Genomic DNA, 57,141 nt, shown 5'->3' on the forward strand with positions numbered 1-57,141 from the left:
CTTTAAGACTCCTTCGAGCCTAGGAGGTTGATAGGTTGGGGGTGTAAGGGCTGTGAGGCCTTTAGCTGACCAATACTAATAAGTCGAAGTTTTAACCTTAATGATTTTACTATATAGTTTCAAATGTCTATTCCAATAAACAAAGAACAACGAAGTTGCGATTATGTTTATTGAGACACAGATGACTAAAAGGAATCTGTGTTACAGATATTATAGCTTGGTGAGAAGAGCTACGGGGGTACACCCAGATACATTCCGAACCTGGAAGTTAAGCCCGTAAACGCTGAAAGTACTTGGAGGGAAGCCTCCTGGGAGGATAGGAACTTGCCAAGCATTAATTTAATAATTATTGCTTAGTGAAAATAGCTATGGGGGTACACCTAGTCACATTCCGAACCTAGAAGTTAAGCCCATAAACGCTGAAAGTACTTGGAGGGAAGCCTCCTGGGAGGATAGGAATTCGCTAAGCTTTTTTTTATTTTTTGTAAAAAATAATCATAAAGTTTGACTTTTATAGATAACGTGATAAAATTAGAAATATATAAGGAGGTATGAATTATGATATGTAAGGATAATATTGGATTTAAAGAATTGGAGGAATATATATCTACATTTGAAGACAAGAAAAGTTCACTAATCATAATACTTCATAGAGCCCAAGAGATTTTTGGGTACATACCTGAAGAGGTTCAGGAGTTTATAGCAGAAAGGATAGGAGTTCCAGTATCAAAAGTATATGGAGTAGTAAGTTTTTATAACTTTTTTTCAATGGTTCCTAAGGGAAAATACCCTATATCAGTTTGTACAGGAACAGCTTGTTATGTAAGAGGAGCAGAAAAAATACTGGAAGCACTTCAAAAAGAATTAGGAATAAAGTTGGGACAGGTAACAGAAAATGGATTATTTTCTTTGGATTCTTTGAGATGTGTAGGAGCTTGCGGATTGGCACCTGTAATGCTCATAGGAAAAGATGTTCATGGAAAGGTAAAGCCAGAAGATATAAAGGGAATAATAGAGAAATATAGAGAAAAAGAGATGCAGTAGTAGAAATTAAAGGGTAATTTTAGGAGGACATATGAGTAAAAAAATATTGATATGTGGTGGTACTGGTTGTCTTTCATCTAAAAGTAGATTAATAAAAGAAAATTTGGAAAAGGAATTAAAAGAGAGAAAAATAGAGGATGTAGAGGTTGTTTTGACAGGGTGCTTTGGATTTTGTGAAAAAGGACCAATTGTTAAGATATTACCAGCTAATAATTTTTATATAGAGGTAAAGCCTGAAGATGTGAAGGATATTATTGAATTGGATATTATAAAAGATGAAAAAGTTGAAAGGATTTTATATAAAGATCCAATAACAAAAGAGGTTGTTACTGATTATAAAAAGATGAATTTTTATCAAAAACAAGAGAGAAGAGTCTTAAAAAATTGTGGTTTTATAAATCCAGAAAGTTTGGATGATTTTCTAAAAAATGATGGATATAAAGCAGCAAAAAAAGCTATTTCAGAAATGAGTAGTGAGTTTGTAATAAAAAATATTGTCGATTCAGGATTGAGAGGTCGTGGTGGAGGAGGATTTCCAACAGGAGTAAAATGGGAAATTGCCTCTAAAAATGATGCTAAACAAAAATATATTGTCTGTAATGCTGACGAGGGAGATCCAGGGGCATTCATGGATAGATCCATATTAGAGGGAGACCCCCACTCTGTGATAGAGGGAATGCTAATAGCAGGTTATGCTATAGGAGCAACAAAAGGTTTAGTTTATATAAGAGCAGAGTATCCATTAGCAGTTGAAAGACTTTCAAAAGCTATAGAGGCTGCAAGAAAAAATGGATATTTAGGTGAGAATCTCTTTGGAACTCACTTTGCATTTGATATAGAGATTAAATTTGGTGCAGGAGCTTTTGTATGTGGAGAGGAAACTGCGTTGATACACTCTATGGAAGGAAGAAGGGGAGAGCCAACTTCAAAACCTCCATATCCAGCAGAAAAAGGTTTTTGGAATATGCCTACTGTTGTAAATAATGTTGAAACTTTAGTTAATGTACCAAGAATAATTTTAAATGGAGTGGATTGGTTTAGAGAGGTAGGAACTGAAAAATCACCTGGAACGAAAGTTTTTGCTCTATCTGGAAAAATAAATAATGTTGGATTAGTTGAAGTTCCAATGGGAATTAGCTTGAGAGAGATTATCTTTGAAATTGGTGAAGGAATTAAGGGTGGAAAAAAATTTAAAGCTGTTCAAACAGGTGGACCTTCAGGAGGATGTTTAAATGAGGATGATTTAGATACTCCAATTGATTTTGATAGCTTGGCAAGTAAGGGAGCTATTATGGGATCGGGAGGAATGGTTGTAATGGATGAAGATGATTGTATGGTATCTGTTGCAAAATTTTTTCTAGAATTTACCTTAGATGAATCTTGTGGAAAGTGTACACCTTGTAGAATTGGAAATACAAGATTATATGAGATATTGAATAGAATAACTCAAGGAAAAGGAAAATTAAAGGATTTAGCATTATTGAAAGAATTATCAGAAGCGATAAAAGTAACTTCATTATGTGGATTGGGACAGACGTCTTCTAATCCAGTATTATCTACTTTAGATAAATTTTATAATGAGTATATAGATCATGTTATTGAAAAAAGATGTACTGCTAAGGTATGTCAAAAATTGATAACTTATGTAATTACAGATGCATGTAGAGGATGTACAGCTTGTACTAGAGTTTGTGCTGTTAAAGCTATTGACGGTAAGGTAAGAGAAAAACACACTATTGATACAGAGAAATGTGTAAGGTGTGGAGCTTGTATGTCAACTTGTAGATTCAATGCAATTATAAAATTATAATGGAATAGGTGAAGTTATATGAAGATGATAAGACTTAGAATAGATGGGAAATTAGTAGTAGCACCTGAAGGAACTACAATTTTAAATGCTGCCTTAAAAGCTGGAATATACATACCACATCTGTGTTATATGGAGATGAAAGAGGTAGGGTATAAAAATGATTGTGCTTCTTGTAGAATTTGTGTTGTTCAAGTCAAAGGAATGAGTAGATTAGTTCCCTCTTGTACCACTCCAATAAAGGAGAAGATGGAAGTTATAACCAACTCTCCAGAAGTTATGCATAAGAGAAGAGTTGTTTTAGAGTTGATGTTATCAGATCACCCAAAAGATTGTCTGATCTGTGGAAAAAATGGAGAGTGTGAATTACAGAAATTAGCAATCTCATTTGGAATTAGAGAGATGAGATTTGAAGGTAAAGAGGGAAGATATGATAAACAATACTCTATTGCAATAACTAGAGATACAACTAAATGCATTATGTGTAGAAGATGTGAAACAATGTGTGAAAATATCCAAGGTTGTGGAATATTAACAGGTGTTGATAGAGGATTTAATGTCATTGTAAATACCGCTTTTAATCGAAATCTTTTAGAGACAGATTGCACCTTCTGTGGTCAGTGTGTAGCCGTTTGTCCAGTGGGAGCTCTGTATGAAACTGATAATACTTTTAGATTGGTAGAAGATCTGATGAACCCAAATAAAAAAGTTATTGTACAGGTTGCTCCAGCAGTAAGAGTAGCAATAGGAGAGCTTTTTGGAGTGGAGCCAGGTATAGATATGACTCCTAAATTGGTAACTGCTCTTAGAAAATTAGGTTTTGATGCAGTTTTTGATACAAATTTTGCTGCTGATGTAACTATTATTGAGGAGGCAACAGAACTAAAAGAAAGAGTTTTATCTAAATTAAAGGGTGAAAAAGGTGTGAAATTACCATTGTTTACCTCATGTTGTCCTGCTTGGATAAGATTTGTAGAGCTTAATTACCCAGAATTGAGGGATAATCTATCCAGTACAAAATCTCCCCAACAAATTTTTGGAGCAATTTCCAAAGAGTTTTGGACAAGAGAGAAGGAGATAGAAAGAAAAGATTTAATCTGTGTTTCAATAATGCCTTGTACAGCTAAAAAGTATGAAGCCTCAAGGGAGGAGTTTGCAACAGATGGTATACCAGATGTAGATTATTCTATAACAACAAGGGAGTTGGGACGTTTATTTAAACAGTATAATATAGATCTTCTAGAGATGCAGGACGAGGAATTCGACTCTCCATTGGGTGAGTCAACAGGAGCAGCTGATATTTTCGGAAGAACAGGTGGAGTATTAGAGGCGGCGATTAGAACACTATATGAATGGCTGAGTGATGGAAAATTGGAAGATTTAGATTTTGTAAATTTAAGAGGTTTCCAAGAAGTCAGAGTGGCGGAGATAGAAGTGACTGGGATTAAATTGAGAGTAGCAGTAGTTCATGGTTTGGGAGCAGCTAGAAAATTGATAGAAGATATAAAATCTGGAAAAGAGTATTTTGATGCTATAGAGGTTATGGCATGTAAAGGTGGATGTGTTGGTGGAAGTGGACAACCATATCATCACGGTAATTTTGAGATAGTTAAAAAAAGAGCAGAAGGGTTACAAGATATAGATTATCATAAAGAATTGAGAGAATCTAATGAAAATGAGAGTGTAATGAAACTTTATGATAGATATATAGGTGAAGCTAATAATGAAGTTGCTCATAGACTACTTCATACTCATTATTTTGATAGAAAAGAGAAGTAGAGAGAGGTTTAAACTATTGTTAGTTAATTTTAAAAAAATAAATTTTAATAATCAAAATATTAGTGTTCACAATCAATTAATATTTTTTAAATTATACTTGACAAATTAAGGAAAATGTTATAAAATTAACTCAAGTAAATTAAAAGAAAGAATTAAAAATTTTATTAGGAGGGATTTGAATGCACGTAATAGATAAAGATACTTGTATCGGATGTGGAGCTTGTGAAGGAACTTGTCCAGTAGGAGCTATATCAGCAACTGATGATGGAAAATATGCTATCGGAGATGCTTGTGTAGACTGTGGAGCTTGTGCTGGAGGATGTCCAGTAGGAGCAATCGCTGCTGAGTAATAAGAGAAGTAGAAAGAGTCCGAAAGGACTCTTTTTTTTATCATTTTAGGAGGATTTTATTCATGTATAATGAGATAGATTTACATCATATGAACTTTGATGATGCTTTGAGAGTATTTATAACAAAGTATAATGCTTTATATAAAAAAGGTATGAGAAAAGAGATAGTAGTTATACATGGGTATGGCTCAAAATTTTTGGATAGCACACCAGTTATAAGAACAAAAATAAGAGAGTATTTTTTGAGAAATAAAGAGTGTGTAAAAATGAGATTGGATATGAATCCAGGTGTTACATATATTCTTCCACTAAAACCTCTTCCGATACCTAAGAAAAAGAAAAGATAATACTTTTCTTTTTTCTAATTACGAAGTATAATTTAAATAAAAGATTAGGAGAAAATTATGTATATAAAAACAAAAAAAAATATAGGTGAACATGAAAAAGAAGAGATTCTAAAGTTCCTTAGTGACAATAAATTGGGGAGCATAATAAGAAAAGAGGAAGAGTTTTATAAAATAGGTATAATTGGAGATAAAAGTAAAGTAGATTTAGATAGATTACTCTCTTTTGATGGAGTAGATGAGTTAGTTCCAATTGGGAAGAGTTATAAGTTTGTAAGTAGAGAGTTTCAACCACAGGATACTATAATAGAGATAAAGGGAAAAAAAATAGGTGGAGGAAATTTTTTAGTTATGGCAGGGCCATGTGCTATAGAGAGTAGAGAGTCAATATTTGAGATAGCTAGAGAGATAAAAAAAGCAGGAGCTCAAGTATTGAGAGGAGGAGCTTTCAAACCTAGAACATCACCATATGATTTCCAAGGATTGGGAGAGATCGGACTAAAATATATGAGAGAAGCAGCTGACGAGTATGGACTACTTGTGGTAACAGAGGTTATGGATAGCAATGATATAGAATTGATAGAAAAATATGCAGATATTTTTCAAGTAGGTGCAAGAAATATGCAAAATTTCTCCTTGCTAAAAGCTTTGGGAAGATGCAATAAACCAATCTTATTAAAGAGAGGATTGAGTGCTACAATGAGAGAGTTATTGATGGCAGCTGAATATATAGTTGCATATGGGAATAAAGAGGTAATCCTATGTGAAAGAGGGATAAGAACCTTTGAAACAATAACAAGAAATACTGTAGATATAAATGCTATTCCACTTTTAAAAGAAAAATCACATCTTCCTGTAATAATAGATGCTAGTCATGGAACAGGAAGACGTAGTCTAGTAGAACCAGTAACTTTAGCTGGAGTGATTGCAGGTGCTGATGGTGCTATGGTAGAGGTACATGAGAATCCTGAGTGTGCAACATCAGATGGAATGCAATCTCTGTATTTTAAAGATTTTGAAAAGTTAATGAGAAATTTAGATAAAACATTAAAATTAAAGGCTGAATTGGAGTAGTTTATGTTTGTAGAAAAGGAAAACTATTTAGTTCTAAAAGAGTTTCAAAACTTGGGAATAGAAGCTATATATACCAAAAAAAATTATGGAAATGTTTTAGAGCTTCCTAAAGAGAGATTTTTAAAGGATTTTGGTGGGATTGAGAAAAATATTGTAGCAGGGCATCAAACACATAGTGATAACATAGAGATAATAGAAAGTTTGGATAAACTCTATTTTGAGGATACAGATGGTTTTATAACCAATAGAAAAGATATTATTATCTATACAAAATACGCAGATTGTTTACCTATTTATATAGTTGATAGTGTTAAGGAGATAATTGCTCTTGTTCATTCAGGTTGGCAGGGGAGTTTTAAAGGAATAGGAAAAAAAGCTGTAGAGATGATGGTAGAGAGATATGGTTGTAATTTAAAAGATATAAAAGTGGCATTTGGTATAGGTATATCCTCTAAAAACTACGAAGTGGGAGAGGAGTTCCTTAAAAAATTTCAAAAAAAATATCCTAAAGATATGATAGATTATAGTTTTAAAAATGAAAATGGAAAAATTCTATATGATAACCAAAAATTTGTCTACTTAGATCTAGTAAAATTTGGAATAGATGAAAATAATATAATATTGAATGAGCTATGTACCTATGAGGGAGAGTTTCACTCTTATAGGCGAGATAGAGAGAGCTCTGGAAGAAATGGAGCATTTATCTTTTTTAGATAGAAAATTGAGATAATAAAAGAAAGAGGAAAAAAATTACTGTATAGGCAGTAACTTTTTTCCTCTTTTACTATTTAACATTATTAATAACTTTTAAAACTTTTCCAATAATTTTAAACTCATCTTCAGGATATACATAGATTGGTTGATAATTAGGGTTATCACTAAGTAAAGCAAAGAAATTTTTAGTAACTTTTATTCTTTTAACAAATGATTCACCATTCACTAGGAATGCTCCAACCTCTCCATCTTTTAATTCCTCTCCCTGTCTACAAAGAATGATTGATTGATTTTTAATAGTAGGCTCCATAGAGTCACCTTTTACATTTATAGCAAAAACATTATCAGAATTTCTTATTCCAGGTAGTGAGATAAAATCAACAGGCTCTTCATCAGTGATCAAACCTATCCCAGCACTTATTCTAGAGAAAAGCGGGATTAGTGTGTTATTATTGCTAATATCCTTTATAACTCTTCTTTTAGAGAGTTCTTTCTCATCAGATAATCTTTTAAGCTCATTTAAGATAATATCTGGAGTTCTCTCTATAGCAGCTAAATATTTTAGTTTTTCACCTTCAGAAGGAGTAAGTAATAGTACTTTGATAAGGCTATCAAGAACTTCTTCACTAGGAGGATTTTTGATCTCTCCTCTTTCAATACCGTTATAATATGATTGAGTTATACCAGCTAATTTTGAAACTTTATTTTGACTTAGTCCAAGAGCTTCTCTTTTTGTTTTTATATATGTCTTAAAATCCATTACTATACCTCCTATATATATATATAAATAATTATAATATATTTTTCTCAAAATATCAAGTAATAAAATAGGGTATTGACAAATTTAGATATTAGTTATAATATATATCTATAAATATAGTTATCTATTACTAAATATAAAAACGGAGGGAATATTATGAAGATATTGATAAGAAATAAAAAATGGGAAACAACATTTAATAGAGTAACATTAATATGTGAGGTAACAAATTGTAATAAGATATTTAGTATTAAATTTGCTTATAAGGGAAATGAGATAACTATCAAGACTAATAACTTAGATAATACATTCAAATACTTGGAGAGAATATTCAATGAAAAAATCCTTGAAAATATTTCAAATGAAACAAAAATGGTAAGTTAAGGATAAAAATAAAAATTACTTTGCAAATAGATTATTTATATCTTATAATAGAGTATAGAAGAATAAGATTGTTCAAAATGTGAGGTAATTTTATGAAGAAACAAGTATTGAAATACTTAGATGATAATTATAATTCTTTTAGTAAAAGCTTTAAAAAAATAGCTGAATACATAAGATACAATCAAAGTATAGTCTCTTTTATTTCAATTAATGAATTAGCTAAAGAAACGGAAACAAGTCCAGCAACAATAACGAGATTTTCAAAAAGTTTAGGATTTAAAGGTTATCCAGATTTTCAAAAAATCTTTCAAAAAGAGGTAGAGCAACAAACTTCATATATGAAAGGTTTAAAAAATAGTATCACTGAAATAGACAATAGTAATAATATATTACAAGATATGATTAGAACAAATATAGAGTTACTTCAAGAGATGGATGTTTTAGAGATAGAAAAAAGCTTAGATCAAGCTGTTAGATGGATAAAAGATAGTAGAAAACTTTATATATTAGGAGCTAGAGGTTCATATGCTTTAGCCTATTATCTATATTTTATGTTAAAGGAATTTAGAGAAGGGGTAGAGTTAATGATATCTGGAGCTTCTGACTTTACAGATAAATTACTATATACTCAGAAAAATGATCTGTTGTTTACAATCTCTTTTCACCCATATACTAACTTTACTTATCAGGTTACAGAGTTCTTTAAGGAGCATGGAAATAAAGTTATAACTGTAACAGATAAAAAAGATTCAACATTGGGAAATATTTCAGATCTAGTATTAACAACTAAAAATGGAGAAAAGGCATATACATTTGTACCAGGGACAGTGATTATAAATGCTCTTTTAATGAAGCTAGGAATGGAAGATAAGGAAAACGTGGTAGATAAGTTGGATAAATTAAAAGAAATTACAGATAGATTTAATATCTATATTGATAAATAAGGAGACGAATATGAAAAGAATAGGTTTTATAGGTTGTGGAAATATGGGAGAGGCTTTTTTAAAAGGGATAATAAACTCTCAATTAGTAGAAAAGGCTGATATTTATGTGTATGATAAATTAAAGGGAGATTATATCTCTAATACTTATCAAGTAAACCAAGCTAAAGAAGAGGTAGAGGTTATTGATAATTGTGATATTGTATTTTTAGCAATTAAACCAAACGTTTATTTTGATGTGATAGATAAGATAAAAGATTCAGTAAATAGCACGAAAATATTGGTAGCTATGGCTCCAGGAATAACTATGGAAGATATTTTAGAGGAGACAGATAATAGAAATAGTAAGATAGTAAGAACTATGCCAAACCTGCCTTTAATGGTTCAAGAAGGATGTATAGCTTATGCTTTCAATGAGAATATTGAAGATGAAGAGAAGGCTTTCTTCAAAGAGTTATTTGAAAAAATAGGAATGGCAATTGAGACAAAAGAGGAGCTATTTGATGCTGTAATAGGAGCTTCAGGTTCATCACCAGCATTTATGTTTATGTTTATAGAAGCATTAGCAGATGCTGCTGTATATGAGGGATTACCAAGAAGTGATGCGTATAAATTAGTAGGACAGACTCTAATTGGTTGTGGAAAGATGTTCTTAGAGAGCGGTAAGCATCCTGGAGAGTTAAAGGACAACGTATGTTCACCTGGTGGAACAACAATAGTAGGTGTAAGATATTTAGAAGAGAGTGGTTTTAGAGGAGCGATTATAAAAGCTGCAACTGAAACTATAAAAAAATCTAAGGAAATGAGCCAAAATAGCAATAATAAATAAAAAAATGTTTGACAAAATAAAAAATATATGATATTATCTTATGTGCTTGGAAGGTTATCCTAATTGGTAAGGAACCGGTCTTGAAAACCGGCGCCGCAAGGCTTCAGAGTTCGAATCTCTGATCTTCCGCCATAAACGGTGAAGTGGCAGAGTGGCCTAATGCACTCCCCTGCTAAGGGAGAGTACCTATAAACGGTACCGAGAGTTCAAATCTCTCCTTCACCGCCATTTGAATCAAACGGGTAGAGTATCTACCCTTTTTTTATAAAACGCGTTCGTAGCTCAATTGGATAGAGCGTCTGACTACGGATCAGAAGGTTAGGGGTTCGATTCCTCTCGGGCGCGCCATTTATAGTTAAAATGAGAGTATGGACTCTCTTTTTTTATATTGTGATATAGGGGGAAATTTATGTTTGGTATAATTAACTATGGAATGTATATTACATCTAGTATAATTTTAGCTTTGATCCCAGGAACGGATACTGTATTTATATTGGGACAATCTATATCTAATAGTAGAAAATCTGGTATCTATTCAGCATTAGGAGTTTGTTCAGGGATCTTAGTACACACTTTTTTAGCAGCTTTTGGACTGTCTATAATATTAAAAAATTCAATTACTGCATTCAATATTGTGAAGAGTTTAGGAGCACTTTACCTTGTTTATATGGGGATTAAGAGTATAAGATCTAAAGAGGATATGTTGATTAGTGATGGAGAAAAGAGTAAGGAGAATTTAAAAAAATCTTTTGTTCAAGGGGTAATTTCAAATGTTTTAAATCCTAAAGTTGCACTGTTTTTCTTAGCTTTTTTACCACAGTTTGTAGATAATGAAAATACATATGGAGCTTTGCCATTTGCTATTTTAGGATTAACATCATTTATGATCTCTGGAATTTGGTGTGTATCTCTTTCAATTTTTGCATCACTTATCTCAAAATTTCTAAAAAGAAATAAAAATTTTGGAAAGATAATTAATAAAATTTCTGGAACAATTTTTATAATTTTGGGTATAAATTTACTCAAAGCTAAAATAAATGGGTAGTTGCAAAAAAATATAAAATCCTTGACTTTTTGTAAAAAATAACGTATAATTATAAAGGTAATAAAATAAATATTAAAGAAGAAACTACCTGTTTCTCACCTTATGGGCATTAGAAGCTTACACAGGGTTGACTTTTAAAAATGAGAAGTAACATTGTTTATTATAAAAGTTGAGATACAGGGCATAGTTTGTCCTGTTTTTTATTTATAATTAAAATGGAGGTGCTTACTATTACTGATAAAATTAGAATTAATGAAAAAATAAAAGGAAAAGAGTTTAGAATAATCTCATCTTCTGGAGAACAATTAGGAGTTATGAGTGCTAATGCAGCTCTTGACTTAGCAAGACAAGAGGGATTAGACTTAGTTGAGATAGCAGCTACTGCAAAGCCACCTGTATGTAAAATAATGGATTTTGGAAAATACAGATATGAGCAGACAAGAAAAGCTAAAGAAGCTAAGAAAAATCAAAAGCAAACAGTTGTTAAAGAGGTAAAAGTAACAGCTAGAATAGATAGTCATGACTTAGATACAAAAGTATCTCAAATTAAAAAGTTCTTAGAGAAAGAAAATAAAGTAAAAGTAACATTAGTGTTATTTGGAAGAGAGAAAATGCATGCTACATTAGGTGTAGATACACTTGATGAGATAGCAGAAAGATTTGCTGAAATAGCTGAAGCCGATAAAAAATACAACGATAAGCAAAAACATATAATCTTATCACCTAAAAAATAATTAATAATAAAACAGATTTAGATATTTGAGAGGAGGACATTATTATGCCAAAAATGAAGACTCATAGAGGAGCTAAAAAAAGAATTAAAGTTACAGGAACAGGTAAATTTGTAGTTAAACATTCAGGAAAAAGCCATATCTTAACTAAGAAAGATAGAAAAAGAAAAAACAACTTAAAGAAAGATTTCGTAGTAACTGAAACTTTAACAAGACATATGAAAGCATTATTACCATATGGAGCAGGAAGATAATTAGTTTTATCATAAAATCAGATTTTTGTGTGAAATAATTAGGAGGAAAAGTAATGAGAGTTAAAACTGGTATAGTTAGAAGAAGAAAGCATAAAAAAGTTTTAAAAGCAGCTAAAGGATTTAGAGGTGCTTCTGGTGACGTTATAAAACAAGCTAAACAAGCTACAATGAGAGCAGCAGCTTATTCAACAAGAGATAGAAAAGTAACAAAAAGAAGAATGAGACAATTATGGATCATCAGAATTAATACAGCAGCTAGATTAAATGGATTAACTTATTCAACATTAATGAATGGTCTTAAGAAAGCTGGAATCGTATTAGATAGAAAAGTGTTAGCAGATATCGCTTTAAACAATGCAGCTGAGTTCGCTAAATTAGCAGAAACTGCAAAAGCAGCTTTATAATTAGTCAAGTAAATAATTAAGAGAGTTTCGTTTGAAACTCTCTTTTTTTATGTACATCTATATGTATAATGGATATTTTAAACAGAATAGTTTAACTTCATCTTTTATCTTAGCTAACTCACTATCGTTTTTAATATTATCAATAACTTTTAAGATAAAGTGACCAATAATCTCCATTTCGCTCTCTTTCATACCTCTTGTAGTCACAGCAGGAGTACCTATTCTAATTCCACTTGTAACCATAGGTTTTTCAGTATCATATGGAATTCCATTTTTATTAACTGTAATACCAGCTTTATCTAAAGCTTTTTCTACCTCTGCACCAGTAAAACCTTTAGATTTTACATCAATTAGCATCATATGGTTGTCAGTTCCACCACTTACAATTCTAAGTCCACCTTTTTCTAAAACTTTAGCTAATGTTTGAGCATTTTTTACAATTTGTTTTTGGTATTCGATAAATTCAGAAGATAGAGCCTCTTTGAATGCCACAGCTTTAGCAGCAATAATATGCATCAATGGACCACCTTGTATACCTGGAAAAATAGTTTTATCTATTTTTTTAGCAATCTCCTCATTATTGGTCATAATTATACCACCACGAGGTCCTCTTAGAGTTTTGTGAGTAGTTGTAGTAACTACATCTGCATATGGTACAGGAGATGGATGTACACCAGCAGCAACCAAGCCAGCAATATGAGCCATATCAACCATAAGGTAAGCTCCAACCTTATCTGCAATCTCTCTAAATCTTTTAAAGTCAATAACTCTTGAATAAGCACTAGCTCCAGCAATAATAAGTTTTGGTTTAGTTTCTAAAGCTATCTTTTCAACTTCGTCATAATCTATCTTCTCATCATTTTGAGATACACTATAAGATACAATGTTATAGTCTTTACCTGAGAAGTTTACATTTTTACCATGAGTTAAGTGTCCACCATGATCTAGTTTCATACCTAAAATAGTATCTCCTATGTTTAGAAGAGCTTTATATACACCCATATTAGCTTGAGATCCAGAATGGGGTTGTACATTTACATAGTTTACATTAAATAATTTTTTAGCTCTTTCAATTGCTAATTTTTCTGCTACATCAACAAATTCACAACCACCATAATATCTCTTGTCAGGATATCCTTCAGCATACTTATTAGTCATAATACTTCCAGCAGCTTCCAAAACTCCTCCAGATACAAAGTTTTCAGAGGCAATAAGTTCAATTCCCTCATTTTGTCTTTTTTTCTCCAATTCTATTGCATCAAAAATTTCTCTATCAATTTCATAAAGTTTTTTCATATGAACCTCCATAATAAGTTATTTAAAAAACTCTTCCCACTTATCTTTTTTAAAACCGATTAAAACACCTTTGTCAGAAATAACTAAAGGTCTTTTAACTAGCATACCATTAGAGGATAGAATTTCTATCATCTCATCTTCACTAGCAGTTGTAAGTTTTTCTTTTAAATTCATCTCTCTGTATAAGATTCCACTTGTATTAAAAAACTTTTTTGCAGGTAGTCCACTAAGAGCAATGTATTTTTTTAATTCCTCTTTAGTAGGATTATTTTCTACAATATGTCTACTTTCAAAATCTATTTTATTCTCTTCTAGCCATTTTCTGGCATTTATACAAGTAGAACACTTAGGATAATTAATAAATAATATTGACATAAAACATTCCTCCTTAAAATAAATGTATATTCATATTATACTAAATTTGTCATAATAAAAGCAAGATAGAAATATATAAATTGACGAATCTTATAAAAAATGGTATAATTTCTAAGTCATTTATGTCTAAAAAAATAGTATAAAAAAATAATTTAAATAAAGGAGTGAGAAAAATTTATAAGACTAAGGATATTGTATTAACGGGATTTGCACTATTTGCAATGTTATTTGGAGCTGGAAATTTAATATTTCCACCTACAGTTGGATATATAGTAGGAGATAATTGGAAGTTAGCAGCATTTGGATTTTTTATTACGGGAATAGGATTTCCATTGATGGGGATAATAGCGTCTGGATTTGCAGGAACTGAATTGGATCACTTTTCAGATAGAGTATCACCAATGTTTAGTAGAGTGTTTAACACTGCTCTAATTTTGGCTATTGGACCTTTTTTAGCGATTCCAAGAACAGGGGCAACAGCTTTTGAAGTTATGATGACTCCATATGTAGGAATGGGGAACTCAACTGTAAAGTTTATATTTTTACTTATTTACTTCGGAATAGTTTTACTTTTCTCTTTAAGAGAGAGTGCTGTAATTGATAGAATTGGAAAAATTTTAACTCCAATCCTTTTAATAGTTTTAGCTATAATAATTTTTAAAGGGGTAACTACTCCAATAGGAGAATTGATCTCTACAGGGACAGAAAATAATTTTAGATTTGGATTTTACAATGGTTATCAAACAATGGATACGCTTGCAGCTATAATATTTGCAAGTATTATTTTAAAGACAATAAATGGTAAGAATAAAGGTTTAGAGAGAAAAGATCAATTGATATTTCTTTTAAAAGCTAGTGCTATAGCTGTGATAGGATTGGCTATAGTATATGGAGGATTGCTTTATATAGGGGCAACATCAACATCAGTATTAGAAAATAAGGGAACAACACAACTTTTAAATGCAATTGTTGAGAAGCTTTTAGGTAAGAGTGGAAACTTATTATTAGGAGTATGTGTGGCAGGAGCTTGTTTGACAACTGCTATTGGACTTACAGCAACTGTTGGAGATTACTTTAGTTCAATCTTCAATACAAAATATGAAAAAATAGTTGTAGTAAATATATTAGTAAGTCTTATTTTTGCTAACTTTGGAGTGGATTTAATAGTGAAGATAGCTGCTCCAATATTAACATTTATCTATCCAATAGCTATAGTTTTAATTGTGCTAAATTTCTTTAAAAAGTATTTTGACGATAGAGGAATATTTATAGGTTGTGTAATTGGAGCTGGATTTATTGGTGGAATAGAGACATTACAAATGTTAGGGTATTGTCCAGCAACTCTATATAGCTTCTATTTAAAATTACCATTCCAAGATTATGGATTAGCTTGGTTAATTCCTAGTGCAGTAGTTGGTGGATTATTTAGAGCAGTAGAAAAGATAAAACAAAAATAGTATAAAAAAAGAGGGGTTTTACTATAAAGTAAAACCTCTCTTTTTTAGTTGGTTACTATTTAATACCCATATGAGCAGCTATAACTACTTTTTGAACCTCTGAAGTTCCTTCATAGATTTCAGTAACTTTAGCATCTCTCATCATTCTTTCAACAGGGAATTTTTTAGAATATCCATTTCCACCAAATAATTGAACAGCTTTTGTAGTAACTTCCATAGCTACCTCAGAACAGAATAGTTTAGCCATAGATGCCATATATCCATAGTCCTCTCCTAAGTCTTTCATAGTAGCAGCTCTATAAGTCATAAATCTAGCAGCTTCTATTTTAGTTTGTAGATCAGCTATAACAAACTGAATGTTTTGGTGATGTGATATTGGTTTTCCAAGTTGCATTCTATTTTTAACATATTCAATAGCAGAATCCAAAGCTCCTTGAGCAATTCCAACAGCTTGAGCAGCCACTCCAATTCTACCTCCGTTTAAAGTAGTCATAGCAACTTTTAATCCCTCTCCTAAATTACCAAGTAGATTTTCTTCTGGGATAACACAGTTATCAAAGATTAATTCAGCAGTAGATGAACCTCTTACACCCATTTTATCTTCAGCTTCTCCAACTGAGAATCCTTTAGTTCCTCTTTCAACAATAAAAGCTGAGATGCTGTTATCTTCAAAGTTTGTTTTAGCAAATACCACAAAGATATCAGCTTCATGTGAATTAGTTATTAAAACTTTTTTACCATTAAGTGTGTAATGATTATTCTCTTTAACTGCAGTTGTTCTAGTTCCAGCTTCAGATTCTGTCCAACCAAAAGCTCCTAATTTCTTTCCACTTGCTAAAGGAATAAGATATTTTGTTTTTTGCTCCTCATTACCATAAGTATATATAGGCCAAGAGCAAAGAGAAGTGTGTGCTGACATTATAACACCAGTAGAGGCACAAGCTTTTGATAACTCTTCAACAGCTGCTACATAAGTTAAATTATCCATTCCAAGTCCACCATATTTTTTATCAAATGGAATTCCCATAACACCATTGGCACCTAATGCTTTAATTGAATTAAAAGGGAAAGAAGCATCCTTGTCAATTTGTGCAGCTATAGGAGCAACCTCTTTAGCTGTTAACTCTCTAACTTTAGATAAAAATAACTCTTGTTCATTGGAAAATCTAAAATTCATAGTAACCTCCTAAAATATTAATTAAAAATAGTTTCTTTTATTTATGTATTGATTTTATCACAAAAATATCATAAAATAAAATTATATATATTTATTAAAATATAAGAAAAAATTATAAGAGGTGATAAGATGTTAGATTTCAGGGTTAGCACGTTTATAGAGTTATGTAGAACAAGGAATTATACTAAAACAGCTGAAAATTTACATATGACTCAACCAGCTGTGAGTCAACATATTAAATATTTAGAAGAGTTTTATGAATGTAAACTATTTTCTTATAATAAAAAGGTTCTTTCAATAACTGAGCAGGGTGAGGCATTATATAAATATTTAATCACTATGAGTTCAGATGCCAATAAGATAAAAACAGAAATTAAAGAGATAGATCCAAGTAAGAGAACACTTCATTTTGGGGCGACATTTACAATTGGTGAATATATAATACCAAAGATAGTTTCAGCTATTTGTACTGAATATCCAGAGGTAAATATATCATTTATAATAAGGGATACAAGTGAGCTTTTAGAAGAATTGAAAAAAGGAAATATAGATTTTGCATTTATAGAGGGATTTTTTGAAAAAACTGAGTATGAAAACTATCTTTTTTCAAAGGAAAAATTTGTTGGAATATGTGCTGCTAATAATCCGATAGCCACAGAAGTTACAGAGTTTGAGGACATTGTAAAAGAGAGAATAATATTGAGAGAGAGTGGATCTGGAACAAGAGATATTTTTGAAAAGATACTATATGATAACAATCTATCTTTGAGTAATTTTAGTAAAAAATATGAGCTTGAGAATATAAGTTTGATAAAAGAGTTAGTAAAAGAGAATAAAGGAATTTCGTTTATATATGAAAGAGCAGTTGAAAAGGAGATAGCAACTAGGAAAATTGCTACAATAAATTTACAAAACTTTTTTGAAGAGAGAGAGTTTAATTTTGTATTTTTAAAGGAGAGCATACATAGAGAAGAGTATAAAAGATGGTATGATTTTATGAAAAAAGTTTATGATAACTCTAAATAAAAAAATATTTTCAAAAAAATAAAAAATATAATTGCATTTTTAAAATAATGTGTTATACTATTATAGTAAATATTTTTTATATTTTTATAAAATGAAAATAAAATTTAAATAGAGGTGAACTGTTAAATGAGCAAAAAGATAAACTTGACTACTAAAATTTTTATAGCTTTGATACTGGGGATAATTACAGGGTTGGTACTACATCCTCTAAAGGACAATATAATAGTTAATAATTATATTGTAAATTTTGTATTTAATCTATTAGGAAATGGATTTATAAGAGCTATAAGAATGGTGGTTGTACCATTGGTACTGTGCTCATTGGTTATTGGAGCTGCTGGAATAGAGGATGTTACTAAGTTAGGAAGAATAGGGATAAAAACATTGACATTTTACCTTTCAACAACAGCAGTTGCAGTTGTATTAGCTTTAGTTGGAGGAAATATCATAAATCCTGGTAGAGGTGTTAATATAGGAGAGATTGCAACATCAGAGGTAACTATAGCTAAAACTAAACCTTTTGTAGATATACTACTAGATATGATTCCTATAAATCCTGCTGAGGCTATGGCGAATGGAAATATGTTACAGATCATAGTTTTTGCTATATTAGTAGGGATTGCAATATCACTTTTAGGAAGTAAGGCTGACAATATCAAAAGAATATTTGAAGAAGGAAATGCATTGAGTTTAAAATTGGTTGAGATGATAATGATATTCGCTCCTTTAGGGGTTTATGGTTTGATATCTAAAACATTTACAACATTAGGTTATGTTGCATTACTACCTCTTTTTAAATACTTTATAGGTGTTGTAATAATCTTAGCACTTCACTGTTTAATCACTTACCAAGGGATATTGGTTCTTTTTGGAAAGTATAATCCAATGAAATTTTTTAAGAATTTTGCTCCAACTATGATGGTTGGTTTCTCTACAGCTTCAAGTAGTGCTTGTCTACCTTCATCATTAAAATCAATGCAGGAAAATTTTGGAGTATCTAAAGCCATATCATCATTTACAATTCCATTGGGAAATACTATAAACATGGATGGAACAGCAGTAATGCAAGGAGTAGCAACTATCTTTATTGCACAGATATATGGAATAGATTTAACAATGGGAAATTATATAACAATAATACTTACAGCTACATTAGCTTCTATAGGAACAGCAGGAGTTCCAGGTGTAGGTGTAATTATGTTGGGGATGGTTTTGGTACAGATAGGACTTCCACTTGAAGGAATAGGACTTGTAATGGGAATTGATAGATTTGTAGATATGTTTAGAACAATGGTAAATGTAACTGGAGATGCAGTTTGTACTATTGTAATAGCTAAAACAGAGGGTGAAGAGTTAAAATAACTTTTTAAAAATAAAGAGCAGATTTTATAACTCATTAAAATTAACTGAGGTGTTTTATTTTAATGATTATATTGATTATCTGCTCTTTTTATTATTCTTAAATTTATTCTGTTCTAAATTTTAGGAGAGAACTTAGTTAAAAATTCCTCTTTCTCTCTTACAAAAAGTTTTCCTTCAGCTTCCTTACAAATGTAGACAACTACAATTAAACCATCTCTTTCATTAGTACAGTCGATAGCTTCTTTTATAACTTGATACTCTCTCTTGTTTTTATTGTTTATCCATATAGAGTTTTCTTTAATAGACATTAATTTTCTCCCTTGTTAAAAAGTTTTTTATTATAGTATGAATTTGAAGTGTAGATAGCAGCTAGAGGATTGTGTCCAAGTACTCTGTCTTTGACAGCGAATACAGTAACTGGTGCTTCAGAATATTTGATGAATAAGCTATCGTGTCCTACACAAAGTCCCAATAGAATATTTAGATCTGTTTTTCTTTCATTTAAAAGTTTAGCTTGTCCAATAGGATTGCACATAGGCTCAAATTCACAATATGGTCTAACTTGATGATCTCTATCGATATTGAGTAGTTCCTTGCTAATACTTCCATTTTTACAGATTAAAGACTCCACTACAAAACCGTGATATCTCAAGATATTAGCAAAAGTTTGAGCTTCCTTAGATAATCCAATACAGAATGCCAAACCTAATTTTTTAAAATTACATTTTTGAGCAAAAAGTATAATCTCTTGAACTCTAGTAAGTTGACAATATCCTTCAGCTTCTACAAGAGCAGAGTTATGAGCTAATTTCATATTTTCCTCTTCAAGATAGTATTGTTTTAACTCCTGAATTTTTTCAAGTTCTCTACAAGGGCAGTTGCTAGGAGCCTTTGTTAAATCACCAGTTCTACAAGCATGTATTTGACATGAATCACAAGTATACATAAAAATCTCCTCCTTAAATTTAAAGTAATAACTACTTACTATTATATAACATAAAAAAAATTTTACCAAAAAAGATTGATATATATTATAAAAAAAGTTATAATGAAGAAATATAGAGGAAATAAAAAAAATGGAGGGAAAAAATGAACTTAGTAGTAGCAGAATTTTTAAACAAATTATTTCTTTTCTTACCAACATTAATAGTGAGAGGAGTCATCTTAATAGTCGTAGTTACAGTATGGCCAAAATTAGTTGAGGTTTTAATCACAACATATAAAAAGATGTTAAAGAGAAAAAATGTGGATCCGTTATTAGAGAGTTTTACAAGTTCTATGTTAAAAACTTTATTGTACATAGTTTTATTCTTTTTAATAATTGGAATAGCAGGAGTTAAAGCAACTTCTCTTATAACTGTTTTAGGAACAGCAGGTTTAGCTGTTGGTTTGGCATTACAAGGAAGTTTAGCAAACTTAGCTGGAGGATTATTAATACTATTTTTTAAACCATTTACAAAAGATGAGTATATAGTAGCTAATGGTGGAATTGAAGGGACAGTAGATAAGATACAAATACTTTATACAATTTTAACAACTGTAGATAATAGAGTTATAATTGTTCCAAATAGCCAATTAGCAAATAATGCTATAACAAATGTTTCAAGAAATCCAGAGAGAAGATTGGATATGGTTTTCTCTGTATCATATGATACTTCAACTGATAAGGTAAAAGAGATATTAAATAGAATTGCAAATGAACATCCAGCAGTGTTAAAAGATAAGCCAGTTAATATTAGAATGAGTGTTCAAAATGCAAGTTCACTTGATTTTATATTTAGAGTATGGGTAAAGAAAGAGAACTATTGGGATGCAAAATTTGACTTTACAGAGATTGTAAAAGCAGAATTTGATGCAAATAATATAGAGATTCCATATCAAAAAATCGATATTTACAGAAAATAAAATTATTTTTAAAAACTATTTACAAATTTTAATATTTTGTGCTATAATATCTGAAATTTAAAAAAATTTTAGTGGTGTTCTTAATTAGTCTATATTTAATATATTAAAAGGAGTTGCAAATGAACGGAAAAATAGTAAAAGAGGCAATAACATTTGATGATGTATTGCTAATACCAGCAAAATCAGAAGTATTACCACATGAGGTAAGCTTAAAAACAAGACTTACAAAGGATATCGTATTAAACGTACCTATTCTAAGTGCAGCTATGGATACAGTTACAGAATCAGACTTAGCCATTGCTTTAGCAAGACAAGGTGGAATTGGATTTATACACAAAAATATGAGCATTGAAGACCAAGCTGCAGAAGTAGATAGAGTAAAAAGAATTGAAAGTGGAATGATCAGAAATCCAGTTACTTTAACAGCTGATTGTACAGTTGGACAAGCAGAGGATTTAATGAGAAGATATAAAATCTCTGGATTACCTGTAATAGAGGGTGAAGGAAAACTTATCGGTATAGTAACAAACAGAGATATAAAATACCATACAGATATGGAGCAACTAGTTGGAGATATAATGACAAAGGAAAATCTTATAACTGCTCCAGTAGGAACAACTTTAGATCAAGCTAAAGAGATCTTACTATCAAACAGAATAGAAAAATTACCAATAACAGATGAGAGTGGATATTTAAAAGGGTTAATCACAATAAAGGATATTGATAACTTAGCTGAATATCCAAATGCTTGTAAAGATTCACATGGAACTTTAAGAGTAGGAGCAGCAGTAGGAATAGGTGCTGATACATTAGAGAGAGTAACTGCACTAGTAAAAGCAGGAGTAGACATAATAACAGTGGACTCAGCTCATGGACACTCAGCTGGAGTAATTAGAAAGATAAGAGAGATTAGAGAAGCTTTTCCTAACTTAAACTTAATAGGTGGAAATATAGTTACAGCTGAAGCTGCATTAGATCTAATAGAGGCAGGAGTAGACGCTGTAAAGGTTGGAATTGGGCCAGGATCTATCTGTACAACAAGAGTTGTAGCAGGAGTAGGGGTACCTCAATTAACAGCTGTAAATGATGTTTTCCAAGTATGTAAAGAGAGAGGAATTGGGGTAATAGCTGATGGTGGAATAAAATTATCTGGAGATATAGTAAAAGCCTTAGCTGCAGGAGCAGATTGTGTAATGCTAGGTGGATTATTAGCTGGAACAAAAGAAGCACCAGGTGAAGAGATTATTCTTGAAGGAAAAAGATTCAAACTTTATGTTGGAATGGGATCAATAGCAGCAATGAAGAGAGGTTCTAAAGATAGATACTTCCAAAATGATGCAAAAAAATTAGTTCCAGAAGGAATAGAGGGACGTATCTCTTACAAAGGAAATTTAAAAGATGTTGTATTCCAACTTTGTGGAGGAATTAGAGCAGGTATGGGATACTGTGGAACTCCAACAATAGAGGATCTAAAATTAAATGGTAAATTTATAAAAATAACAGGTGCAGGACTAAGAGAGAGTCACCCACATGATATAACTATAACAAAAGAAGCACCTAACTATTCTAAATAAAATAGATAGAGAGAAATGGGAAAACAGTCACTTAAGTGATTCTGTTTTCCCTATTTTTTTAGAAGAGTAAAAAAATTATGTATAAAATTGAGATTTCACTTAAATAAGTAAAATATATATTAAAATTTCATAAAAAAAATAGTATAATAAATAGTATATATTTTTAAAAAGGAGAAGAGAGTGAAAAGAGGAATTGTAATCATATTAAATGTTGTTGTTTCAATGCTACTGTTTGGATCTGAATTTAAAGAGATGGTTCCATTAGAGAATAAATCTGCTATAAAAAAAGAAGAGGTAAAAGTAGAGGAGAAAAAAGAGCCAGAAGTAAAAAAAGTAGAAGATGTAAAGGATAAAATTAGAATAGAGGATCTATCTGTAAAAAGAGTTGGGAATGATGGTAAAATATATGCTGGAGATGAAAAAATTCCCTATACAGGTAAACTTGCTCTATTTTTAGGAGATATAGTAGAGTATACAGAGTCATATGTAGATGGAGTATTAGAAGGCCCTAAGATATGGTATTCAGACAGTGGTACTGTGGTACTGGAAGAGAGTTATAAGGATAATAAGGTTGAAGGGGAGCAGAGAGCTTATTATGAAGATGGAAAGTTAAAATCAATTGTAGTTTATAAAAATGATAAGGTTATCAGTTTGGAATCTTTTGCCAGAGATGGAAAGATATTGTATAAGAGTGACCTAAGTAAGGGAACAGGAATATGGAAGTATTTTTGGGAGAATGGACAGATTTTAGAAGAGGGAAAATATAAAAATTGGAAAAAAGATGGTGTTTGGGTAAAATATCGTGAAAATGGAGAAGTAGACGTAACTACAACTTATAATAATGGAAAATTAGTTAGTCAAGTGTGGGGATAGAATGGATATAAGATCAATTGAAAAAACAGAGAAGTTTGGTTACATGTTCTATGTAAAATATAGTGGGACAAAGTTTCAATCATTTGATGAGATGGTAGGAAAGAGAAGTGTAAAGGGTTACTTTAGAGAAGTGATGGAGAAGGTAGGATTTAGCTGGGCAAAGGGAGTACAGCAAGCTGGAAGAACAGATGCTAAGGTGAGTGCTACAGAAAATATCCTCTACGTAAGTAGTAATTACAGTGGAGATAAGAGGGAGTTGCAGGATAGATTTAATGAGGTATCAAATGGCGATTTAAAAGTTACAATGATAAAGAAAACACTTCCAAATCTAGTTTTTCCTGAATGTATAAAAAGAAGAGAGTATATCTATGAGTATCCTAGAAAGAGAGTAAAAAATACTCTTGAAGAGATAGAAAATTTGTGTAAAAAGCTTTCTGGGAAATATGATGTAAGTGAGTTTACTGATAAGAAAGGCTTGGAGTTAAAGGAGCATATTAGAGAGGTAGAGATAAATTATAGAGATGGAAAACTATACTTTTCTGGAAACTCTTTTATGCCAAAACAGGTTAGAATGATGTCAGGCTATATTTTAACTGGAAAAAAAGAGGCAATAGAAGGAAAATATCTTACTCTTAGTAAGATTATATTAGAAGATGAATTAAAGAGAAATATCTTTGAAGAGATCAGTGATCTAAAGATAGAGAGTGTTGAAAAGATAGAGAGTAATGCTGACAGAAGTATCTATATATTTTATACCCTAAAGAGTAAAAAGGGAGAGTTAATAGGTAAAAATGGAAAAAATATCAAAGCTCTCAAGAAAACTTATGGAACTGTAGTTGTGAGAGAGATATGATAGCTAGAATAAGGCAGGGATTGATATTTATATTTGGAAGATATAAAGAGGAATGGAACAATGAGATAAAAGGAGTCTTAACACCAGAGGAGTATGAGATATTTAAAAATATGAGTAGATATGATAGGATACACTCCTTTAGATTGTACAGATTGGTAAAAGATGATGAGCTTTTAGGTGAGAAGAGATTGTATCAAAAATTAGCTCTATTACACGACTGTGGAAAGTATAATGCCTCTTTATACAGAAGGGTAAAGAAAGTTTTGATTGGAGAGAAGAGTTTAGAGAATCATAGCGAAATCTCTTATGAAAAATTAAAAAATATAGATATAGAGTTAGCAAAATTGGCAAGAGAACATCACTCTAGTTCAAAGGATATATATTTAAAAAGATTTCAAAAGTTAGATGATGAGTAGATTAAGGAGATGTAATGAGAGTAGATTTAGATAAATATTTATTAAAAGTAGAGAAACCGGGACAGTATCTGGGGAATGAGATCAATAGTATTCACAAGGAGAAGTTTGATGCTAGAATGTGTCTGTTTTTCCCAGATATATATGAAGTGGGAATGTCAAACTTAGGAATAAGAATACTGTATAGTATTTTAAATAGAGTGGAAGGATTCTCATTAGAGAGAGGATTTTCACCTATGGAAGACATGGAAAAGATTATGAGAGAGAACGGTGTTCCAATGTTCTCATTAGAGAGTAAGACACCTTTAAAAGAGTTTGATGTAGTTGGATTTTCACTCTCTTATGAGATGTGTTATCCAAATGTATTGAATGCTTTAGACTTAGCAGGAATACCTTTGAGAAGAGAGGATAGAGGAGAGGAGTATCCGTTGATAATGGCAGGTGGTACTTGTATGGTAAACCCTATTCCTATGGAAAAATTCTTAGACTTTATAGTTATTGGAGATGGAGAAGAGGTAATGACTAAGATTGCTAAGATCTTAGTTGAAAATAAAGATAGGAGCAAGATTGAAAAGCTAGAACTTATAAAGGATTTTGATGGAGTTTATGTTCCTTCAATACATAAGAGAGATAAAAAGATTAAGAGATCAATTGTAAGTAATTTAGATGATGTAGAGTACTATGAAGATCAGATAGTACCATATATAAATATAGTACATGATAGAGCAACTGTAGAGATACAGAGAGGATGTTCTAGAGGATGTAGATTCTGTCAGGCTGGAATTGTTTATAGACCTGTTAGAGAGAGAAGTTTAGACAAAAATGTTGAATTGATAGAGAGAATGATAAAAAATACTGGTTATGGAGAGGTATCACTCTCTTCACTAAGTAGTAGTGATTATAGTAAAATTGATAATTTGATTAAAATTATAAAAGATAGATATGATCATAGAAACTTAGGTATATCTCTACCTTCACTTAGAATGAATACACACTCTGTAGAGGTAGCTGAAGATATCAGTGGTGGTAAAAGAACAGGATTTACATTTGCACCAGAAGCTGGATCACAAAGAATGAGAGATATTATAAATAAAGGTGTAAATGAAGAAGATGTATTAGAAACAGCAGAAGCTGCAGTTAGAGGTGGTTGGGAGACATTAAAATTCTATTTTATGATAGGACTTCCATTTGAAACTGATGAAGATGTAAAAGCGATATATGATTTAGCTAAAAAAGTTGTGGATAAGTGTAGACCAATAAATAAGAGATTAAATGTTACAGTTAGTGTTTCAAACTTTGTACCAAAACCTCATACACCATTCCAATGGGCAGAGCAGATGAACTTTGAAGAGATGAAGAGAAAACACACTATGTTAAGAGATCTATTTAGAGGGCAGAAAAGTTGCAATTTAAAAATACATGATATGAAAAAATCATACTTAGAAGGATTCCTATCTAGAGGTGATGAAAAAATATCTGACTTAATAGAACTTGCTTGGAAAAATGGAGCAAAATTAGATGATTATAAAGATAATTTTAATATCTGGAAAAATGCTATAGAAGAGTTGGGTATGGAGGAGAATGAGTATTTAAAATCCAGAGATATGGAGAGAGAACTTCCTTGGGATATAGTTGATATAAGTGTAGATAAGGAGTTTTTAAAGAAGGAATTGAAAAAAGCTGAAGAGGTGGCTTTAACTCCAGAGTGTAGGACTAAGTGTTCAAACTGTGGAATAAGAAAGAGATTTCCAAATTGTATGGTAATAGCAAAATAGAAGAGATCAGGAGGAGTTATGGTAACTTTTGGTAATGATTGGGATGAAATTTTAAAAGATGAGTTTGAAAAAGAGTATTATAAAAAATTAAGAAAATTTCTAATTGAAGAGTATAAAACTAGAGTTATATATCCAAAGATGGAGAATATATTCTCAGCTTTAAAATTAACAAGTTATAAGGAAACTAAAGTATTGATCTTGGGACAAGATCCCTATCATGGACCTAATCAAGCACATGGACTTGCATTTTCTGTAAATCCAGGGGTAAAAATACCACCTTCACTATTAAATATGTATAAGGAATTAAAAGCTGAATTGGGATTGGAGATACCTAATAACGGGTATCTAATTCCTTGGACTGAGCAGGGAGTACTTCTTTTAAATACAGCATTAACTGTTAGAGCAGGAGAGGCGAACTCACACTCTGGTATGGGCTGGGAGATATTTACTGACAATGTGATAAAACAGCTAAATGACAGGGAAGACCCAGTAATATTTGTGCTGTGGGGAAATAATGCTAGAAAGAAAAAGAGTTATATAACAAATAAACAACATTTTATATTGGAGGGACCACATCCTAGTCCACTCTCAGCAAGTAGAGGATTTTTTGGATGTGATCACTTTAAAAAGATAAATGAAATCTTAAGAAATATAGGGAAAAAAGAGATAGATTGGCAGATAAAAAGTGTATAGTAGCGTTAAAAAAATACGTCACAAGGATGCCACACTAATTTAATATAATGAAGAAAATGAATGTGGAGGACTATTATGAAATATTTAGGCATATGTATATTGTTATTTACTGTATCTAAACTAAATATTTTAGGGAATGAGAGATTTTGTGATGAAACAGGTATTATTTTTATTCAAAATTTGACGACTCAACAAAGAGATGAAGTAACAAGAATGAGGGCTGAGTTTTTGGAGGAGTTCAATCTGATAAAGAAAAAAATAAATGAGATAAGAATGGAAACTCAGATGGAGATGAGAAAAGAGAAACCAGATTGGAATGAGATAAAAAAATTGAATAAAGAGTATTCTAAATTACAAAATACTTTAGATAAGGGTGTCAATGATTATCGAGAGAAAATGCATACTATAAATATCGAATTTATCAAGTAATATGGAGGAGTTATGGAAGATTTACTGCAAGGAGTAGAGTATAGAATACTTCAAAAATCATCAGAAGGATCAGAGTATACTGGAATTGAATATGATTCAAGAAAGATAAAAAAAGGTGATATTTTTATAGCTTTGGAAGGGGCTATAGTAGATGGACATAAATATATAAAACAAGCAGTAGAAAATGGAGCAAAGGCTGTTATTGTTTCTAAAGAGGTAGAATTAGAGTTTCCAATAGATTATATACTTGTTAAAGATTTAAGAAAAAACTTAGGGATAATAGCTTCAAATTTTTATAACTACCCACAAAATAGATTAAAAATAATAGGAATTACAGGTACAAATGGAAAGACAACATCAACTTACCTATTGGAATCTATCTTAGGAGAGGATAGAGTTGCAAGAATAGGGACAGTTGAGTATAAAATTGGAGATGAGATAATAGAGGCTCCAAATACTACACCAGAGTCATTAGATATAGTTAAAATGTGTAAAAAAGCTGTAGATAAAGGTTTAGAATACTTAGTTATGGAGGTTAGTTCTCATGCTCTTTCTCTAGGAAGAGTAGATATGCTAAAGTTTGATGTTGCATCATTTACCAATTTAACTTTAGATCACTTAGATTACCACAAAAATATGCAAAACTATTTTGAAGCTAAGAGAAAACTTTTTACAATGACAAAGTGTAAGGATAGTACAGCTATCAATATAGATGATCCTTATGGAGAGAGATTGTATGAAGAGTTTGGAGGATACTCTTACTCTTTGAATAGAGAAGCAGACCTGATGGGTGAGATCCTAGAGTTTCATAGTGATGGTCAATTGGTAAGATTGAAAATAGGTAAAGAGAGTTATGAGATTAAGTTAGCTATTTTAGGAAGATACAATCTATACAATGTTTTGGGAGTTATAGGTATAGCTTTAAAATTGGGTGTAGATGAGAAGAGTATCTTAAAAAGATTGGAGAGCTTGAAGGGGGCACCTGGAAGATTTGAGCTTGTTAACTGTGGACAAGACTACATTGTTGTAGTAGATTATGCTCATACTGGTGATGCACTTGAGAATATTTTAAATAGTATCAATGAGTTAAAAAAGGGAAGAGTGATAACTGTTTTTGGTTGTGGTGGAGATAGAGATTCTACTAAGAGACCGATAATGGGAAAAATAGCACAAGATCTCAGTGATATTGCTATATTGACATCTGATAATCCTAGAACTGAAGATCCACATAAGATAATTGAAGATGTATTGAAAGGAATGGACGGAAATAACTATATAGTAAAAGAGGATAGAGAGTGTGCTATTGTAGAGGCTATAAAAATAGCTCAAAAAAGTGATATAATCTTAATAGCTGGTAAAGGGCATGAGACTTATCAAATTTTAGGAAGAAAAAAGATACACTTTGATGATAGAGAGATAGCAAGAAGAGAGATTGTAAAGAAAAAAATAGGAGGATAAGGGGAATGGTAGATAAGGTAAAGGTAGTAAAAGTTGGAAAGAATATAGAGATTGGTGGAAATAAAAGATTTACTCTAATAGCTGGTCCTTGTGTAATAGAATCAGAAGAACTAGTGATGGAAGTGGCTGGAAAGATAAAGGAGATCTGTGATAGACTGGGAATACAGTATATTTTTAAAGCTTCTTTTGACAAGGCTAATAGATCATCAATACACTCATTTAGAGGACCTGGTTTGGAAAAAGGACTGGAGATATTGAAAAAGGTAAAAGAGAAGTATGATCTACCTGTTATAACTGATGTACATGAAACTTGGCAGTGTAAAAAAGCAGCTGAAGTTGTAGATATACTACAAATTCCAGCATTTTTATGTAGACAGACAGATCTACTTTTAGCAGCAGCTGAAACAGGATTACCAGTAAATATTAAAAAAGGTCAATTCTTAGCTCCTTGGGATATGAAGAATGTGGTTACAAAGATGGAAGAGAGCAATAACGAAAATATTTTACTTTGTGAAAGAGGAAGTACTTTTGGATATAACAATATGGTAGTGGATATGAGATCTTTTATGGAGATGAGAAAATTTGGTTATCCAGTAGTATTTGACGTAACTCACGCAGTACAGAGACCAGGAGGATTAGGGACAGCGACTTCAGGGGATAGAGAGTATGTATTCCCACTTATGAGAGCTGGATTAGCAATAGGAGTAGATGCTATATTTGCAGAGGTTCATCCAAATCCAAATGAAGCAAAATCTGACGGACCAAATATGTTATTTTTAGATGATTTAGAAGAGATATTAAAAGTAGCAATAAAGATAGATGATTTAGTAAAAGGAAGATAAGGGGAGAGCTATGGAGTTTAATGAGGTTGACTATGCAAGAAGTGTATTTGATGCAGAGATAGAGGAGCTACAAAGGGTAAAAAGTGCTTTAAATAGCGATATTACAAAGGTTACAGAGTTAATACTAAATTCAAATGGAAAAGTAGTGGTAACAGGAATAGGAAAATCAGGATTGATTGGAAAGAAAATAGCAGCAACATTAGCTTCAACAGGAACATCAGCAATATTTATGAATTCAGCTGAAGGGTTACATGGAGATTTAGGAATGATAGGTTCAGATGATGTTGTATTGGCAATCTCAAATAGTGGAAACAGTGATGAGATAGTTTCGTTGCTACCCTCTATTCAAAAAATAGGAGCAAAGGTAGTAGCTATGACAGGAAATAGAAATTCAAGATTGGGAAGAGCAGCTGACTATGTATTGAATATAGGAGTTAGTAAAGAGGCTTGTCCTCTAAATCTAGCTCCGATGTCATCAACTACAAGTACTTTAGTTATGGGAGATGCCTTGGCAGCAATTCTGATAAAAAGAAGAGATTTTAAACCAGAAAATTTTGCTGTATATCATCCAGGAGGAAGTTTGGGAAAAAGACTTCTTATGAGAGTTGAAGATATAATGAAAAAAGGTAATGAGCTTCCATTCTGTGATAAAGAGAGTCCAATAAAAGATGTTATTCTAACTATGACGGAGAAAAGTTTAGGTGCTGTATGTGTTATGAATGGAGATCTTATGGTAGGTATTATAACTGAGGGGGATATAAGAAGAGCTTTGACAAAAGAGGGAGAGTTCTTTACATTTAGAGCCAAAGATATAATGACAAGAAACTTTACTAAAACAGATTCTAAAAGTATGGCAATAGATGCCTTAGAATTAATGGAAAATAGACCTAGTCAGATAACTGTATTACCAGTTATAGATGACAATAAACTTGTTGGAATGGTGAGAGTACACGACCTGTTAAATGTTGTAGGAAGATAATTATAATAAAAGTTGACATAACAAGTAAATTTTATTATAATAGTAGTGTATAATTTTAAAAATCAATAGGAGTGATAATTATGGTAACAAGAGATACAAATATTTTAGTAGCTGTTCAAAACTATCCTGTTATAAGAGAAGTATTCGCAAAGTACGGTCTTGGATGTGTAGGTTGTATGATCGCAGCTGGAGAGACTTTAGGAGAGGGGATTGCAGCTCACGGATTAGATGCAGATGCTGTAATAGCTGAAATAAACAAAGTTATATCTGAGCAAAAATAGTTCTAAAGAGCAATTAAATTTTAAATAGTGAGATTTAAAAAATAAGAGGAAAATATTGTTACAGTTCAAAGAGTTTTTACCATTCAATGTAATAATTTTTTTCCTCTTTTTACGTATTAAAATAGAGAAAAAATGAGAATTAGAATTAATTTCAAAAGGATAATATAATTGAAAAAAACTCAAATTTATGATAAAATAGTTTACTGGAATAGTAAAAAAAATAGTCGAAATTTTATAGAGATTTTTAAGAGAGGGAGAGAGAATTGAACATAGAGATATTGATAAAATTAGTGCTAATAGTGGGGATAGGAGCTGGAATAGGTTGGATTACTAACTATGTAGCAATAAAGATGCTTTTTAGACCATATAAAGAGATAAATTTTGGGCTGTTTAAGATACAGGGATTGTTGCCTAAAAGAAAACATCAAATAGGAGAGAGTATAGCTGATGTTATCCAAACTGAGTTAGTATCACTACAAGAGATTTTAAAATCACTAGATAGTAGTAATTTAGATGAAAAACTTAGTCTTATGGTGGATAAAATACTAGAAGAAAAACTTCAAAGTGAGATATCAAAAAGGTTCCCAATGTTAGCAATGTTTTTATCCAATGATATGTTAGAAAAGATAAAAGAGATGATAAAAGAATCTATCTTAGATAACAAGGAGTTAATACTTGCTACTTTTTCTAGTTATGTTGAAGAAAATGTTGATTTTAAAGGAATAATAGTAAAAAATATTGATGCTTTCTCATTGGAAAAGTTAGAAGAGGTAACCTATGGTTTAGCTGAAAAGGAGTTTAAACATATAGAGGTTATAGGAGCAATTTTGGGAGCATTGATAGGATTTGTTCAATTTATAATTGGAATGTTTATGTGAGGAGAAAAAATAGGTGGATAGAGTAATTACTGATCAAGAATTAGAAAATGAAATAGAGGTACAGAAGAGTTTAAGACCAAAGAGTTTTAAAGAGTATATAGGGCAAGAGTCATTAAAAGATAAGATGTCAATATATATAGAAGCAGCTAAAAGAAGAGGAAGTTCTGTAGATCATATATTATTATATGGACCACCAGGATTAGGGAAAACAACTTTAGCAGGGGTTATAGCCAATGAGATGGGAGCAAACTTGAAGATAACTTCAGGACCTGTCTTGGAAAGAGCTGGAGATTTAGCAGCTATTTTGACATCCTTAGAGGAGAATGATATTCTGTTTATTGATGAGATACATAGATTGAATAACACGGTAGAGGAGATACTGTATCCTGCAATGGAGGATGGAGAGCTGGATATAATAATTGGTAAGGGACCTTCAGCACGTTCAATAAGAATTGAATTGCCAAATTTTACATTGATAGGGGCAACAACTAGAGCTGGACTCTTGAGCTCTCCATTGAGAGATAGATTCGGGGTTACTCATAGAATGGAGTATTATACAGAGGAAGAGTTGGCTCAAATAATACTGCGTGGTGGAAAAATCTTAGGAGTTAAAGTTGAAAAAGAGGGAGCTTTGGAACTTGCAAGTAGAAGTAGAGGAACTCCAAGAATAGCCAATAGACTCTTAAAGAGAGTTAGGGATTATTGTGAGATAAGAGGTAATGGAATTATAAATAAAGAGATCTCAATGAAAGCTTTAGATATTTTAGGAATAGACTCAGTAGGATTAGATGATCTAGATAGAGATATAATAGATGCTATAATAGATAATTATGGTGGAGGACCTGTAGGGATAGAGACACTTTCTCTGCTTTTAGGAGAGGATAGAAGAACTTTAGAAGAGGTATACGAGCCTTTTTTAGTGAAGATAGGTTATATAAAGAGAACTAATCGAGGAAGAGTTGTAACGGAAAAAGCTTATGAACATTTTAAAAAAGTGAAGGAGCAGGAGTGAGAAATGAAGATAAGTACAAGAGTGAGATATGGATTGAAGGCTTTAGTTTATATTGCTGATAAGAGTAGTGAGAATAAATTAGTAAGAATAAAAGAGATATCTGATGAACAACATATATCTGTACAGTATTTAGAGCAGATTTTATTTAAGTTGAAAAATGAGAATATTATCGAAGGAAAAAGAGGACCAAATGGTGGATATAGACTTGCAAAGGAGCCTAAAGAGATAACTCTACACCAACTATATAAAATTTTGGACGAAGAGGAAAAAGTTATAGATTGTAATGAGAGTGAAGAGCATAAAGCTGTATGTGGTGAGGGAACTTGTTCTGGAAGTTGCATATGGGGAAAATTAGATAATGCAATGACTAAGATATTAGAGGAAACAACTTTAGATGAGTTTATAAAAAATAAAGATATGATATAGGAGAATTCTGTGATAAGTGTTATAATATCAGGAGAGAATATTTTTGAAAATAAGATAGTAATAGATGATCGTGGTGATGTTAATCACTTAAAAAATGTTTTTAGAGTAAAATTAGAAGAGAGAGTCAGAGCTGTAGATGGAGAAAAGGAGTATCTATGTAGAGTTGTAGAGATAGATAAAAAGTCTGTAACTTTATCAATAGATGAGATTAGAGAGGATAGCTTTTCTACTAAAGTAAAGATAGATGCAGCTATTGGAATTTTAAAAAATGATAAGATGGATCTAACTATTCAAAAACTTACAGAGATAGGAATACACAAGATAATACCTCTAGCAACAAAAAGAGGTGTAGCTAAAGTGGCGGAAAAAAAAGATAAATGGGATTTGATTGTGAAAGAGGCTTTGAAACAGTGTCAAGCAGTGAAGCCTTTAATTATTGATGAGATAACAAAAATAGATAAATTGAAGTTGTCTGATTATGATTTAGTAATAGTTCCTTATGAGTGTGAGGAGGAGTATACTTTAAAAAATCTTTTGATAAAACAGGAGAGTGAGATAGAAAGTGTACTTTATATAGTAGGACCCGAAGGAGGTTTTGATATAGAGGAGATTGAATATTTAAAATCAAAAGGTGCTAATATAGTAACATTGGGAAAAAGGATCTTAAGAGCAGAGACAGCTTCTATTGTAGTAGGAGGAGTTTTAGTAAATGAGTTTCAATAAAAAAGTGGCTTTTTATACTTTAGGTTGTAAAGTAAATCAGTATGAGACTGAAAGTATAAAAAATCAATTAATACAAAAGGGATACACAGAGACATCTTTTGACGAGAAGGCAGATATCTATGTTGTAAACTCTTGTACTGTAACAAGTGTGGCAGATAGAAAGACAAGAAATATGTTAAGAAGAGCCAAAAAAGTAAATCCAGAAGGAAAAGTTATAGTGACAGGTTGTTATGCACAAACTAATAGTAAAGAGCTATTAGAAATGGAAGATATAGATTATGTTATTGGTAATAAGTACAAAAAAGGTATTGTCAATTTTATAGAAGATATAGAAAATAGAAGTATGGATAGATTAAAAAATGATAATATTTTTGATGAGTATGAATATACTGAATATGAGTTTGCAACTTTAAGAGAGATGTCAAGAGCGTATGTAAAGATACAAGATGGATGTAATAATTTTTGCTCTTACTGTAAAATTCCATTTGCAAGAGGAAGAAGTAGATCAAGAAAGAAAGAGAATATCTTAAAAGAGATTGAAAAGTTAGTAGCAGAAGGGTTCAAAGAGGTAATTTTGATAGGTATCAACTTAGGAGCCTACGGTGAAGATTTAGAGGAAGATATAAACTTTGAAGATCTATTAGAAGAGATTTTAAAGATTGAAAATTTAAAGAGAGTGAGAATAGGATCAGTTTATCCTGATAAAATATCAGATAGATTTATAGAGATGTTTAAGTATGAGAATCTTATGCCACATTTACATATCTCTTTACAATCTTGTGATGATGCTGTTTTAAAGGCTATGAAGAGAAACTATGGAAGTGATCTAATAGAGAGTAGACTTTTAAAATTAAAAAAAAGAGTAAAGGATATGGAGTACACAGCAGATATAATTGTGGGATTCCCTGGAGAAACTGAAGAGATGTTTTTAAACTCATACAGAGTTATTGATAAGATTAAGTTTTCAGGACTTCATATTTTCCAATACTCTGATAGAGAGAAAACTTTGGCAAATACCTTAAAAAATAAAGTGGAACCAAAGATAAAAAAAGAGAGAGCAGATAGACTAGAAGAGTTAAGAAATAGTATGGCAGTAGAGAGTAGGGAAAAGTATATAGGAAAATCTTTAAAAATCCTTATTGAAGAGGAGATAGATGGATACCTATATGGATATAGTGAAAACTATTTAAGGGTTAAAGTAAAAGGCGACAAAAAATTATTAAATGAGATAATAGAAGTAAAAATTACCTCGTTAGAGAAGGAGTTGTTAGTAGCAGATGAATAGAAGAATGAGATCAATATTGACAGTATTATTTATAATAGTAGCATTAGTAGTTTTTTTATTTGCTAATTCATTGAGAAAAAATCCAGAGTTGGATAAGAATAGTAGTTATCTGATAATTGGAAAAGATAATTTAATAGCTGTTTATCAAGATAGATTAGCAGTAAAGATCCCTTTTGATATAAACATAGATAAGGAACAGACAATTAGAGAGTTGGTAAATAATAAGAATGAAGAAGAGGTATTGAAAGTAGTAAATAAAATATTACCAGTTTCACTAAATAACTATATGAGAGTAAGTTATGGACAGGTAAAATTAAATGTTAGAAATTCAAAAAATATACCTGAAACAATTATAGATAATAAGAGATACATAGTTACTTCAAGTATGTATTCAATGTTTGACTCATTGTATAATAACGCTAAAAATAAAAACGAGGTAAATGAAAATATAATAGTAGATGTCTTAAACGGAAATGATATCAATGGTTATGCTAGAAAGACTGGAGAGAGATTAAAAGAGAAATTGGGAGTTAAGTATAATGCAGCTAACTATGAAAATAGCTTAGATGAGAGTTATATTATACTTAATGATATATCTGTAGATAAAGCTCAAGAGATAGTTATGCAGATAAATGAAAAATACTTAAAAATTCAACAAGTACCTAGTGTACCAACACTAGCTAACATTGTTATAGTATTGGGAAAAGAGAAAAATATAGATTTTTCAATAGATGTAACAGGAGATAATGATAGTAAGATTAAATCTGCTGTGGAAAATTTAAAGAAAGATGGATATAAAAATATAAAGAGCGGAACTGATAAGAGTAAGGCAGAAAGCTCAATAATTGAGTATGCACCAGAGGATTATTTCATAGCTTATAAAATTTCTAAGGTATTGAATATAGATAATCTAATTGAGAAGTCAGATTTAAAAAATAAAATCAATATAATTGTAAAGTAGGAAGTTATATGTTATATGTATTATCTATTTTAGGCGTGTTCTTAGAGGTTAGTTTGCCTTTTAATGCTAATTTTTTAGTTGTTGCTCTGAGTTTTTTAGTTTATTTAATAGGAGCAAAGAGAGAAAAAAATATCTTAATAATAGGTATAATGGCTTTTATTTTATCACTACAAACAAATGATTTTTTCATAATAATGACAGTTTTTATCTGTAGTTATTATCTGTTAGATTTTTTGTTTTTACATTTATCATATAGTAAGAGTAATATTTTAATTTTTTCTTTAATACAGGGAGTTATCTATGCGGTATTATCCTATAGAAATTTAAAAGCTACATATGTAGTAGCTAATATCATAGGTTTTGTAGTATTGAACTATGTTTATATTTGTATTTCCAAAAGAAAAGATAAGAGTATTAAAGGATAATAGAGATGAAGAAAATAAAAAGAAGGAATATTGGAATAAAACTTGGGGAAGACAGCAGCTCAAGAAATATAATTGTAAAAGGTTTTATGCTGTTGGTATTTATACTTATAGGAATGAGAATGTTGTATCTTCAAGTCCTAAGGGGTGATGAATACTCATATCTTTCGGAAAAAAATAGATTTAAGATAAAGAAAATAGATGCTCCTAGAGGAAAAATTTATGATTCTAAAGGGAGATTGATAGTAACTAATGGATCTGGTTATAGATTGGTTTATCTCTATGAGAGAAAGCAAAATCCAGAAGTTGTAAAGGAGATAAGCACTTTAACAGGGTATCCAGAGGAGTTTATAACTAAGAGAATAAGATATGGAGAGATATTTCCATATACTAGAGAGAATGTAATAATAGAGGATTTAAATCCAGATGTTGCCCATAAGATTATGGAAAAATTAATGGATTATCCATATTTACAAGTACAAGTATATTCAAAAAGAAGATATTTATTTGATTCTGTGGCAGCACATAGCATAGGATATGTTAAAAAAATATCAGAAAAAGAGTATGAAAAGCTAAAAGATGAGGGGTATAGTCCAAGGGATGTCATTGGAAAAGATGGATTAGAGAGTGAATATGACAGAAAACTGCAGGGTGAAGATGGCTTTGAATATATTGAAGTAAATGCTTTGAATAAATTACAGAGAAAAGTCGAAAGAAAGAAAATGCCTGTACCTGGCGAGGACATGTATATCACTTTAGATATGGAGTTACAAGAGTATATGGAGCAACAGTTTAAAAAAGATGGTAGAGCAGGAGCTTTTGTAGCTATTAATCCTAAAAATGGAGAGATATTAACTTTGGTAAGTTATCCAACTTATTCATTAAATACTTTTAGCTCACAGATTTCATATGATGAATGGAATAAGATTATAAATGATCCTAGAAAACCACTTTCAAATAAGGCTATAGCTGGGGAGTACCCACCTGGCTCAGTATTTAAAGTAGTTTCAGCTGTAGCTTTTTTAGAGAATGGGGTTGATCCTAAGGAGACATATTATGATAAAACTGGGTATTATCAAATAGGAAAATGGAAGTGGAGAGCTTGGAAAGCTGGAGGACATGGTTATACTGATATGAAAAAATCAATAGTAGAATCAGCCAATCCATACTATTACAAAAATGCAGATATGATAGGTCATAAACCTATAATAGACACAGCTTCCTCTTTTGGTTTGGGAAAGAGAACAGGAATTGATATTCCAGGAGAGAAGAGAGGCTTACTTCCAGATGTAGCTTGGAAGAAAAAGATGATAGGAAGTAGTTGGTTTAAAGGGGATACTATACTATTATCAATAGGACAAGGATATCTTTTAGTAACACCATTACAAATAGCAAATGTATACGCAGCAATAGCTAATCGGGGAGAGGTTTATACTCCACACTTAGTTAAGGAGTTTCAAGATTCAAAGGGAAATATCTATCCTGTAGAATTACATGAACAAAAGATAAAGACATATCCAAAGTCATATTATAATGTATTAAATGATGCCTTAGTGGCAACTGTATCTCAAGACAACGGAACAACCAAAGTCTTAAGAACACCAGGAATGCAGGTTGCAGCAAAGAGTGGATCAGCTCAGAATGCTCACTCTAAAATAACACACGCTTGGGTAGCTGGATATTTTCCAGCTGATAATCCTGAAATAGTTTTTGCTACTATACTAGAAGGTGCTGGTGGTGGTGGTGCTGTTGCTGGAGGAATGACGAGAAAATTTATTGATAAATACCTAGAGATAAAAAATAGAGAAAGAGAAGAAAAAGAGAGTGAAATTAAGAATTAAATTTGTAATGGTGGAGGTAAAATAAGGAAAAAGGAGAGAAAATGTTAAGGACAGAAAAAGGCAGTATTAATCAAGAGAAGAAAAGAAGACTTGAAAAAAAATTAAAACTAGAAAATACTAGTGGAGTAGATGGTATAAAAGAAAAAATAAAGGCTATTAAGGCTGGAATAAAAGAGCTAAAGGGTGAAAAACCTAAAAAAGTAACTAAAGAGGTAAAAGTTTTAGATAAAGTAGTAGTAAGTGATACAAAAGAGATTAAGAGTGCAAAAGAGGAGAAAATGTATGTTATTCCTCTAGGTGGATTGGAAGAGGTAGGAAAAAATAGTACTGTAATCCAATATAGAGATGAGATTATAATAATTGATTCTGGAGTTATATTTCCAGATGATAACTTGCTAGGAATAGATCTAGTTATCCCAGATTTTAGCTTTTTAGAAAACAATAAAGATAAGATAAAAGGATTATTTATTACACACGGACATGAGGATCATATAGGATCAATTCCATATCTTTATCAAAAAATTGATAAGAGTGTTCCAATGTTTGGAGGAAAATTAACTCTTGCACTAGCTAAATCAAAATTTGAAAATGGTTTTGGCAAAGATATCCCTAAGATGAAAGAGGTAAAGGGAAGAAGTAAGATAAAAGTAGGAAAATACTTTACTGTAGAATTTATAAAAATAACTCACTCAATAACAGATGCTTATTCTATTTTTGTAACAACTCCAGCTGGAACAGTATTCCATACAGGAGATTTTAAGATAGATCTAACTCCAGTAGATGGAGAGGGAGTAGATTTTGCTAGATTATCTCAAATAGGAGAGCAAGGAGTAGATCTAATGCTTTCAGACTCAACAAACTCTGAGGTAGATGGATTTACACCGTCAGAAAGAAGTGTTGGAGAGGCATTTAAAGTGGAGTTTTCAAAAGCTAAAGGAAGAATAATAGTGGCAGCTTTTGCTTCACACGTACATAGATTACAACAGATAGTAAATGTTGCACAGGAGTATGGAAGAAAGATAGCAATAGATGGAAGAAGCTTGGTTAAAGTTTTTGAGATAGCAGGTAGTTTAGGTTATTTAAATGTTCCTAATGATATGATGGTACCACTGTCAGAGGTCGATAGCTTAAAGGATAACAAAGTTGTAATACTTTGTACTGGAACACAGGGAGAACCGATGGCAGCTCTTTCAAGAATAGCTAAAAATATGCATAAGCATATAAAGATAAAAGAGGGAGATACAGTAATAATATCTGCTACTCCAATACCTGGAAATGAGAGAGCAGTATCCAATAATATAAATAATTTATTAAAATATGATGCTCAGGTTGTATTTAAAAAGATAGCAGGAATACATGTTTCTGGTCATGGAAGTAAAGATGAGCAAAAATTGATGTTGAATCTGATAAAACCTAAGTACTTTATGCCTGTTCACGGAGAGCATAAGATGTTAAAGGCTCATAAAGATACAGCTATAGAGACTGGAGTACCTAAGAATAATATCATAATAGCTCAAAATGGTAGTAAGATAGAAGTGACAAAATCAGGTGCAAAGATAAAGGGAAAAGTTAATGCAGGTTGTACTCTTGTAGATGGTTTAGGTGTTGGAGATATAGGAAATATCGTTTTAAAAGACAGACAACAACTATCTCAAGATGGAGTTGTAGTAATAGTTTTCACTTTAGATAAGAGAACAGGAAAGATAGTTGCAGGTCCTGATATAGTGACAAGAGGATTTGTTTACTCAAAAGAGTCAGATGATATAATTAAAGAGGCGATAGAGAGTATAAAAGAAAAAATAGACGATACACAGAACTATTATTCAAAAGACTGGGGTCTATTAAAGAATTTAACAAGAGATATAGCAGCAAAATATTTTTATAATAAGACAAAAAGAAATCCAATGATATTACCGATTATAATGGAAGTATAGGAGAAAAGGAGAAGAAGATGGAATTAACAAGTAAAAGAAGAGCATATTTAAGAAAGAGAGCACACGATTTAGATGCATTAGTAAGAATAGGAAAAGATGGTGTAACAGATAATCTAATCCAAAGTATATTAGATGCTATTGATTCAAGAGAGCTTTTAAAAGTTAAGATACTTCAAAATTGTGAAGAGGAAAAAGGAGAGATAATGGAGCAATTATCTCAATGTAAAGAGTTTGAAGTAGTAGGAATAATTGGAAGAACTATAATCTTATTTAGAGAAAATGAAGAAAAACCAGTAATTTCTTTAGAATTAAAAAATATATAAGTAAGGGGATATAAGTATGAGTCCCGGGATAATTTTTGGCAATAGGGTACTAGATGTAGTTTTTGTAGCTTGGTTTATAGCACAATTTTATAAGGTGATTAGTTCAATCTTTATAGAGAAAAGACTAAATATAAGAAGAATGTGGGAGACAGGTGGTATGCCCAGCTCTCACAGTTCTACAGTTTCTTGTTTGACAACATGCATAGGTATTCGTTATGGAACAAGTAGCGACTTATTTGCTATCTCAATAATATTGTCAGGAATAGTTATGTATGATGCTACTGGAATTAGAAGGGCAGCAGGAAAACAAGCAGGAGTAATAAATCAGTTTGTTGAAAAGATACCTCTTATATTAGGACAGAAAAGATATGAGAGATATTTTGGATTGGAGAAAAGTGAAAAGTTAAAGGAGCTTTTGGGACATACACCATTTGAGGTGTTGATTGGGTGTATTTCAGGAATAGTAGTTGGTTTGGTTTTCATGAAGTATTTACAGGGGTAGGATAGATGAAGAGTATACAAGAGATGAATATAGAAGAAATGAATAATAAGGCAGAAAGCATAAGAAAAACTCTAATTGAAACAGTGAGTAAAAATGGTGGGCATCTATCTTCTAACCTTGGGATAGTTGAACTGACTCTATGCTTACATAAAGTTTTTGATTTTTCAAAAGATAGATTACTATTTGATGTTGGACATCAGTCATATGTCCATAAATTACTTACTGGAAGAGATAAAGATTTTCATACTCTAAGAAAAAGAGGTGGAATAGGACCATTTAGTGATCCTAAAGAGAGTGACACAGATCCATTTATATCAGGACATGCAGGGACAGCTCTTTCAGCAGGAGCAGGGATAGCAATGGGATCTCCAGAGAAAAAAGTAGTTGTGGTAGTAGGAGATGCATCAATATCAAATGGACACTCATTAGAAGCACTTAACAATATAGGTGGAAATAAACTGAAAAATCTTATTATTATTTTAAATGATAATGAGATGTCAATAGGAAAAAATGTTGGCTCACTTTCAAGGTTTTTTGGGAAATTTATGGTAAGTGAGAAGTATATGAACTTTAGAGATGATGTCAAAGGGATTATAAAAAAGATAAAAATAGCTAATGGAGTTTCTAATACATTGGAAAGAATGGAATCTTCGGTAAAAAACTTTTTCCTGCCTTTGAGTATGTTAGAGAGCCTTGGATTTAAATTTTTTGGTGTCTTAGATGGGCATAATATGGAGGAACTACTTTCAACTCTTAACAAGATAAAAAATATGGAGGGGCCAATATTTATTCATATTAAAACTCAAAAGGGAAAGGGTTACTCTTATGCTGAAGAGGACAAGGAGAAGTTTCATGGAATATCTCCATTTAATATGGAAACGGGAACTACAGCTTCAAGTATGAAGACATATTCAAGTATATTTGGAGAGAAGATAGTTAAATTAGCTGAAGAGGATAAGGATATATTTGCTATCTGTTCTGGTATGGTTAAGGGAACAGGCTTGGGAGAGTTTTTTAAGAGGTTTCCAGAGAGAGCTATAGATACAGGAATAGCAGAAGGATATGCTGTAACCTTTGCTGGTGGATTGGCAACACAGGGCAAAAAACCTTATGTAGCTATCTATTCAACTTTTTTACAAAGGGGATATAGTCAACTGATACACGATATATCTTTACAAAAGTTACCAGTTAGATTTATAGTTGATAGAGCTGGAATTGTAGGAGAGGACGGAAAGACTCACAATGGATTGTATGATCTTTCAGTATTTTTAACAATTCCGAATTATACTGTAATGGCACCTGCCACATCCAAAGAGTTGGTGGAGATGTTGGAGTTTTCTAAGGAGTTTCAAGAGGGACCACTAGTAATTAGAATACCTAGAGAGATAGAGTATAATATAGCTGAAGAGAATAGATTTAGATTGGGAAAATGGAACGAGATAAGAAAAGGAAAAGAAAATCTTTTTATAGCTACTGGAAGTATGGTAAAAGAGATTTTAAGTATAGAGGATAGATTAAAATCTAAAGGAATAGAGGGAACAATAGTAAATGCATCGACACTTAAACCTTTGGATGAAGAGTATCTTTTAGATTGTGTAAATAAATATGAGAATATATTTGTTTTAGAAGAAGCCTATGAGAAAAATTCTTTTGGAAGTAGTATAATGGAATTTTACAACAAAAGGAATATAAGTAAGATAATAAAAAAAATATCTATAGAAAATGGAGCTATACCTCACGGTAAGAGAGATGGACTTTTGGAAGAGTTTGGGTTAAGAGGCGAAAATTTAATAGGAAGAATTGAGGAAAAAATAGATGCAAGAAAAGAATAAAAAAGCATTAGAATTTATAAACTCTCTTTTAAATCTAGAGATGGTACAAGATTTAGAGCTTTTTGATGATCAGGGAGTAAAGGTGTCAACTCACACATATGATGTTTTAAAAATTTCAATAGATGAATTAAAAAGAGATTATAGAACATATTTAGAGGCTAAAGAGAGAGTTGATTTTTTTGCTCTAACAGTTGGAATTATAATACATGACTTAAGTAAGGGAAGTATAAGAAAAACTGAAGAAAAATTCTCACATTCTCAGATGATGCTAAAGAAACCAGAGTATATCACAAAAGAGGCAGAAAAAGTATTAAAAGAGATAGAAGAGAAGATAGGTATGGAGTTAAAGGATAATATAAAGAAGAATATAATCCATATAGTTCTTTCTCATCATGGTAAATGGGGAAAGATTCAACCTAATAGTAAAGAGGCTCATATAGTACATAGAGCTGATATGTATTCAGCTAAATATCATAGAATAAATCCTATTGGAGCAGATAAGATTTTGGAATTGATGGCTAAGGGTGTCCAATTAGATGATATTCCAGAGAGATTAAACTGTACTCAAGGAGTTATAAAGGATAGGTTAAAGAGGGCTAAACAGGAGTTGAAGGTAAAGACTACTAAACAACTTTTGAACTACTATAAAAAGAATAAAAAAATTCCAATCGGAGATAACTTTTTTATTCAAAGAGTAAGAGAGACAGAGAAGTTAAAAAGAATAGTTGATAAAAAAGGATTTAAAAATATAATGTTAGAAAGTCCTCTTTTATCATATATGATAGATGAGGAGATCTTTAAAATCTGAGGTGCAATATGAAAGAGAGATTAGATGTTTTACTTGTAAAAAGAGGTTTTTATCCGGACAAGGAGAAGGCACAAAGAGCAATTATGGCTGGACTTGTAATAGTAGATGATAAAAAAATCGACAAGAGTGGAACTATGATAAAATCAGATAAAGAATTGAACATAAGAATAAAGGGAGATTCTTTAAAATATGTGAGTCGTGGTGGACTGAAGTTAGAGAAGGCTGTATCAGTTTTTTCTCTAGATTTTTTAGGAAAAAAAGTTTTAGATGTGGGAGCATCAACAGGTGGATTTACTGACTGTGCTTTACAAAATGGAGCTGAATTTGTATATTCAGTGGATGTTGGAACAAATCAATTGGATTGGAAATTGAGAAATAATTTACAAGTAAAATCTATAGAAAATATGCATATTAAAGATTTAACTCTTGAAGATATTGACAACAGTGAGATAGATTATATAGTTATGGATGTATCTTTTATATCTATAAGAAAGATAATTGGAGATCTAGTTAAATTTTTTAAACCTGAAACAAAGTTGATGGCTTTGATAAAACCACAATTTGAGGTTGAAAAAGAGTATATAGAAAAAGGTGGACTAGTAAAAAACGAGGATAAGCATATAGAGGTTATAAAAGAGATTATAGAGTATGGGAGAGCAGAGGGACTTTATTTAGAAGGACTTGACTTTTCACCTATAACAGGAACTAAAGGAAATGTAGAGTATATTTCACTATTTGGAAAAGATCCAGCAAAAGAGATAAGTGTAAATATAGATGAAGTTGTAAAAATGGGGAGAAATTTAGGAGGGTCAATATGAAGTGTGTGTTAAAAAATAAGTTGGTGATAATCTTAATGTCAGCACTTATTTTTACTAATTGTTTTGCAAATGAGAACAGTAATAAAGATAGTGAAGAGTCAGTTGGATTTTTAACAAACATCAGACAGTTAAAAGAGTTATCAGATATTATGGATGTTATCAATCAAAATTATGTTGGAGATAAGAAAATAGATAGAACAGTTCTTATGCAAGGAGCTTTGAAAGGGATGGTAGATTCTCTTGAAGACCCACACTCTAACTACTTTACAAAAGAGCAACTAGAAAATTTCCAAGAGGATATAAAAGGAAAGTATGTCGGTGTAGGAATGGTAGTACAAAAAAGAGTTAATGAGCCTCTAGTTGTAGTATCACCTATTGAGGATAGCCCAGGATATAAAGCTGGAATGAAGCCTAAGGATAAGATAATAGCAATAGATGGAAAATCTACATACAATCTTACAAGTGAAGAGGCTGTTGAAAAGTTAAAGGGAAAAGAGAATACAAAGGTAAAAGTTACTGTGGTGAGAGAAGGTTTAAAAGAGCCTAAAGAGATAGAGATCACTAGAGCAGTTGTAGAGTTAAAATATGTAAAAAATAAGATGTTAGATGAGAAGAATAAGATAGGGTATCTAAGACTTACTCAATTTGGTGAGAATGTATATCCAGATGTTGTAAAAGGATTGGAGGAGCTACAAAAAAAAGGAATGAAAGCACTAGTATTTGACCTTAGAAGCAATCCTGGTGGAGCTTTAGATCAAGCAATAAAAATATCATCTATGTTCTTAAAATCGGGTAAAGTAGTAAGTGTAAAATCAAAAGATGGTGAGGAGCAGATATCTAATAGAGAGGGAAAATACTATGGAGATTTTCCTTTGGTAATATTGATTAACGAGGGAAGTGCCTCAGCCTCTGAGATTGTTGCAGGAGCAATTAAAGATAATAAGAGAGGTCTTTTGATAGGTGAAAAAACTTTTGGTAAGGGAAGTGTACAGACATTAGTTAATTTACCTGATGGAGATGGAATAAAACTTACAATAGCTAAGTACTATACACCTAGTGGGGTATGTATTCACGGTATTGGAATAGAACCAGATGTAAAAGTAGAAGACAAAGAGGATTATATGCTTTTTGATGGAATGGTAACTAATATTGATGAAAAAGAATCAAAAGAAAATAAGAAAGAGATAATAAAAGAAGTTATTGGAGAAAAGAAAGCTGAAGAGTTTGAGAAGCATAAAGATATTCAACTAGATACAGCTGTTGGAATCTTAAAAGGAATGCTTTTAGAAAGAAAATAGGAGAGGAAGAGTATGTTATATATAGTGGCAACACCTATTGGTAACCTTGAAGATATGACTCTAAGAGGTATACGTATTTTAAAAGAGGTAAACTATATCTTTGCTGAAGATACAAGAGTTACTAAGAAATTATTAAACCATTTTGAAATTGAAAATACTGTATATAGATATGATGAGTTCACTAAAATGCACCAGATAGCAAATATAATAAATCTTTTAAAAGAGGGAAAAGATATTGCACTAGTAACTGATGCAGGAACTCCTTGCATATCGGATCCTGGATATGAGCTAGTAGATGCAGCTCACAAAGAGGGATTAAAAGTTGTTCCTATTCCTGGAGCAAGTGCTCTTACAGCTTCAGCTTCTGTAGCTGGATTGAGTATGAGAAGATTTTGTTTTGAGGGATTTTTACCAAAGAAAAAGGGAAGACAAACTCTTTTGAAATCTTTGGCTGAAGAGGAGAGAACAATAGTCATATATGAATCTCCATTTAGAATAGAGAAGACATTGAGAGATATAGAGCAGTTTATAGGTGTAAGAGAGGTAGTAATAATAAGAGAGATTACTAAGATTTATGAAGAGATATTGAGAGGAACTACTACTGAACTTATTGAGAAATTATCTAAAAATCCAATCAAAGGGGAGATAGTTCTTTTAGTAAAGGGATTGGAAGATTAAAAAAGTAGTTAAGGAGAAAAATTATGTCAATGACAAAGATAAACTGGTATCCTGGACATATGAAAAAGACAAAGGATTTGATAAAGGACAATATGCAACTGATAGATATAGTTTTAGAAGTTGTAGATGCGAGAATACCAATATCAAGTAAAAATCCAGATATAACAGTTTTTGCAAAGAATAAAAAGAGAGTAATAGTTTTAAATAAGGCTGACTTAGTGGAGAAGAAAGAGTTAACTTATTGGAAAAAATACTTTAAAGAGAATAATTTTGCTGATGAAGTGTTAGAGATAAGTGCTGAGACAGGATTCAATGTAAAGGCACTATATTCAATAATAGATAAGGTATCAGCAGAAAAAAAAGAGAAGATGATGGCTAAAGGGCTAAGAAAAGTTAATACTAGATTGATGGTAGTAGGGATTCCAAATGTTGGAAAATCTAGACTTATCAATAGAATTGTTGGAAAAAATAGTGCTGGTGTAGGAAATAAACCTGGATTTACTAAAGGAAAACAATGGGTAAGAATAAAAGAGGGATTAGAACTTTTAGATATGCCTGGAATACTATGGCCAAAGTTTGAAAGCGAAGAGGTTGGACAAAACCTTGCTATTACAGGAGCAATAAGAGATGAGATTCTTCCAATCGAGGAGATTGCAGGAATATTGATTTCTAAGATGATAAAGTATGAGATGTGGAATACATTGAAAGATAGATATAAGCTTTTAGATGAGGATAAGAGTACAATAATGGGTGAAATATTAGAAAAAATAGCTCTTAGAGGAAAGATGTTCAATAAAGGTGAGAGCTTGAATATTCAACAAGCAGCTTATACTGTACTTAGAGATTATAGAAACTGTAGACTTGGAAAATTCGGTCTAGATAAGTAGTATGGAGGAATTTTATGGAAAAGCTAAGTGTAGATTTAGAAGTTTTAGAAGAGATACTTGTTAATTTTTTAAAAGAAGAAGCAACAAAAGTTGGATTTAAGAAGGTAGTTTTAGGATTATCAGGAGGAATAGATTCAGCATTAGTAGCTTTTTTAGCAGCAAAAGCTTTTGGTCCAGAGAATGTTTTGGGAATAATGATGCCATATAAGACATCTAGTAAAGAGAGTGTTGAACACGCAAAGCTTGTAGTTGAAAAAACAGGAATAAGAAGTAAATTGATAGAGATAACTCCAATGGTGGATGCATATTTTCAAATGAACCCAGAGATGAACAGTCTTAGAAAGGGAAATAAAATGGCAAGAGAGAGAATGTCAATACTTTTTGATCACTCAGCTGCAGAGAATGCTTTAGTATTAGGAACTTCAAATAAAACAGAGCTACTTTTAGGATATGGAACACAGTTTGGAGATTCAGCTTCAGCAATAAATTCAATAGGAGATCTATACAAAACTCATGTATGGGAGTTATCGAGACATATGGGAGTTCCAAATGAATTGATAGATAAGAAACCTAGTGCAGATCTGTGGGAAGGACAAACTGATGAACAGGAGTTGGGATACTCTTATCTTATGGCTGATGAGATCCTATACAGATTTGTAGAGGAGAGAAAGAGCATAGATGAGATTGTTCAAGAGGGTTATCCTTTAGAAATTGTTGAAAAAATAGTTAGAAGAACTAAGATAATGCAGTATAAACGTGTTATGCCTGTAATAGCTAAGGTATTTCCTAGAGGAATAGGAACAGGATTTAGATATCCAAGAGATTGGGGAGTTTAGAAATTAAGTACAAAGAGGTGTATTTATGGATAAAGACGAACACTTGAGGCATGAATTAGACGAGTTTAAAAAAGAGAAAGAGAGAATAAGAAATATTGTAGGTGAGATAGGAGGAAGGAATAATAAGCAACATAAGATAGTTAATTTTATCTTTTTAATATTGATAGGAATACTTTTGATGTTAGGTGTTGTTTTACAAAAGATAACTCTGTTCTTAACCTTGGAGATAGTAGTATTATTGGGGATATTCAAGATTATTTGGATGTTCTATGAATCTCAAAGAGCGAGTCATTTTCAATTTTGGATATTAAACTCTCTAGAATTTAAATTAAATGAGATAGAGAGAAGAGTAAAAAGAATAGAAAAGATGTTAAAAGAGGAAAAAGAGTAGGTTTAACTACTCTTTTTTTTGCTATTATTTTAGTAACTACTCAGGTCTGATGTAGAAATTTAAGACTTTCTTCAAAAAATTTTGAAGAAGGTCTTTTTTTGCGTTCAAAAATATGCTATACTATTTAAGTAAAAACTTAACAAGCAAGGAGGTGAACCTTTATGGAAATTAAAGTTGAAGATTTGTTACGTGAAATCGCTGAACTTAAACTTCAATTAGCTAAAGCTTTAGCTAGAATTGAAGAATTAGAAAAAGAAAACAAATTACTTAGAGAGGAAAATGCTATGCTTAAAGCTAAGCTTAATATGAATAGTTCTAATAGTAGTCTTCCTCCTTCTTCTGATAGATTTGTTAAAAAAAAAGATAGGTCTCTTAGAAAGAAAAGCAATAAACCTTCTGGTGGACAAAAAGGTCATAAAGGTTCTACCCTTGATAAAACTAATAATCCTGATTTCGTTGTAGATCTTGAACTATGTTCTTGTCCTCATTGTAGTTCTACATTAAAAGACACTGAAATCGAAGACGTTAAAACTAGACAAGTTTTTGATATTCCAAATATCAATGTTCTTATCACTGAATATCGTTCACAAGTTAAAACATGTCCTCATTGTAAAAAGAAGGTTAGTTCAGAATTTCCAAGTAATGTAACTAACCCAACTCAATATGGCGCTAATATCAGAGCTTTGATTACAAATTTAAATATTTATCATGCACTTCCATATAATAAAATTCAAGAATTCCTTAAAGATATCTTCGGTATAAATTTAAGTCAAGGAACTATTGCAAATACTCTTAAAAAAGCATTTACTTCTCTTGAGAAAGTAGAAAATTTCTTTAAAGATGAATTAAAAAAAGTTACTGTTCTTCATGCAGATGAAACAGGTACTAAAATTAATGGGAAAAATCATTGGATTCACTCTTGCTCAAATGAGAATTATACAGTTCTTACTTCTCATCCTAATAGAGGAAAAAAAGCAATAGAAGAAGCTGGTGTTTTACCTAAATTTAGTGGAATTTTATCGCATGATTGTTGGTATGCTTATGATTGCTATCCTCAGATTCTACATTCTTTATGTTGGGCACATTTTTTAAGAGAACTTCAAAGTATAGAAGACAATACTAACTTAAAATTTCCAGCTAAAATAAGGGAATTTATTCTTAATTTAAAAGAAAGAATTGAGAAAAAAGAAGAGATTTCCCAGGAAGAAGAAAGAAGAATTTATGAAAGATATGCATCTTTAATTGAGGCAAGTAAACAAGAGGAAAAAGCTTACTATCAAACAGATATACTAGAAACTAAAAAAAGGCGTAGTAAAGCATTTAATCTTTTGAAAAGATTGAGTAGGTATGAAGATGTTTTAAGATTTTTTGAAGAAAGAAACGTAAAGCTTTTTACCAACAATGCAGCAGAACGAGAAGTGAGGAATGTGAAGATAAAGAGTAAAATCCAAGGAGCATTTAGAAGTGAATTAGGAAGTCAAATTTATTGTAGAATAAGAGGATATATTGCTACAATGAAGAAAAATGGACAAACTCAATATGCAGCGCTAAAGAGTATATTTGATTTATGTGAAATTATGTTACCAGTAGTTGAATAGAAAGGGAGCCTTCAACAAAAATGTTGAAAACTCCCTCTATTTGGCTATTTTTTATTTTTTGTAAAAACTCACAGCTGAGTAGTTACTTATTTTATAACTGAATGAAGATAGTTTTTAGCTCTTTTCATCAAAACAAAGCTCACTAATAAACAAAGTGATTCAGCTATGGGAATGGATAGCCATATTCCTATAGGACCTATAATCTTAGGTAGAGTAAAAAGAGGGATAACTATAAATACTATAGATCTTCCCATAGATACAATCACAGACTCTAAAGGTTTTTCAATAGCGGTTAAAAATGATGTTGAGATAATATTTAAAAATGAGATAAGATATGCAAAACTCATGTAAAATAGAGCTATTAAAGCTATATTTATCAAATCTTCATTTCCTTTAGAAAAAATTTCAATAATATCTTTCCCAACAATATGGCTAATTATATATACAATAATACCAATTACTCCACCAGAGATAAGTGAAATTTTTAAAACTGCCTTTATTTTTATTAAATTTTTAGCTCCTAAATTATATGAAACTAATGGTTGAAGAGCTTGAGAAAGTCCATATAAAACGATATTCAATGTTTGATTTATATAGAAAACTATTGTTAAAGCTGAAACTCCAAGCACTCCAATCTCTCTCATAAGAGTTCTATTGAGTAGATACATAGCAGTAGTAGATGCAACTAGGGATAGCATTTCAGAACTACCATTATAGAAGATATTTTTTATATCTTGTAAATAGATGTTGAGATTTTTTCTAAGTTTTTTAAAATGAAGCTGAGGAAGTAGAACAAAAAATCCAGTAGCACATGCCGTAAGAGTTGCTACAGCTCCTCCAGTCATTCCTAAATTAAATTTTACAATAAATAGATAGTCAAATAAGACATTCGTACTAAGACAGGTAAATCCACTAATAAAAACCCAATTTGGCTTTTCATATATTTTTACAAATGTTTCTGTAAAAATAGGTGAAGAGTAGAAAAAAGCTCCTATTATCATAGGCATTAGATAGGCTTTGACATATGGATATATCTCCTCATTAGTTCCCAATATTTTTATAAAAAAATCTAAGTTAAAAAGAATAAAAATAGAAAGAACTTCTAAAACTAGAAATAATAAGATAAGAGTCAAAGTAGTAGTCTCTTTAGCTTTATTATACTTTTTTCTTCCAGAGTAGATACTTGTGATAACTCCACCTCCCACACAAATCATAAGTCCAATACTGAGTAAAAAATTGATAAGTGGCATTGAAAGGTTAACAGCTGCAAGACCAAGAGCACCAACATTTCTTCCTAAAAATATTCCATCAATCATCATTTCTAATGACACAACTAGCATACCAAATATACTAGGAATAGCAAACTTAAAAAATAGTTTAGTAATATCGCCATCTTTTAAAGTTAAATTTTCAGACATAAATTTTTCTCCTTTTTAGTGATTATTTTTTCAAACTATGATATTATAAACTATATACTAAACTATATAGTCAAGGGGTAAATATGAAAAAGATGTATAAAATTTCTGAATTAGCTGAAATATTTGAGATTTCAAGGCAAACACTAATATTTTATCATAAAAAAGGAATTTTTGTTCCTAAAGAAATAGATAAAGATAATGGTTATAGATATTATTTAAAAGAGCAAATGTGGGATTTAATGCTTATACTAACTTTAAAAAGAGCTGGGTTTTCACTAGAAGAGATAAAAGATTTAGTTCAAAATAAAAAGATGAATAGCAACGTAGAGTTTTTGGAGAAAAAGATAAGTGAAATAGACATAAAGATAGAGAACTTAAAGAATATAAGAAAAAATTTGGAGATAAGAATTAAAAATTTTAAGGAGAGTAATACAGGAGAAAATGATAATATAAAATTTGAAAAAAGCAAATCTATCTACTGGTATTCTCTTGAGATGAATAATCCAATAGATGAAAAAGAGATGATATCAAAATATCTAAAACTAAATGAGATAGCACAAAAAAATAGTATTGAGATTACAGAGTATATAAATATACTAGATTTAAAAAAGATAAAAACCATAGATTCGGATGATATACTACCAATTTTAAAGATAGGGATATTGGTACCAAAAGAAAAAATATTTAAAGATTGTAAGGAACTCGTTGTTGGAAATTCTTTTAGTATTACTCATATAGATGCTTATGTAAATTTATATGATACCTATAAAAAATTAAGTGATTATATTGAAAAAAAGGGATATGAAAATTTGGATTACTCAATAGAATTTCTGAAAGAGGTTACCATTCCTACAAAAAATGGAACAGGTGGTCTTTTAAAAATAATGATACCTGTTGAAATTGATTTTTTAAGATAAATATGATATAATTATTAAGTTATAGTGTAGAAAAGGAGATGAGAAAATAGTGTTCGCTAAGTTAGAAGAGGTTGTAAGAAGATTTGATGAGCTTAATGAGATGTTAGGATCACCAGAGATATTATCTGATCCTAAAAAAATGATGGAATGTAATAAGGCATTAGCTGAAATAACTCCACTTGTTGAGAAATATAAAGAGTATAAAACTCTTAGTGAGGATTTACAATTTATAAAAGAAAATATCAGAAATGAAAAAGATCCTGATATGAGAGAGATGATGAATGAAGAGCAAAAGGAGCTTGAAGAGAAGTTACCAGAGTATGAACAAGAGTTAAAAATACTTTTACTTCCAAAAGATGAAAACGATGACAAAAACGTTATCGTAGAGATCAGAGGTGGAGCAGGAGGAGATGAAGCTGCTCTATTCGCAGGAGATCTATTCAGAATGTATTGTAGATATGCAGAGAGAAAAAAATGGAAGATAGAGATAATTGAGAAGCAAGAGATTGGTATTGGTGGATTAAAAGAGGCTGTGTTCAGTATTAATGGATTGGGAGCTTATTCAAGATTAAAATTTGAATCAGGAGTACATAGAGTACAAAGAGTACCTGAAACTGAATCAGCAGGAAGAGTTCATACATCTACAGCAACTGTTGCAGTTCTTCCAGAAGTAGAAGATGTAAAAGAGGTTAAGATAGATCAGAAAGACTTGAAAATAGATACATATAGATCTGGTGGAGCAGGAGGTCAGCACGTAAATATGACTGACTCTGCAGTTAGAATTACTCACCTACCTACAGGTATAGTAGTACAGTGTCAAGATGAGAGATCTCAGCTAAAAAATAGAGAAAAAGCTATGAAACACTTAGTTTCAAAATTATATGAGATGGAATGTGAAAAGCAAAGAAGTCAGGTAGAAAGTGAAAGAAAACTTCAAGTAGGAACAGGGGATAGATCTGAAAAGATCAGAACATACAACTTCCCACAAGGAAGAATTACAGATCACAGAATTAAATTTACTGTATATCAATTAGATGCATTTTTAGATGGAGATATAGATGAGATGATAGATGCTCTTATCACATTCAACCAAGCTGAAATGCTTGCAAGTGCATCAGAAGAGTAGTATGAAATTACTAGAAATATTAAATTTTTCAAAAGAGTATTTGCAAAAATACTCTTTTTCAAAACCCCGTCTTGAAAGTGAGAAACTTATATCAGCAGTTTTAAAAATAGAGAGAATTGCTCTCTATGCTTATTTTGATATGGAACTTACACCTGAACAAAAGGATACTATAAAAAGATATTTGAGAGAGATGGCTCGAGCTAGAAAGGGCTTTGATGAACTTATAAAGGATAAGGGAGAAGAGAGTATGGATATGAAGAATTATAGAGATGAAAATTATGAGCTTTTAAAGAAATCTATCCAATATCTAGAAAAGTATCAGGTACCAAATGCTAAATTAGATGTAGAATATATATTTTCACATATACTTAAAGTTAATAGAATGACACTTACTTTGAATTTGAATAAAAAAATAGAAGATAGTGATAAACAAAAGATAAAAGAGATGTTAGTAGCTAGAGGAAAAGAGAGAAAACCGTTACAATATTTACTTGGTGAGTGGGAATTTTATGGTTATCCATTTAAAGTAGATGAGAGAGTTTTAATTCCAAGAGCTGATACAGAGATCTTAGTAGAGCAATGTAAATACTTGGTAAATGATTTACCAACACCAAAAATCTTAGATATAGGGACAGGAAGTGGAGCTATAGCTATCACTTTAGGAAAAGAGTTAGCAAATGCTCATATACTAGGATTGGATATAAGTGATGGAGCTCTAGCAGTTGCAACTGAAAATAGAGATTTAAACGGAGCACAGAATGTGAAGTTTTTAAAATCAGATGTATTTTCAGTTTTAAGAAATGAGAAGTATAAAAATGTAAAATTTAATTTAATTATATCAAACCCTCCATATATTCCAACAGATGAGTATAGAGAGTTAATGCCAGAGGTCTTAAAATATGAGCCACAAAATGCCCTTACAGATGGGGGAGATGGATACTTTTTTTATGAAAAAATATCTAAGGAGGCTTCAGAGTTTTTAACAAAAGATGGGTATTTAGCTTTTGAAGTAGGATATAATCAAGCAGAAAAAGTAGCTGAATTTATGAGAGAAAACAGTTTTGATGTTATCTCTATAGTTAAAGATTATGGTGGAATAGATAGAGTAGTAATTGGAAAGAGAAGAGAGGAAAATTAATGTCTACAAAACTACATGATTATGATTATTATTTACCAGAAGAGTTGATAGGTCAGGAGCCAAGAGAGCCAAGAGATCATGCAAAACTTATGTTGGTTGATAAAAATAATAAAAAATTAGAGCATAAACATTTTTATGATATAATAGATTATCTTCATGAGGGAGATATCTTAGTTAGAAATTCTACTAAGGTAATACCAGCCAGATTATTTGGACATAAAGAGACTGGTGGAGTACTGGAGATTTTACTAATTAAAAGAATAAATCTAGATACTTGGGAGTGTCTATTGAAACCTGCAAAAAAATTGAAATTGGGACAAAAGCTTTATGTAGGACAAAATAATGAGCTTATTGCAGAGTTGATAGAGATAAAAGATGATGGAAATAGGGTATTAAAGTTTAGCTATGAAGGAGCTTTTGAAGAGGTGTTAGATAAACTTGGGAATATGCCACTACCACCATATATAGTAGAGAGTTTAAAAGAGAAAGAGAGATATCAAACTGTGTATGCTCAAAAAGGTGAATCAGTAGCAGCACCAACTGCAGGATTACACTTTACAAAGGAATTATTAGAAAAAATAGAAAAAAAAGGGATAAAAATTGTAGATATATTTTTAGAGGTAGGTTTAGGAACATTTAGACCAGTTCAAACAAAGGATGTGTTAGATCATAAGATGCATGAGGAGATGTTTGAAATTCCTAAAGAAGCAGCAGATATAATAAATCAAGCAAAATTAGAAGGAAAGAGAGTAATCTCTGTAGGAACTACAAGTACTAGAGCATTAGAATCATCTGTAGATGAAAATGGAAAAGTGGTAGCTCAAAAAAATAGTACAGAGATATTTATATATCCAGGGTATAAATTTAAAGTTGTAGATGCATTAATAACAAACTTTCATTTACCTAAGTCAACACTATTAATGCTTGTATCAGCTTTTTCAAATAGAGAGTTTATGTTAGATGTTTATAGAACTGCTGTGGAAGAGAGATATCATTTCTTCAGTTTTGGAGATGCAATGTTTATCTATTAATGGAGTTGATAGAATGAGAATAATAGCAGGAGATGCAAAAAATAAAAAGATAAAGAGTAGAAAGGGAACAGACACTAGACCAACATTGGGGAGTATGAAGGAATCACTATTTTCAATTATTGCTCCGTATGTTCCAGACTCTATATTTTTAGATCTGTTCAGTGGAAGCGGAAGCATATCTTTAGAGGCTTTAAGCAGAGGAGCTAAGAGAGCTGTTATGATTGAAAAAGATAGTGAAGCTTTAAAATTCATAATAGAGAATGTAAATAACTTAGGGTATGAGGATAGATGTAGAGCTTATAAAAATGATGTAATCAGAGCTGTAGAGATCTTGGGAAGAAAAGGAGAAAAATTCAATATAATTTTTATGGATCCTCCATATAAAGATGAAACTTGTACAAGAGTTATGAAGGCTATAGAAAAGAATGGAATTTTAGCAGATGATGGACTTATAATTTGTGAACACCATGTTTTTGAAGAGATGGCTGATGTCATTGGTGAGTATAAAAAGGCTGATGAGAGAAAATATGGTAAAAAATGTATAACATTCTACACAAGATAAGGAGATAACCATGAAATTTGAAGAGAATCTTGCAGAAATAGATGGGATAATAGAGAAATTAGAGAGTGGAGAGCTTTCTCTAGCTGAATCTATAAAAGAGTATGAAATAGCTATGAAACTTCTAAAAAAATCTTCAGATCTACTGAATAAAGCTGAAGGAAAAGTTTTAAAAGTGGTAGAGAAGGATGAAGATCTATTGATTGAGGAGGTATAAGATGTTATTAAAAGAGTATCTTGAAACAGGAAAAAAATTAGTAGAATCAGGAAT

The 57,141-nt window shown here is 31.3% G+C and carries 63 protein-coding genes, 3 tRNA genes, 3 rRNA genes and 1 other annotated feature (1 of these 70 only partly in view); of the genes, 62 read left to right on the forward strand and 7 right to left on the reverse strand.

All coding sequences use genetic code 11. The annotated features are described in order from the left end of the window. From QZ286_RS04025 to pgeF, 10 genes are all read left to right on the forward strand, one after another. A 23S ribosomal RNA gene (locus QZ286_RS04025) occupies nt 1–99 on the forward strand; the annotation flags it as partial. 117 nt (nt 100–216) lie between these two features. Beyond that, nucleotides 217–333, forward strand: a 5S ribosomal RNA gene (rrf, locus tag QZ286_RS04030). A 19-nt stretch (nt 334–352) separates the two neighbouring features. Continuing rightward, nucleotides 353–469 (forward strand): 5S ribosomal RNA (gene rrf, locus QZ286_RS04035). A gap of 89 nt (nt 470–558) precedes the next feature. Beyond that, a complete protein-coding gene (nuoE, locus tag QZ286_RS04040; RefSeq protein ID WP_291255694.1) occupies nt 559–1,044 on the forward strand; it encodes an NADH-quinone oxidoreductase subunit NuoE in 486 nt (161 codons plus the stop codon). Nucleotides 1,045–1,075: 31 nt separating this feature from the next. Next, the gene (locus QZ286_RS04045; protein ID WP_291255695.1) at nt 1,076–2,854 is read left to right on the forward strand and encodes an NADH-quinone oxidoreductase subunit NuoF; all 1,779 of its coding nucleotides are present in this window, start codon (nt 1,076–1,078) and stop codon (nt 2,852–2,854) included. Nucleotides 2,855–2,872: 18 nt separating this feature from the next. Then, nucleotides 2,873–4,630 carry an NADH-dependent [FeFe] hydrogenase, group A6 gene (locus QZ286_RS04050; protein ID WP_291255696.1) on the forward strand — a complete coding sequence of 586 codons (1,758 nt, stop codon included), beginning with the start codon at nt 2,873–2,875 and terminating at the stop codon, nt 4,628–4,630. A gap of 179 nt (nt 4,631–4,809) precedes the next feature. Continuing rightward, nucleotides 4,810–4,980, forward strand: a complete 171-nt coding sequence (locus QZ286_RS04055; protein ID WP_291255697.1) for a 4Fe-4S binding protein — start codon at nt 4,810–4,812, stop codon at nt 4,978–4,980. 62 nt (nt 4,981–5,042) lie between these two features. Next, a complete protein-coding gene (locus QZ286_RS04060; protein WP_291255698.1) occupies nt 5,043–5,327 on the forward strand; it encodes a Smr/MutS family protein in 285 nt (94 codons plus the stop codon). A 57-nt stretch (nt 5,328–5,384) separates the two neighbouring features. Further along, nucleotides 5,385–6,398: a 3-deoxy-7-phosphoheptulonate synthase gene (gene aroF / locus QZ286_RS04065; protein WP_291255699.1), complete on the forward strand. Its 1,014-nt coding sequence runs from the start codon at nt 5,385–5,387 to the stop codon at nt 6,396–6,398. A 3-nt stretch (nt 6,399–6,401) separates the two neighbouring features. Then, complete coding sequence (gene pgeF / locus QZ286_RS04070) at nt 6,402–7,115, forward strand: peptidoglycan editing factor PgeF (protein WP_291255700.1); 714 nt, start codon at nt 6,402–6,404, stop codon at nt 7,113–7,115. Nucleotides 7,116–7,182: 67 nt separating this feature from the next. On the opposite strand, the gene QZ286_RS04075 is transcribed toward pgeF, so the two are convergent. Continuing rightward, the gene (locus QZ286_RS04075) at nt 7,183–7,872 is read right to left on the reverse strand and encodes a LexA family transcriptional regulator (RefSeq protein WP_291255701.1); all 690 of its coding nucleotides are present in this window, start codon (nt 7,870–7,872) and stop codon (nt 7,183–7,185) included. A 156-nt stretch (nt 7,873–8,028) separates the two neighbouring features. On the opposite strand from QZ286_RS04075, the gene QZ286_RS04080 reads away from it, so the two are divergent. The 10 genes from QZ286_RS04080 (at nt 8,029) to rplT (ending at nt 12,460) form a co-directional block, all read left to right on the forward strand. Further along, nucleotides 8,029–8,256 carry a hypothetical protein gene (locus QZ286_RS04080; RefSeq protein ID WP_291255702.1) on the forward strand — a complete coding sequence of 76 codons (228 nt, stop codon included), beginning with the start codon at nt 8,029–8,031 and terminating at the stop codon, nt 8,254–8,256. Nucleotides 8,257–8,348: 92 nt separating this feature from the next. Further along, nucleotides 8,349–9,200 (forward strand): MurR/RpiR family transcriptional regulator, encoded by an 852-nt coding sequence (locus QZ286_RS04085; RefSeq protein WP_291255703.1) that lies wholly within the window; start codon nt 8,349–8,351, stop codon nt 9,198–9,200. Nucleotides 9,201–9,210: 10 nt separating this feature from the next. Continuing rightward, the gene (gene proC, locus QZ286_RS04090) at nt 9,211–10,026 is read left to right on the forward strand and encodes a pyrroline-5-carboxylate reductase (protein ID WP_291255704.1); all 816 of its coding nucleotides are present in this window, start codon (nt 9,211–9,213) and stop codon (nt 10,024–10,026) included. Between the two features lie 48 nt (nt 10,027–10,074). Then, nucleotides 10,075–10,158 (forward strand) — tRNA-Ser (locus QZ286_RS04095). A gap of 5 nt (nt 10,159–10,163) precedes the next feature. After that, nucleotides 10,164–10,254 (forward strand) — tRNA-Ser (locus tag QZ286_RS04100). A 43-nt stretch (nt 10,255–10,297) separates the two neighbouring features. Next, nucleotides 10,298–10,374 (forward strand) — tRNA-Arg (locus tag QZ286_RS04105). Nucleotides 10,375–10,435: 61 nt separating this feature from the next. After that, entirely contained in the window at nt 10,436–11,071 is a 636-nt protein-coding gene (locus QZ286_RS04110) for a LysE family translocator (protein WP_291255705.1), read from the forward strand. A gap of 69 nt (nt 11,072–11,140) precedes the next feature. After that, nucleotides 11,141–11,282: a sequence feature (ribosomal protein L20 leader region), on the forward strand. A gap of 4 nt (nt 11,283–11,286) precedes the next feature. Further along, complete coding sequence (gene infC / locus QZ286_RS04115) at nt 11,287–11,805, forward strand: translation initiation factor IF-3 (protein WP_291255706.1); 519 nt, start codon at nt 11,287–11,289, stop codon at nt 11,803–11,805. Between the two features lie 44 nt (nt 11,806–11,849). Continuing rightward, nucleotides 11,850–12,056, forward strand: coding sequence for a 50S ribosomal protein L35 (rpmI, locus tag QZ286_RS04120; protein WP_291255707.1), 207 nt, complete (start codon nt 11,850–11,852; stop codon nt 12,054–12,056). Nucleotides 12,057–12,109: 53 nt separating this feature from the next. Continuing rightward, complete coding sequence (rplT, locus tag QZ286_RS04125) at nt 12,110–12,460, forward strand: 50S ribosomal protein L20 (protein ID WP_204689185.1); 351 nt, start codon at nt 12,110–12,112, stop codon at nt 12,458–12,460. 57 nt (nt 12,461–12,517) lie between these two features. On the opposite strand, the gene glyA is transcribed toward rplT, so the two are convergent. Together glyA and QZ286_RS04135 are read right to left on the reverse strand one after the other, a co-directional pair. After that, nucleotides 12,518–13,756 carry a serine hydroxymethyltransferase gene (gene glyA, locus QZ286_RS04130; RefSeq protein ID WP_291255708.1) on the reverse strand — a complete coding sequence of 413 codons (1,239 nt, stop codon included), beginning with the start codon at nt 13,754–13,756 and terminating at the stop codon, nt 12,518–12,520. A gap of 18 nt (nt 13,757–13,774) precedes the next feature. Further along, nucleotides 13,775–14,131, reverse strand: coding sequence for an arsenate reductase family protein (locus QZ286_RS04135; RefSeq protein WP_291255709.1), 357 nt, complete (start codon nt 14,129–14,131; stop codon nt 13,775–13,777). Between the two features lie 173 nt (nt 14,132–14,304). Between QZ286_RS04135 and brnQ the strand changes: the two genes are divergently transcribed. Continuing rightward, nucleotides 14,305–15,588, forward strand: a complete 1,284-nt coding sequence (gene brnQ, locus QZ286_RS04140; RefSeq protein ID WP_291255818.1) for a branched-chain amino acid transport system II carrier protein — start codon at nt 14,305–14,307, stop codon at nt 15,586–15,588. Nucleotides 15,589–15,643: 55 nt separating this feature from the next. Here brnQ and QZ286_RS04145 read toward each other — a convergent pair whose 3' ends face one another. Continuing rightward, a complete protein-coding gene (locus QZ286_RS04145; RefSeq protein ID WP_291255710.1) occupies nt 15,644–16,765 on the reverse strand; it encodes an acyl-CoA dehydrogenase family protein in 1,122 nt (373 codons plus the stop codon). A 129-nt stretch (nt 16,766–16,894) separates the two neighbouring features. Here QZ286_RS04145 and QZ286_RS04150 point away from each other — a divergent pair, with 129 nt between their 5' ends. Both QZ286_RS04150 and QZ286_RS04155 read left to right on the forward strand, forming a co-directional pair. Beyond that, nucleotides 16,895–17,791: a LysR family transcriptional regulator gene (locus QZ286_RS04150; RefSeq protein ID WP_291255711.1), complete on the forward strand. Its 897-nt coding sequence runs from the start codon at nt 16,895–16,897 to the stop codon at nt 17,789–17,791. 126 nt (nt 17,792–17,917) lie between these two features. Beyond that, nucleotides 17,918–19,153: a dicarboxylate/amino acid:cation symporter gene (locus QZ286_RS04155; RefSeq protein ID WP_291255712.1), complete on the forward strand. Its 1,236-nt coding sequence runs from the start codon at nt 17,918–17,920 to the stop codon at nt 19,151–19,153. A gap of 113 nt (nt 19,154–19,266) precedes the next feature. Here QZ286_RS04155 and QZ286_RS04160 read toward each other — a convergent pair whose 3' ends face one another. Together QZ286_RS04160 and QZ286_RS04165 are read right to left on the reverse strand one after the other, a co-directional pair. Then, complete coding sequence (locus tag QZ286_RS04160) at nt 19,267–19,461, reverse strand: hypothetical protein (protein ID WP_291255713.1); 195 nt, start codon at nt 19,459–19,461, stop codon at nt 19,267–19,269. Continuing rightward, nucleotides 19,461–20,099 carry a DUF1847 domain-containing protein gene (locus QZ286_RS04165; protein ID WP_291255714.1) on the reverse strand — a complete coding sequence of 213 codons (639 nt, stop codon included), beginning with the start codon at nt 20,097–20,099 and terminating at the stop codon, nt 19,461–19,463. The genes QZ286_RS04160 and QZ286_RS04165 overlap by 1 nt, the downstream gene beginning before the upstream one ends. A gap of 143 nt (nt 20,100–20,242) precedes the next feature. On the opposite strand from QZ286_RS04165, the gene QZ286_RS04170 reads away from it, so the two are divergent. The 32 genes from QZ286_RS04170 to QZ286_RS04325 all read left to right on the forward strand — a co-directional run bounded on the left by QZ286_RS04170 (nt 20,243) and on the right by QZ286_RS04325 (nt 50,681). After that, complete coding sequence (locus QZ286_RS04170; RefSeq protein ID WP_291255715.1) at nt 20,243–21,058, forward strand: mechanosensitive ion channel domain-containing protein; 816 nt, start codon at nt 20,243–20,245, stop codon at nt 21,056–21,058. 119 nt (nt 21,059–21,177) lie between these two features. Next, on the forward strand, nt 21,178–22,632 hold the full coding sequence (gene guaB, locus QZ286_RS04175; protein WP_291255716.1) for an IMP dehydrogenase: 1,455 nt from the start codon (nt 21,178–21,180) through the stop codon (nt 22,630–22,632). A gap of 180 nt (nt 22,633–22,812) precedes the next feature. Further along, complete coding sequence (locus QZ286_RS04180) at nt 22,813–23,505, forward strand: toxin-antitoxin system YwqK family antitoxin (RefSeq protein WP_291255717.1); 693 nt, start codon at nt 22,813–22,815, stop codon at nt 23,503–23,505. A 1-nt stretch (nt 23,506) separates the two neighbouring features. Then, on the forward strand, nt 23,507–24,358 hold the full coding sequence (locus QZ286_RS04185; protein ID WP_291255718.1) for a KH domain-containing protein: 852 nt from the start codon (nt 23,507–23,509) through the stop codon (nt 24,356–24,358). Next, complete coding sequence (locus QZ286_RS04190; RefSeq protein ID WP_291255719.1) at nt 24,355–24,774, forward strand: HD domain-containing protein; 420 nt, start codon at nt 24,355–24,357, stop codon at nt 24,772–24,774. The genes QZ286_RS04185 and QZ286_RS04190 overlap by 4 nt, the downstream gene beginning before the upstream one ends. Before the next feature lie 14 nt (nt 24,775–24,788). Continuing rightward, the gene (locus QZ286_RS04195; protein ID WP_291255720.1) at nt 24,789–26,546 is read left to right on the forward strand and encodes a TIGR03960 family B12-binding radical SAM protein; all 1,758 of its coding nucleotides are present in this window, start codon (nt 24,789–24,791) and stop codon (nt 26,544–26,546) included. 18 nt (nt 26,547–26,564) lie between these two features. Then, entirely contained in the window at nt 26,565–27,239 is a 675-nt protein-coding gene (locus QZ286_RS04200) for a uracil-DNA glycosylase (protein ID WP_291255721.1), read from the forward strand. A gap of 75 nt (nt 27,240–27,314) precedes the next feature. Beyond that, nucleotides 27,315–27,668 carry a hypothetical protein gene (locus QZ286_RS04205; RefSeq protein WP_291255722.1) on the forward strand — a complete coding sequence of 118 codons (354 nt, stop codon included), beginning with the start codon at nt 27,315–27,317 and terminating at the stop codon, nt 27,666–27,668. A 12-nt stretch (nt 27,669–27,680) separates the two neighbouring features. Beyond that, nucleotides 27,681–29,126, forward strand: coding sequence for a UDP-N-acetylmuramoyl-L-alanyl-D-glutamate--2,6-diaminopimelate ligase (locus QZ286_RS04210; protein WP_291255723.1), 1,446 nt, complete (start codon nt 27,681–27,683; stop codon nt 29,124–29,126). Between the two features lie 5 nt (nt 29,127–29,131). Beyond that, on the forward strand, nt 29,132–29,968 hold the full coding sequence (kdsA, locus tag QZ286_RS04215; RefSeq protein WP_291255724.1) for a 3-deoxy-8-phosphooctulonate synthase: 837 nt from the start codon (nt 29,132–29,134) through the stop codon (nt 29,966–29,968). Between the two features lie 10 nt (nt 29,969–29,978). After that, nucleotides 29,979–30,947: an SIS domain-containing protein gene (locus QZ286_RS04220; RefSeq protein ID WP_291255725.1), complete on the forward strand. Its 969-nt coding sequence runs from the start codon at nt 29,979–29,981 to the stop codon at nt 30,945–30,947. An 80-nt stretch (nt 30,948–31,027) separates the two neighbouring features. Beyond that, on the forward strand, nt 31,028–31,228 hold the full coding sequence (locus tag QZ286_RS04225; protein ID WP_291255726.1) for a DUF1858 domain-containing protein: 201 nt from the start codon (nt 31,028–31,030) through the stop codon (nt 31,226–31,228). Nucleotides 31,229–31,491: 263 nt separating this feature from the next. Further along, complete coding sequence (locus QZ286_RS04230; protein ID WP_291255727.1) at nt 31,492–32,106, forward strand: DUF445 family protein; 615 nt, start codon at nt 31,492–31,494, stop codon at nt 32,104–32,106. 13 nt (nt 32,107–32,119) lie between these two features. Further along, nucleotides 32,120–33,118, forward strand: coding sequence for a Holliday junction branch migration DNA helicase RuvB (gene ruvB, locus QZ286_RS04235; protein WP_291255728.1), 999 nt, complete (start codon nt 32,120–32,122; stop codon nt 33,116–33,118). A gap of 3 nt (nt 33,119–33,121) precedes the next feature. Further along, nucleotides 33,122–33,544 carry an Rrf2 family transcriptional regulator gene (locus QZ286_RS04240; RefSeq protein WP_291255729.1) on the forward strand — a complete coding sequence of 141 codons (423 nt, stop codon included), beginning with the start codon at nt 33,122–33,124 and terminating at the stop codon, nt 33,542–33,544. Nucleotides 33,545–33,553: 9 nt separating this feature from the next. Further along, on the forward strand, nt 33,554–34,267 hold the full coding sequence (locus QZ286_RS04245) for a 16S rRNA (uracil(1498)-N(3))-methyltransferase (protein ID WP_291255730.1): 714 nt from the start codon (nt 33,554–33,556) through the stop codon (nt 34,265–34,267). Beyond that, nucleotides 34,254–35,552, forward strand: a complete 1,299-nt coding sequence (mtaB, locus tag QZ286_RS04250) for a tRNA (N(6)-L-threonylcarbamoyladenosine(37)-C(2))-methylthiotransferase MtaB (RefSeq protein WP_291255731.1) — start codon at nt 34,254–34,256, stop codon at nt 35,550–35,552. Before QZ286_RS04245 ends, mtaB begins: the two co-directional genes overlap by 14 nt. Continuing rightward, nucleotides 35,545–36,513, forward strand: coding sequence for a LytR C-terminal domain-containing protein (locus tag QZ286_RS04255; RefSeq protein WP_291255732.1), 969 nt, complete (start codon nt 35,545–35,547; stop codon nt 36,511–36,513). Before mtaB ends, QZ286_RS04255 begins: the two co-directional genes overlap by 8 nt. Before the next feature lie 8 nt (nt 36,514–36,521). Then, on the forward strand, nt 36,522–36,938 hold the full coding sequence (locus QZ286_RS04260) for a hypothetical protein (protein WP_291255733.1): 417 nt from the start codon (nt 36,522–36,524) through the stop codon (nt 36,936–36,938). Nucleotides 36,939–36,943: 5 nt separating this feature from the next. Further along, a complete protein-coding gene (mrdA, locus tag QZ286_RS04265) occupies nt 36,944–38,776 on the forward strand; it encodes a penicillin-binding protein 2 (protein WP_291255734.1) in 1,833 nt (610 codons plus the stop codon). Between the two features lie 41 nt (nt 38,777–38,817). Next, entirely contained in the window at nt 38,818–40,710 is a 1,893-nt protein-coding gene (locus QZ286_RS04270; protein WP_291255735.1) for a ribonuclease J, read from the forward strand. A 17-nt stretch (nt 40,711–40,727) separates the two neighbouring features. Further along, on the forward strand, nt 40,728–41,033 hold the full coding sequence (gene yhbY / locus QZ286_RS04275) for a ribosome assembly RNA-binding protein YhbY (protein WP_291255736.1): 306 nt from the start codon (nt 40,728–40,730) through the stop codon (nt 41,031–41,033). 16 nt (nt 41,034–41,049) lie between these two features. Next, the gene (locus tag QZ286_RS04280; protein ID WP_291255737.1) at nt 41,050–41,535 is read left to right on the forward strand and encodes a divergent PAP2 family protein; all 486 of its coding nucleotides are present in this window, start codon (nt 41,050–41,052) and stop codon (nt 41,533–41,535) included. Between the two features lie 5 nt (nt 41,536–41,540). Then, entirely contained in the window at nt 41,541–43,367 is a 1,827-nt protein-coding gene (gene dxs / locus QZ286_RS04285; RefSeq protein ID WP_291255738.1) for a 1-deoxy-D-xylulose-5-phosphate synthase, read from the forward strand. Beyond that, the gene (locus tag QZ286_RS04290) at nt 43,351–44,175 is read left to right on the forward strand and encodes an HD domain-containing protein (RefSeq protein WP_291255739.1); all 825 of its coding nucleotides are present in this window, start codon (nt 43,351–43,353) and stop codon (nt 44,173–44,175) included. Before dxs ends, QZ286_RS04290 begins: the two co-directional genes overlap by 17 nt. 8 nt (nt 44,176–44,183) lie before the next feature. Continuing rightward, nucleotides 44,184–44,993, forward strand: a complete 810-nt coding sequence (locus QZ286_RS04295; protein WP_291255740.1) for a TlyA family RNA methyltransferase — start codon at nt 44,184–44,186, stop codon at nt 44,991–44,993. Next, nucleotides 44,990–46,291, forward strand: a complete 1,302-nt coding sequence (locus QZ286_RS04300) for a S41 family peptidase (RefSeq protein ID WP_291255741.1) — start codon at nt 44,990–44,992, stop codon at nt 46,289–46,291. Before QZ286_RS04295 ends, QZ286_RS04300 begins: the two co-directional genes overlap by 4 nt. A gap of 12 nt (nt 46,292–46,303) precedes the next feature. Next, the gene (rsmI, locus tag QZ286_RS04305; RefSeq protein WP_291255742.1) at nt 46,304–46,969 is read left to right on the forward strand and encodes a 16S rRNA (cytidine(1402)-2'-O)-methyltransferase; all 666 of its coding nucleotides are present in this window, start codon (nt 46,304–46,306) and stop codon (nt 46,967–46,969) included. 23 nt (nt 46,970–46,992) lie between these two features. After that, on the forward strand, nt 46,993–47,856 hold the full coding sequence (gene ylqF / locus QZ286_RS04310) for a ribosome biogenesis GTPase YlqF (protein WP_291255743.1): 864 nt from the start codon (nt 46,993–46,995) through the stop codon (nt 47,854–47,856). Nucleotides 47,857–47,870: 14 nt separating this feature from the next. Continuing rightward, nucleotides 47,871–48,692, forward strand: a complete 822-nt coding sequence (locus QZ286_RS04315) for an NAD+ synthase (RefSeq protein ID WP_291255744.1) — start codon at nt 47,871–47,873, stop codon at nt 48,690–48,692. 25 nt (nt 48,693–48,717) lie between these two features. Beyond that, nucleotides 48,718–49,083: a hypothetical protein gene (locus QZ286_RS04320; RefSeq protein WP_291255745.1), complete on the forward strand. Its 366-nt coding sequence runs from the start codon at nt 48,718–48,720 to the stop codon at nt 49,081–49,083. 161 nt (nt 49,084–49,244) lie between these two features. Next, nucleotides 49,245–50,681, forward strand: coding sequence for an IS66 family transposase (locus QZ286_RS04325; protein WP_291255746.1), 1,437 nt, complete (start codon nt 49,245–49,247; stop codon nt 50,679–50,681). 86 nt (nt 50,682–50,767) lie between these two features. Here the strand turns inward: QZ286_RS04325 and QZ286_RS04330 are convergent, their stop codons facing one another. Next, nucleotides 50,768–52,099 carry an MATE family efflux transporter gene (locus QZ286_RS04330; RefSeq protein WP_291255747.1) on the reverse strand — a complete coding sequence of 444 codons (1,332 nt, stop codon included), beginning with the start codon at nt 52,097–52,099 and terminating at the stop codon, nt 50,768–50,770. Nucleotides 52,100–52,182: 83 nt separating this feature from the next. Here QZ286_RS04330 and QZ286_RS04335 point away from each other — a divergent pair, with 83 nt between their 5' ends. The 7 genes in view from QZ286_RS04335 to QZ286_RS04365 are tightly spaced (at most 49 nt apart) and all read left to right on the forward strand, a layout consistent with a single transcriptional unit that may run on beyond the window. Beyond that, nucleotides 52,183–53,016, forward strand: a complete 834-nt coding sequence (locus QZ286_RS04335) for a MerR family transcriptional regulator (RefSeq protein ID WP_291255748.1) — start codon at nt 52,183–52,185, stop codon at nt 53,014–53,016. 49 nt (nt 53,017–53,065) lie between these two features. Continuing rightward, on the forward strand, nt 53,066–54,142 hold the full coding sequence (gene prfA / locus QZ286_RS04340; RefSeq protein ID WP_291255749.1) for a peptide chain release factor 1: 1,077 nt from the start codon (nt 53,066–53,068) through the stop codon (nt 54,140–54,142). A gap of 1 nt (nt 54,143) precedes the next feature. After that, entirely contained in the window at nt 54,144–55,280 is a 1,137-nt protein-coding gene (prmC, locus tag QZ286_RS04345) for a peptide chain release factor N(5)-glutamine methyltransferase (RefSeq protein WP_291255750.1), read from the forward strand. Then, nucleotides 55,280–56,311 carry a tRNA preQ1(34) S-adenosylmethionine ribosyltransferase-isomerase QueA gene (queA, locus tag QZ286_RS04350; protein ID WP_291255751.1) on the forward strand — a complete coding sequence of 344 codons (1,032 nt, stop codon included), beginning with the start codon at nt 55,280–55,282 and terminating at the stop codon, nt 56,309–56,311. The genes prmC and queA overlap by 1 nt, the downstream gene beginning before the upstream one ends. After that, on the forward strand, nt 56,292–56,873 hold the full coding sequence (gene rsmD / locus QZ286_RS04355; protein ID WP_291255819.1) for a 16S rRNA (guanine(966)-N(2))-methyltransferase RsmD: 582 nt from the start codon (nt 56,292–56,294) through the stop codon (nt 56,871–56,873). Before queA ends, rsmD begins: the two co-directional genes overlap by 20 nt. Before the next feature lie 10 nt (nt 56,874–56,883). Continuing rightward, a complete protein-coding gene (gene xseB, locus QZ286_RS04360) occupies nt 56,884–57,087 on the forward strand; it encodes an exodeoxyribonuclease VII small subunit (protein WP_291255752.1) in 204 nt (67 codons plus the stop codon). Nucleotide 57,088: 1 nt separating this feature from the next. Further along, on the forward strand, nt 57,089–57,141 hold the beginning of the coding sequence (locus tag QZ286_RS04365) for a polyprenyl synthetase family protein (protein ID WP_291255753.1). 835 nt of this gene lie beyond the right edge of the window; only the first 53 of its 888 coding nucleotides appear in the window; the start codon lies at nt 57,089–57,091; its stop codon lies off the right edge, out of view.

The sequence above is a fragment of the Fusobacterium sp. genome, assembly GCF_019012925.1.
Taxonomy (GTDB): Bacteria; Fusobacteriota; Fusobacteriia; order Fusobacteriales; family Fusobacteriaceae; genus Fusobacterium_A.

Bases quoted from the DNA above. Each gene is read 5' to 3' on its own strand.
- nuoE (WP_291255694.1), top strand. From the start codon at position 559: ATGATATGTAAGGATAATATTGGATTTAAAGAATTGGAGGAATATATA.
- QZ286_RS04045 (WP_291255695.1), top strand. From the start codon at position 1,076: ATGAGTAAAAAAATATTGATATGTGGTGGTACTGGTTGTCTTTCATCT.
- QZ286_RS04050 (WP_291255696.1), top strand. From the start codon at position 2,873: ATGAAGATGATAAGACTTAGAATAGATGGGAAATTAGTAGTAGCACCT.
- QZ286_RS04055 (WP_291255697.1), top strand. From the start codon at position 4,810: ATGCACGTAATAGATAAAGATACTTGTATCGGATGTGGAGCTTGTGAA.
- QZ286_RS04060 (WP_291255698.1), top strand. From the start codon at position 5,043: ATGTATAATGAGATAGATTTACATCATATGAACTTTGATGATGCTTTG.
- aroF (WP_291255699.1), top strand. From the start codon at position 5,385: ATGTATATAAAAACAAAAAAAAATATAGGTGAACATGAAAAAGAAGAG.
- pgeF (WP_291255700.1), top strand. From the start codon at position 6,402: ATGTTTGTAGAAAAGGAAAACTATTTAGTTCTAAAAGAGTTTCAAAAC.
- QZ286_RS04075 (WP_291255701.1), bottom strand. From the start codon at position 7,872: ATGGATTTTAAGACATATATAAAAACAAAAAGAGAAGCTCTTGGACTA.
- QZ286_RS04080 (WP_291255702.1), top strand. From the start codon at position 8,029: ATGAAGATATTGATAAGAAATAAAAAATGGGAAACAACATTTAATAGA.
- QZ286_RS04085 (WP_291255703.1), top strand. From the start codon at position 8,349: ATGAAGAAACAAGTATTGAAATACTTAGATGATAATTATAATTCTTTT.
- proC (WP_291255704.1), top strand. From the start codon at position 9,211: ATGAAAAGAATAGGTTTTATAGGTTGTGGAAATATGGGAGAGGCTTTT.
- QZ286_RS04110 (WP_291255705.1), top strand. From the start codon at position 10,436: ATGTTTGGTATAATTAACTATGGAATGTATATTACATCTAGTATAATT.
- infC (WP_291255706.1), top strand. From the start codon at position 11,287: ATGGAGGTGCTTACTATTACTGATAAAATTAGAATTAATGAAAAAATA.
- rpmI (WP_291255707.1), top strand. From the start codon at position 11,850: ATGCCAAAAATGAAGACTCATAGAGGAGCTAAAAAAAGAATTAAAGTT.
- rplT (WP_204689185.1), top strand. From the start codon at position 12,110: ATGAGAGTTAAAACTGGTATAGTTAGAAGAAGAAAGCATAAAAAAGTT.
- glyA (WP_291255708.1), bottom strand. From the start codon at position 13,756: ATGAAAAAACTTTATGAAATTGATAGAGAAATTTTTGATGCAATAGAA.
- QZ286_RS04135 (WP_291255709.1), bottom strand. From the start codon at position 14,131: ATGTCAATATTATTTATTAATTATCCTAAGTGTTCTACTTGTATAAAT.
- QZ286_RS04145 (WP_291255710.1), bottom strand. From the start codon at position 16,765: ATGAATTTTAGATTTTCCAATGAACAAGAGTTATTTTTATCTAAAGTT.
- QZ286_RS04150 (WP_291255711.1), top strand. From the start codon at position 16,895: ATGTTAGATTTCAGGGTTAGCACGTTTATAGAGTTATGTAGAACAAGG.
- QZ286_RS04155 (WP_291255712.1), top strand. From the start codon at position 17,918: ATGAGCAAAAAGATAAACTTGACTACTAAAATTTTTATAGCTTTGATA.
- QZ286_RS04160 (WP_291255713.1), bottom strand. From the start codon at position 19,461: ATGTCTATTAAAGAAAACTCTATATGGATAAACAATAAAAACAAGAGA.
- QZ286_RS04165 (WP_291255714.1), bottom strand. From the start codon at position 20,099: ATGTATACTTGTGATTCATGTCAAATACATGCTTGTAGAACTGGTGAT.
- QZ286_RS04170 (WP_291255715.1), top strand. From the start codon at position 20,243: ATGAACTTAGTAGTAGCAGAATTTTTAAACAAATTATTTCTTTTCTTA.
- guaB (WP_291255716.1), top strand. From the start codon at position 21,178: ATGAACGGAAAAATAGTAAAAGAGGCAATAACATTTGATGATGTATTG.
- QZ286_RS04185 (WP_291255718.1), top strand. From the start codon at position 23,507: ATGGATATAAGATCAATTGAAAAAACAGAGAAGTTTGGTTACATGTTC.
- QZ286_RS04190 (WP_291255719.1), top strand. From the start codon at position 24,355: ATGATAGCTAGAATAAGGCAGGGATTGATATTTATATTTGGAAGATAT.
- QZ286_RS04195 (WP_291255720.1), top strand. From the start codon at position 24,789: ATGAGAGTAGATTTAGATAAATATTTATTAAAAGTAGAGAAACCGGGA.
- QZ286_RS04200 (WP_291255721.1), top strand. From the start codon at position 26,565: ATGGTAACTTTTGGTAATGATTGGGATGAAATTTTAAAAGATGAGTTT.
- QZ286_RS04205 (WP_291255722.1), top strand. From the start codon at position 27,315: ATGAAATATTTAGGCATATGTATATTGTTATTTACTGTATCTAAACTA.
- QZ286_RS04210 (WP_291255723.1), top strand. From the start codon at position 27,681: ATGGAAGATTTACTGCAAGGAGTAGAGTATAGAATACTTCAAAAATCA.
- kdsA (WP_291255724.1), top strand. From the start codon at position 29,132: ATGGTAGATAAGGTAAAGGTAGTAAAAGTTGGAAAGAATATAGAGATT.
- QZ286_RS04220 (WP_291255725.1), top strand. From the start codon at position 29,979: ATGGAGTTTAATGAGGTTGACTATGCAAGAAGTGTATTTGATGCAGAG.
- QZ286_RS04225 (WP_291255726.1), top strand. From the start codon at position 31,028: ATGGTAACAAGAGATACAAATATTTTAGTAGCTGTTCAAAACTATCCT.
- QZ286_RS04240 (WP_291255729.1), top strand. From the start codon at position 33,122: ATGAAGATAAGTACAAGAGTGAGATATGGATTGAAGGCTTTAGTTTAT.
- mtaB (WP_291255731.1), top strand. From the start codon at position 34,254: ATGAGTTTCAATAAAAAAGTGGCTTTTTATACTTTAGGTTGTAAAGTA.
- QZ286_RS04255 (WP_291255732.1), top strand. From the start codon at position 35,545: ATGAATAGAAGAATGAGATCAATATTGACAGTATTATTTATAATAGTA.
- QZ286_RS04260 (WP_291255733.1), top strand. From the start codon at position 36,522: ATGTTATATGTATTATCTATTTTAGGCGTGTTCTTAGAGGTTAGTTTG.
- mrdA (WP_291255734.1), top strand. From the start codon at position 36,944: ATGAAGAAAATAAAAAGAAGGAATATTGGAATAAAACTTGGGGAAGAC.
- QZ286_RS04270 (WP_291255735.1), top strand. From the start codon at position 38,818: ATGTTAAGGACAGAAAAAGGCAGTATTAATCAAGAGAAGAAAAGAAGA.
- yhbY (WP_291255736.1), top strand. From the start codon at position 40,728: ATGGAATTAACAAGTAAAAGAAGAGCATATTTAAGAAAGAGAGCACAC.
- QZ286_RS04280 (WP_291255737.1), top strand. From the start codon at position 41,050: ATGAGTCCCGGGATAATTTTTGGCAATAGGGTACTAGATGTAGTTTTT.
- dxs (WP_291255738.1), top strand. From the start codon at position 41,541: ATGAAGAGTATACAAGAGATGAATATAGAAGAAATGAATAATAAGGCA.
- QZ286_RS04290 (WP_291255739.1), top strand. From the start codon at position 43,351: ATGCAAGAAAAGAATAAAAAAGCATTAGAATTTATAAACTCTCTTTTA.
- QZ286_RS04295 (WP_291255740.1), top strand. From the start codon at position 44,184: ATGAAAGAGAGATTAGATGTTTTACTTGTAAAAAGAGGTTTTTATCCG.
- QZ286_RS04300 (WP_291255741.1), top strand. From the start codon at position 44,990: ATGAAGTGTGTGTTAAAAAATAAGTTGGTGATAATCTTAATGTCAGCA.
- rsmI (WP_291255742.1), top strand. From the start codon at position 46,304: ATGTTATATATAGTGGCAACACCTATTGGTAACCTTGAAGATATGACT.
- ylqF (WP_291255743.1), top strand. From the start codon at position 46,993: ATGTCAATGACAAAGATAAACTGGTATCCTGGACATATGAAAAAGACA.
- QZ286_RS04315 (WP_291255744.1), top strand. From the start codon at position 47,871: ATGGAAAAGCTAAGTGTAGATTTAGAAGTTTTAGAAGAGATACTTGTT.
- QZ286_RS04320 (WP_291255745.1), top strand. From the start codon at position 48,718: ATGGATAAAGACGAACACTTGAGGCATGAATTAGACGAGTTTAAAAAA.
- QZ286_RS04325 (WP_291255746.1), top strand. From the start codon at position 49,245: ATGGAAATTAAAGTTGAAGATTTGTTACGTGAAATCGCTGAACTTAAA.
- QZ286_RS04330 (WP_291255747.1), bottom strand. From the start codon at position 52,099: ATGTCTGAAAATTTAACTTTAAAAGATGGCGATATTACTAAACTATTT.
- QZ286_RS04335 (WP_291255748.1), top strand. From the start codon at position 52,183: ATGAAAAAGATGTATAAAATTTCTGAATTAGCTGAAATATTTGAGATT.
- prmC (WP_291255750.1), top strand. From the start codon at position 54,144: ATGAAATTACTAGAAATATTAAATTTTTCAAAAGAGTATTTGCAAAAA.
- queA (WP_291255751.1), top strand. From the start codon at position 55,280: ATGTCTACAAAACTACATGATTATGATTATTATTTACCAGAAGAGTTG.
- rsmD (WP_291255819.1), top strand. From the start codon at position 56,292: ATGCAATGTTTATCTATTAATGGAGTTGATAGAATGAGAATAATAGCA.
- xseB (WP_291255752.1), top strand. From the start codon at position 56,884: ATGAAATTTGAAGAGAATCTTGCAGAAATAGATGGGATAATAGAGAAA.